This is a genomic window from Elusimicrobiota bacterium, assembly GCA_040757695.1.
Lineage (GTDB): Bacteria > Elusimicrobiota > UBA8919 > UBA8919 > UBA8919 > JBFLWK01.
On record JBFLWK010000003.1, the window covers coordinates 1 to 57,530 of the forward strand.

Genomic DNA, 57,530 nt, shown 5'->3' on the forward strand with positions numbered 1-57,530 from the left:
TTTTTCGTCAAGTTTCTGTTTGGCTAATTCTATTTTCCTTTTTGCTTCTTCGTGATTCGGGTCAAGTTTTAGTACCTCTTGCCAGCCGGCAATTGCAAGTTCATATTCACCTTTCTGGAAATGCTTGAATGCGGATTCATAATGCAGTTTCATTAGCGCTTGTCGTCGTTCCGGCGTTAATTCCGGTACTTCTACCGGTGTTTCTTCAACAGCAGTTGGTTGTGGAGCGGGTGGTGGTGGCGGTGGTAGAATTTCAGCCGGTTTTTCTTCTGCAGGTTTTTCTCTTTTTCCCCTTTCCCTTTTCACTTTAACCTGCTTTTCTGCCGGTTCCCCCCCTTGTCTGAATGTTAACGATAGTCGATGACTGCCTGAAGTATCCGCAAGTTGTAAAGGCCACAAAAACGCATAATCCAGTTGGATACCGATATTTAGTATTACTTTATTGAAGGAGAACCCAGCGGTAATTTCACGGTCGCTTCCACCCAACCGTGCTGAATATGTATGTTTACTAAACCATGTTTCTAACCCACCGGCAATTTTCATATCGGCAACATTATTTTCCGGTTTTCTGTATGAGAAATCTACTGTAGGTATAATATCTTCAACAAATTTCCATTTCTCAATTTTGTAAGCGAGCCCTGCACGGTATTCTTGTGGTACAAAATCTTTATGATACAAGCCGACATCTGCTTTCACAAGATTTTTTACTGCTAACCCGATAGCGAGCCGTTCTGAAAAAGGCAACAGCAGAATCCCGATATCAGTCGTGAATGCACCTGCTGATGCCCCGTTTGCAAACACGGGGTCATTCAGCGATTTTGTTCGTTCATCTAACATATATTTATGTAGCAGATATTTTATTGAGACCCCGCCAAGTATTGGGAAAGGTGGCTCTTTATCCCAGAAAAATGGCGCAGTATCGTTCGCATATCCAAGCGCAAAGGTATCCTCGCGATAAAGTGCCGAAAGATAAGTATCGTTGATATTCAGCCCGAACGAACCGCTATTATCAGTTGGATAAACAAAACCTGTATGCATCTGCCCGAGATTGATATTATCAAGCCCTAAAAATAATTTGTTATACATAAATGTACCTTCAAGCGATTGGACATGTGCAATACCTGCAGGATTGAACGACATACCGCTTGCATCGTCAGCGACTGCAGTGAATGCGTTTGCGATACCGCCTGCACGGGCACCCCAGCCGGAATCTTTAAATGCAGGGTGTAGGGGGTAGGGGGTAGGGAGTAGCAAAATCAAAAACAATAAAGGCAGGGTGTAGGGTGTAGGGAGTAGGGTGTAGTAAAATAATAATCTAATAAATTTGTTCATATATTTTTTCTCTTTTTGATTGAAATAATTAGTGAGTTTAACATTTTTGAAATTTCTTGACAACTACTATACAAAAAATTGTAAATACTCACCTGCATGTTGTCTTCTATAACCTTCTGCTATATTAGATGGTATAGAAACCGCTGCTCTTCGTAGTTGCGAACTAATCCCATAGATTTCTGATTTTGGAAAATTCATTGTTATTTTATACACTGACACCGTTAATTTATATGCCTTCTGCCAAACTATTAAATCCTGATAACTTTTTAACTGCTCCATTTTCTACACCCTACACCCTACACCCTACACCCTTTTGTTTTATTTCGCTACCACTACTGCACCTGTATTCACCTTGCCGGTTACCGTTTCTACACGGTAGATATAGATGCCACTTTCTACCGGATTACCATCGTCATCTCTACCATTCCAAGATGCTACATCGTTTAGTGTTCTTATTTTCTTGCCGGTAATATCGTAAAGTTCTATCTTTTTGATTTCTGTCTGGGCTTGGAAATTGAGCGTCTCAGTTCCTACAGGACCTATATTATCAGGTGTTAAGAATTTTTCTTTTGCCTCAGGTTTCTCAGGCAAGATACCCACTGGGAACAGTGCATAATATGTGAAATGATTGATTGCTGCAGTGATTGTATTATTTGTAGTATTGACCTTTCCGCCAACATACCGCCATTCTAACCCATCGTAGTAATAGAGTCGCAAATTAGATTCCTGAAGCCCTGTAGATGTGCCATCTATTTTTTCAACAATACCGTTATTATCAACATCAAAATACAACAGTGACAGCATTGCTGGTTTCTTGAATACAACGGATGGTGTGAACTCAAACACGCAGACCGGCTTACCACCTGCGGCACGCCACGATGCTGCGATTTCTATTTCTTTTTTAGCCCACGGAACAATTATCTCGTTAGGATTATACTGTTTGATTTTTATTTCCGTTTTATTACCATCAGTGAACTGGACAGAAACCGCACCATCTAATCCATTCCCATCTGGCACAGTAATACCGCCTGTTGCAGTTGGCGTAGTTTCATACTCGGTGTTTACATCAACATTGTATGCGGTTGTTGACGAAATAGTAGTCGGTGTGTTGTACTGCAAGAATGTAGTATCGCCACCGCTACCCGCAATCACGCCATTACCTGCGACATCTTTTACTTCTATATAGTACTCAATTGCAGTAGTTGTAGTGATTCTTGCGGTTTGGAATGACAGAGTAGATACTGTTTTGGCACCAACAGAATAACTACCACTAACGAGTGTTGCCCAGCGCCATGTTGTCTCATCTGCTAATCTGTAGCGGACATTCACAGTTGAGATACCGGTATCGTATTGACTGCCGGTATTATCCGCGACTGATAGCTGGATTACCAGCACATCACCTAACAGCCGAATAGTTGTTGGGGTTGTTCTTGCGGTGATTGTTGGCGGCGTCATATCAGGCGAGAGTGCCAGTGTTGACGACCAACTGCTTTCAAGTGCGGTTGGTGTTGTTTTATCGCGTGCTTTCAGCCGATAGTAGTACCACCAGTATGGCTGTGCTGAGATATTGGAAGTAAATGATGTTGCGGTAGTAGTAGAGCCAATAGGATTCCAAGCAGGTGAGGCAGTATAGCCGCTGTGAGCCGCATACTGAACCTCGTAATTCAGAATATCCAACTCTGGATTAGGATTCCATCTTGTTGTAATTGAGGTCGCAGTTCGTGTGAATGGCGACGAAGTCCAAGTAGGCGACGACGGATTCGTATTGAATGCGACTGCAGACGAAGTTGACGAGACCATAGACAGATTCCCAGTTGAATCCTGTGTTTTTAGTGCAACATAATAGGTTCTATCCGGATAAAGCCCTGTAATAGCTTGTGTCTCAATACTACCGGGCGATTTAGTAACTTGAAGCCAGCGGGTGCCTTTTTGCGGGTTTGTACTGCTATCCCAGTCAACCGATGGAATAGAATCCCACCATGTATTATCAGATACTACTGGATATGTTGCATATTTTACAAGGTATTTTCCTTTATTAACAAGCGAGCCCGTCATACCATCGTCACCGGGTGCAGTCCATCTGAGATTGATATAGCCCTCTATATTTGAGCCAGATGCTACAAAATCGGTTGTCCTTGCTGGCGGTGCACTATCGTTCTTATATCCTTTTGTAGGATAACTGTAGACATACCAATCGTTTCTTGAATAGCCGGTATCATCAATATCAGTTGGAGAAGCATCTCTGCCTAATGATTTCGTTGCTGTAGCAGCAGACCAATCCGCGGCAGCAGCTGCGGTTTTAGTTGCGGGATACCACTGATGGAATGCGACTGCATCCGCCCAGAGACTGTCCCAGTCGGCTTTTTGTCCTTGTGAATACGCTACGAAATCAACCATATTGCCATCTGCATCTTCTAAATACAGAATACCTTCATATCCTCGTAGGTCATATGAGCCATAGACATCAAGATAGCCGTTATTATTTGAGTCAATAGTGGTTTCATCAACTGCGGCAGCAGAGGAACTGAAATTGACAACTAAATAACTACCAACTGGCAACCATACATTCGGGAATGTTTTTAGAACTGCTGGGGAATCACTGCCGGATTCTAACCCGTAAAGTTTCCAGTTCATCAATGTGACACTGGAAGTATAGGCGTTGTATATCTCTACCCAGTCATTACCATTTCCTACAAGTGGTGCAAGTTCGTTTATTCGGATATACGAGCCAACCCGTGAAGATGCGGCACCGAAGCCAACGTTAGACATTATTGCAAGATTCGGCTGTTCATCTTCGGTTTTGAGTGCAAAATAATATGTAGCACCTGGTGTAAGTTTACCAACATATTTAATTTCAGTTTTGTTAGGTGCTGATGGTGTCCAGGTATTGTTCCAATCTGTTACATTATCAAAACTAATATCGGTTATATTTGTCGGGCTATATTTTAACACATAGCCACTGGCGGTATTGGAACGGTTATCATCACCGACAGATGTCCATGTTAGTTTCACACTACCTCTATTTATACCTTGTGAGACAGAAAGCGTTGTGACCTGTGCAGGCGGTACTGTATCAGGCACACGATTTTTTTGACCCGGTGTAGGCGAACCCGGTGTCGGTGAGGCTGAAATATGCCATTCTGATTGTGCAGGATTTGTGCCATCAGTAGAATTATCATCACGGCTGAGTGAACGGTTTCTGGTGATATATTTTACATTAGCACAGTTATTCATAACATCGGTATCGTTACTACCGGTAGCAAGCGGACCTGTCCACTCTACTGCTGTAACTGCAGCATTATACAACGCTCTGAAATCGGTTGACCCTGAAATAGAGCCACTGGTATCAGAATAACAGACTGCATCTAATAGAGTGCCTGCAGATGAAACAATCACTATTACATCATCAGAATCAGTGAGTCCTGACTTATCCGTATAGACCTCGTAATAACTTGTCCCTTTTAATACCGGCACTGTCATATTTCGTGTGGATTGGTTGAATCTTAATACTAAATAATACTTTCCAGGTAGCGGCCAATCGCCTTCAAATGTCTCAAACGGCGTAGTAGATGAGTAGTAGGACTCATAAAACTGCAAGCCCTGTAAATTAACTCCACTACTGTTTGGATTATAAATCTCAAGCCAGTCATTGCCGTCGGAAGAATATTGGGACGGAGCAATTTCGTTGATACGAAGTGTAGAGCCTACACTGCCTGATTTGGCAGTTGCAGATGCTTGGGTTTTATTCACGGTTTTAGTATCTAACTCGGAGATATTGCCGGACGCATCTTTTGTCCGGATTGCAAAGTAGTAAGTAATACCGGGGTTCAAGTTTAATATTTTAGTTTCTGTAACACCGAGATTGCTTACAGACCAGTCCTGATAGTAGGTGACCGCATTACTCCACCATGCATTTGTAGATACAGAACTGGTTACTGGATATGTAGCATATTTCACAATATATCGGGCACCGCCTGTATTATTTCCGGAAGCACCATCGTTACCCGGCGCAGTCCATTGTAACTGCACAGTACCAGCGATGGTAGTTCCGGTTTGTGCTACTAAGTCATTTATTGCAGACGGCGGTATTGTATCCAACCCGTTAGTATTGACTGGTGATGGATACAAGTTTTCTACAAAATCATTATAATTGTTATTTGTATCTATACCATCCGGCGAACGCGTTAATGAACTTCCAGAGGCACTTTCTGGTGCTGCAGAACCTCCTTCTGCCAGCGGGTCTGATTCATAACCTTCATAGCCGACAGTATCCATCACATCACCATTAGAATGTTTCAGCCGAATACCGCAAGTTGCAGAATTATACATTGTAGCAGATACAGAATAAGTAGAGTCAACAGTGACATATTGAATTGTATCCTGCTGTCCTAACAAGAAATAGCCGTTTGGCGAGATTGTACCTGATGGGATACTAAGCAGTTCTTTCGGTGCTGACCAGTCCGTATTGTTTGTTTTTTCTATTCGCCAGCCTGCGAGATTTATAGTTGATGCAGACAGATTATAGAGTTCCAGCCATTCGTTGCCTTCATCAGTGCCTGACGGGTCGTATACGAACTCGTTAATTACTACTTTATCCATTTTCGGCTGTGTAGCGGCGATATTAGAGAGCCCGGATGAGTTAGGGGGGGGAGCATCGTCTAACACTTTCATTGCAAAATAATAATTGATATCCACTGGCAGCCGAACCGTTAGTGTCTGAGTTAACCCAGCGGGCAGTGGCTCCGGGATATCAGTCAGTTTAGTTGCCGTGTTGAACTGTGTATCATTAACTATTTCCTGCACGGTAGAATATCTGATATCGTATTTGGATGCGATACCGGTATTCCAATCATCGCCTGTAGCAGTCCATGTAAGTAACACCTCGCCATGCGAAGACCCTTCTGCTGCAACGAGGTCGTTGATTGTAGATGGTGGTGTTGTATCCGCGCCAATACCGGTTTGAACCGGCCCGTATTGAACCAACCCGGACTCGTTACCTGATTTGTCCATCACAAGCACTGCGATATAATAATTTGAGCCATCTACAAGTGCTGTACCTTGACAGGTGGTTAAGACGCAGCCGGTACCTGCTACATTAGTAATCACTTTTTCAGGAATCAGTGTCCCATCCCATTGCAAATCTGCGTCAGTAATTGCTGAGCCGGCTTTTACAAACACATAATATCTTGAAAAATCGGCTGCAGTAGAACTGCTCCATGAAACATTGATTGCACCACTATTAGAGCCTGCTGCGGATAGCACTGCGATATTTGATGGTGATGTAGTATCCGGTGCTGGATTTTCTGCTGTATTTTCATCAGTAGTAAGTTCATAAATCCGTTTCTGATATTTGATATACTGTCTTGCCAGTCGGCGGTCGTAAATAATGAACTGGTTTTCATCATTCTCGGTATCTGCACGTGGTGTCCAGTTGAAACTGCCGGAAACGATTATATCTTTATCAATCACTATCAATTTAGAATGCATAATTGCACCGGTCGGATTATCATCTTTGCGGACATTCCAACCTGCCAAATCCCAATCACCGTAAGGGCAGCCACTCATACTGGCTTGACTGCGGTCAAACACACCTTGAACCACCAGCCCGCGGTTTTTAGCACCTGAAATTGCACCTTCTATAGTATCATCAGTAAATGTAAAAATATCAAAGAAGACAGATTCCTTTGCAGTACCAACTAATGAGGCGAGCCCGTTTGCAGTCTGTGCATCCGGCGAGAACCTGATATCTATCGGCACTGTGCGGTCTGGCAAATTCACAGTTGTAGATATTGACGAGACCCGTCCTGCATAATTGTAGTATTTTTTATATTCTTTGAAATAGCCCCACCACATCGCTTCAAACTCTTTTTGATACACTGCCGCAACATTTGTAGAATGGATAATCACGCAATCGTTATCCTGTGGCTGCAGTCCATCAACTGTATAGTTAACAGAGCCGGTTTCTACAGACCTGCCATCTACAACAATAAACTTATGGTGCATTATTGGGCTATCAATCTGGGCAGAACACCATTTAACATTCTGACTCAACTGGCTTGGCAGGGTCGGGTTAGACGATAATGTGTATGGGTCTACAATTAACCGGACAACCACACCGAGATTCGCTTTAGTATTTAACGCATTTATAATATCACTATTGATAAACGTATAGATACTCACATAGATGTATTCCTGGGCACTATTGATAAGATTCAGGAGTTCGTTTTTCAGCTGACTTGTGCCTGCAATTGTTGCAGGTGTGAAATATGATTTTATATCTTCTGACAATGGCACTGCTGCACCAGGCCAGTTATAGTCCGGCTCTTTGGGGCTTTGAGAACTATGCGGTCTGCGAACTGACTGGCTTGAGAAGTCAACTGAATTATTATCAGTATCTACAATCGCACCATTCGGGCTACCGGGTTTTCGGTAGAAACTGCCAAGTGCTGGAATATCCGTAACTGAAAATGATGAAATCGGTGTGCCTTCATAAAGCTCAGTATCCGAAGAGGCAATCACACCAAAACTAACACGGTCTATCGTGATTTCTGCACTATCTGTTATCTGCCAGGTAGCGCCGGTATCATTCGCACCTGATGTAAACTCAGCATCAGGCACAATCTTCCACTTGAAATCACTATGTGCAAACAGATAGAACCCATTACTTTCAATAATTTTGCCAGATGGCACAGTCGCTCTTGTATAATAGCCAGTGCCACTGTTATATTGCAATTTCCAGCCGCTTATATTCATATCCTCATTTGTCGGATTATAAAGTTCCACAAACTCATCACTACCGCTATCAGGTCCTTCAAATGCAAACTGGCTAATTACAATATGTTCAGCACCAGTGATAGTCCGGGTAGCATCAGAAGTAACATAATCTGTTGCAAGCCCATCCTGATTATACGCCCAGATACGGAACCAGTATGAAGTAGATGGCAGCAGTCCTGTAACATCTGCGGTGTTAGCCACAAAATTATCGGTATAAGTTATAAATGTAGTAATGCTGACTACAAAATTGTCAGTAGAGCGAGATATACCATACCTTGTGCCTTCTGGATTGTTATTGGGTAAAAAAGTAAATGTGATTTCGTTATGTGTGATATTGGTGAAACTGATTGTTGTCGGTGGGTTAGCAAGTGTAGATTTTGTCGCAGTATTAGACGCAGAACTCTCACCAACTGCATTGTATGATTTTACATACGCTGAATATGTAGTATTGATTAACAGCCCTGAGGTCTGTGTCCAGGAAGTAATACCAGCACCGACTGTGCCTGATAATCCGCCGGTAGAATTATAAATACGGAAACCGGTTTCACCAATAGAGACATCCTGCCACGACCACTGGATACTCGTGGTTGATAATGCGACACCGGTAAAGTTCTGCGGTGGTGCCGGCGCAGTAAGCGTTGGTGGGCTTGTGGTAGGTCCTAATAGCGCACTGTTTAATACACTCGGGTCTGTATCATAGACACTGATATAGAAATAGTAGGTTGCATTTTCAGATACTGATAACTGGTGCGAAGTACCCGGATATAGCACATTTGTGATTAAGTTCGGGTCAGCGACCGCACCACCTGTAGTTGTAGAATACAATGCATAATAACTGATATCGCCCGGGTCTGGTGATGGCGGTTCCCATCTTATATCTACTTTAGATATTGACGACCGATATATTGTGAAATTGGTAGCGACATCAGGGTTCAAATCCTGCGCATAACCTGTTGCTGCGTTAGAGATTGCAGAGTAATTACTGACTTCATCTATCGCCCAGATACGGAAATAATAGGTTGACGCGGGGACAAGTCCTGCGACTACATAATTTACATATGTATTTGGTACAATACCAGAAGTTGAGATATTTACTTGTGCATTAGCAGTTGACCATACAACAGGTGTATAACTTGAGTACTGAATCGTATAAGAGCCGTTCAGCACACCATAATAACCATTATCATCATTAGTAGTTGTCCAGGCTAGTTTTACAGCGCCATCCGTTGTGCCAGGTTGTGCCGCAAGATTAGTAATTGCATCCGGTGAAATATCGTCATTTGCTCTGCCTTTGGTTGGGTTTAAGAATGTTTTCCAATCGTTTCTACTTGTGCCTGTGACATCGTCACTATCTACGGAATCAATATTTCTGCCAAAAGAAACGCCGTGCGCACCACTAGACCAGTTAAACGCATCTGAAACCAAGCCGCCTGCAGGCGACCACTGATGATATTGTACTGCACCAAGATAACCTGCCTCAGTTGCCCAGATACGGCTCCAGTCAACCGCATCACCACCTGAATATGCAACAAAGTCAACTATCGTACCACCATTATCACGTAACGCAACTACACCTTCAAACCCACGTAAATCAACTGATGCGTATACATCCCACCAGCCATTCTCACCTTTATCTGATGTCTCATCGGCAGCAGTAATATTCAAATTAAGCACTAAATACTCGCCAGCACCAATGGTGATGTTGGGTATTGTTTCTTTGATTGTAGATTCTCTATAATCACCTGCTTTTATAGCAACAACTGACCAGTTATTTATATTGATTGATTGGTTTGTAGCGTTATAAAACTCTATCCAGTCCTGCCCGTTTGATTGAAGTGGTGCGACTTCATTTATCCGAATATTTGAGCCAACAATCGCAGATGCAGATGAAGAAACCACATTTGAGATTAGAGAACTATTACCTTGCTCATCTTCTGTTTTTATAGCAATATAACAGACCGCACCGGGCAGCAAAGTACCAACCGTATAACTTTCATTAGTTCCAGGTGAACCAGGCGGCCAAACGATATCATTAGATATATTATCACGAGACGCACTTTCATAATTTGTTGCATTATCCCAGTCATAATCATTATTGATTGGGTTTAAAGAATATCTAACCATATAGCCACTTGCTGTATTGGCAGTCCCATCCTCTGCTACCGCGGTCCATTGAAGTTTGATAGTACCGCGGTTTTCACCAACAGTGCAGACCAGGTTAGTAATCTGTGCAGGCACAACCGTATCAGGAACCCAGTTTTGAGTACCTCTTGTAGGGTCGCCCGGTGTAGGTGCGGCTGAAACATGCCATTCTGCACTTGAAGGGCTTGTCCCATCAGTTGATTTTTCATCTCTACTAAGTGAATAGTTACGGGCATAGTACCGATAGTTTACAGCATCAATATCACCATCAACAACAGCATACCACTGGTTATTATTGGCTATCGCAAAATCATATGCGTCATCGAACTTATCTGAAATATCTTCATTACAATTGCTATAAAATAGTGCATCAATCCAAGTTCCTGAATTGTTTTGTAGTATTATTCCACTACTGCCGGAGGTGCCTGTTCCGGGGCCTGTCAGCCCAGGGCAATCAGTTGCAATCTCATAACTATTCTCGTTGATTTGAACCGGGTTAGACATATTTCTTGTGCGGTTGAACCTCAACACCAAATATGAACCAACTGGAAAATTCCAGTTCCCTTCAAATTTTTCAAACGGTGTACTCGTGCTGTCATAAATCTCGTATATTTTCCAACCATATATATCGGGCGTAGTAGGTCCGGGATTGTAAAACTCTATCCAATCATCACCGTCAGACGAATACTGTGAAGGTGCAACCTCATTGATAACTATCTGCCCACCAATAGTGCCTGTGGATGCTTTTGCAAACGCCTGTGAGTAGGCAGTGGTGCCATTATCTAAATCAGAGACATTGCCCATATCATCAATAGTTCTGATACCAAAATAAAAGGTTACGCCGGGTGATAACACAAGTATCTGCTGTTCAGAAACACCCTGATTAGCAACCGAAATTGTAGACGGATACAGTGTCGCTTGAGCCCACCAGACCTCAGAACTGCCTGTTACAATATATGTGGAATACCGTAAATCATAATACGCAGGTGAGATATTATTGCCGGTTGTATCATCATCACCGGGCGCAGTCCATCTAACAATTATTTCACCAGGATTGATACCAGTTAATGCAGACAAATTGGTGATTGCTGATGGTGGTATGTTATCAATCCCACTATATGTTGAATTTCTTGGGCTTCTATCACCAGCAGATTTAACTGTAAAGTCGTTAAAATTATTATCAGTATCCTGACTGTTTCCATTTATTGTATCATCCGGTTCTCTAACCAAACAATTTCCTGAACCCGGTGCCGATACTGCGGCGCCTTCAGGGTCAACAGCACTGCCATATCCTATTTTGTCAATTTCAATACTTAAATTGTCTGTTATTCTTACATGACCTGAACTATCACTAAAACCTAACGAAGTAGCGGTTTTGATATCTACTGCAACACCTTCAATTGTATCTGCGGCTGCAATCAAATAATATCTTTTTGAATTTATAGATGTTCCAGCCGGGATGGTTATTTTATTAGACCAACTCCCACCACCGCCTGTTTGATACTGGACTACCCAGTTGCTTATATCAATACTACTATCAGTCGGGTTAAACAGTTCTACGGATTCGCCGGGGGTAGAATTAACTGCCAGCCGACTTATCACTATATGGTCTGCGGGCGTAGTATCAGGCTGGGTCTCTGCAACTGCAAGGTTAGAGCGACTGGACCAGTTATTCACATCATCACGGACTTTTAGCACAAAATAATACTGTGTGCCGTTGTTTAATCCAGCAACTTCAAAAGTTTGTTTCTGCCCGCTAAATAATGGTGTCGGGGGAAACGCGACAGCAGTTGCATTGATAAAATCTGATTCAGTCATTATCGGATTAATAGAATACCTGATATTATATGCAGATGCTAACCCAAACGAGCCATCATCACCTGTACAGGTCCATTCTAATAGTATCGTGCCTAATGTACTGCCGGTATATGCGACAAGGTCTAATATCTGTGCTGGCGGTGTGATATCGGCTCCACCAGAAGTAACAGGACCGAATACCGAGCCGGATGCAAGTGTGGACTCGTTGCCCCATTTATCAGCCGCGGTAATTGCAATCCAGTATGAGTTCCCATCTATCAACTGCGCACCACCACAGGTTGTCAGTTGCGTACCTGTTAGTGTAATATTGTTGATTGCTGCTTCCGGTATTATTTTGCCATCAATCCCGCCACCCTGTCCTTCGTCTACATAGCCATTGCCATCATCATCAGTTGCGTTTGCAAAATAGGTTGTATTACCAAATGGCTCAGTGCTTGAAATAAACACATAGTATTTTGAGAAGCCACTATCACCTGTTCCACCGGAATATGTATTCCAATTAACAGAGATAGACCCCGGCCCGGACGGTGTCGCCGAGGAACCGGTAACAGAGAGTGGTGCAGTGACATCAGCAGGTGGATTATTTTCGCCAATACCTAATGTATAAACCCGTTTGAAATACTTTACATACTGGCGTGCAAGCCGTGCATCATCTATTATAACCATATTTTCATCATTTGAAGAAGATGCATTGTTTGATAAATTAGTAGAACCCGTTACCACTTTTTGCTGGTCTATAACCATTAGTTTGTTGTGGAGTTGAACTTCGCTACCAGGTCCTGATAGATATCTTATAGTTATCCCTGCGGTATTAAAATCATTATAGAGTGTATCGGATTGAGTATCATCTATTATTCCCTGTACTGCACGACCGTTGTTAAATGCGGTTTGAACATCATTATCCAAAAGCGTACCTACACTGAAACTGTATACCGCGAAGAAAATACTTTCTTGCGCATTCTGGACAAGTGAACGCAGTGTTGTATTTACCGGGTTGTTTTGTGGTGAATAATAATTTTGTATGGATGTCCCAGCGATAGTTAGATTTGTTGTTGGTGAGGTCTGCTTGTATGCGCCGAAATAGCCCCACCACATCTGCTTGAACTCAGCTTCATAATTTTTAGCTAATGTAGTTGACTGAACTACCATAAAATCATTATTCTGGCTGGTTAATGCACGGTAAGTTGGTGGCTGAACACTATCAAAATTGCCAGAACCAGTCCATACAATGCGGCCATCAACTACCACGAACTTTGAATGCATAAGATAACTGAACTCGTAAGGTCGCCATTTCACTTTGGAACCTGCAAAATTGGTTTGCGCAAATGATATAGCAGCATTACCGGCAACCACTCGGACAGTAATGCCGGCAGCTGCCCTGTTTTTCAGTGCGGTTGCTATCTCGGTATCATCCTGCTGATAAATCGCTACATAGATATAACTCTGTGCAGAATTGATTAAGTTTAAGAGCGATTGTTTTGCCTCACTATTGGTAGGTCCGATGGCTGTATATGTTGGAGTATTGAAATATGATTTTACCCTTTCTGTAAGTGCTGCTAATGGAGAAGGCCAGTTTGTATCCGGCTCTACAGGGCTGTTTGTGTTTCGTGGAATACGGCGTGTCCGATTATAGAAATCAGTCGCATTATTATTTGTATCGTAATTGTTACCTGACGGGTTACCAGGCTTGCGTTCAAGCGAGCCAGAAGCGGTTGCTTGAACTGCGGTAGCACTAAGTTCAGGCGCTGAGGCAGTTCCCCAGCCAACCCTATCAATTTCATTCCCGGAAGAATCCAGAAGGCGCCAGTGCCCGCCAGTATCCGCAGTATCAAAATAGTATGTACAGTTTTTAACTACACTGGCTGCAAAACCGGTTGATGCAAACAGATAATAACTGCCTGTAGAAAGCGTGATACCCGCAGGGACTGTTGAAACATTCGTTGTCCAATCAATACCATCAGCAGAATACTGCACAACCCAACTGGAAATACTGACCGCGGCTGCAGATGAATTATAAATTTCTACAAACTCGTCAGTAGAACCATTAGCACCTTTGGTTGTAAACTGGCTAATCACGATATGTGGCGGTATTGTGTGAGGTACAGTGCTGATAGTTGTTGAATAGACACTTACATGGCCGGTATAATCACCTGCAGTTATTTTGTAATAATATGTGGCGCCATTTTGAAGCCCTGTATGGATATACGGACTACTTATTGTAGACGCGGTAGGTGTTGTGCCGATAACAAACCAACTAACAGTATCCGGTGGCTGACTATCACAATAGATTGTGTAGGATGAAATATCCAGTTCGGTATTAGCAGTCCACCAGAGCTGGATTTCAGTATCACCCGCAAGTACTGATAAGCCCTGTGGCTGTGATGGTATCAAGTCCTGTGCAGATGCATATGCAGATGTATTTACCGTCGGAACATCCGCAGACGAGTTCCATACAGACCAGTTGTTGTTGTCATCCTGTGCCTTGATTGCGAACCAGTAACTTGTGCCAGGTGTTAAATTGTAAAATGTTGTTGTGCAGGCAGTTAAAGGTGTTAATGAAGTTGTTGAAATATCTACAACTGTTGCAAATGTTGAGGATGTATTTGTAAAATTAGCCGATGTAACTATCCCAACAGACGAATAATTTATGCGGAAAGTGCCGGTTAAATTGCCGACGGTTCCATCATCACCAGGTGCCGTCCAGTTCAAAATAATTGAACCCTCAAGCAATCCTGTTAATCCTGTCAAATTGGAAATCGCTGCAGGTTGCATACTGTCCAGATTAGGATAGTTTGCATAACCCGGTGTTGAAGATGGTGTGATTGCAAAATCGGTATACGAATCGGTATCAGTTGAATTTATATCACGCCCTGTAGTGGTTGTTGCGGTAATTGTTGAGATATTGATACAGGCAGCTTGCACGGTTGCATCATCACCGGTTCCACCTGTCCCATCTGCAACAGCACCTGTCCAGGCAGTTGAACTTAACGCAGTATTGTAGTTGCCTTCAAAAGCTGTTGTCGTCTCTCCATCTCTATCAGAATAGCAGACACCATCTACCCAAGTATCATCGCCTGCAGGTATCTTTATTGATAGCACCTCATCAGTAGCGACCAGCCCTGTATCTGTTGTATAAAAATCCCAATATCCGTTCCCATTTGTATCGCCAGTAGTATCATCTTCATCCGCAGTAGACGAACTGAACCAGATAACTATGTAATCGCCTGTTGCAGGATTGAACGACCCTGGAAATGCTTTTCTTAATGTTGAGCCCTCAAAAAATCTGTAGCCAGAATAATTTCCACCTGCTGTGACACATATTTCTACCCAATCATATCCGCCTGTTACCGCAGGTGCGATTTCGTTTATTAGTAAATTAGCCGCAGCAGGTGGTGGAGCGGTTGTAGAACTTGAATTTACATCACTGTAATAGTTTGTGGGGATACCGGCACCGTTATATGCCCAGACACGAAACCAGTATGTTGTGTTAGCAGATAGCAGATAGCAGATAGTAGTAGCTGCTGTAAGACCACTGGCATAATTTATAAATGTAATCTCATTCCCAAATCCTGGTTCTGTGGAACGGGAAAGCCCGTATCGTGTTCCATCAGGATTTGTATTCGCAGACCAATTAAGATTTATTGATGAGGAATCGTTTGTGGTTGCTACAAAATCAGTCGGTGCTACTGCGAGCGTATAAGTAGAAACTGTGGAAGTCCACGAGGCACCATAAGTGTTGGTCGCACCTGCACAGACAGTATATTGTGTATTAGTTGATAGATTGAGTTGCCACCAACTTGTTGTCCCACCTGATACCGGTACTGTAATTGAACCTAAACCTACCCAGTAATTAGACGGCCAAGTTCCTGTCGCTATAAAAAGTCCATCTTCGTTATTTGCATTGTCTTGAAACCGCCATACTACTGAACTTGTGAATACCTGATAGGCGGTTAAATTGCTGGGTGCGAATGGTGGACCTGCATATGGTATCGTGTTAATAATTGTAGAATATGCGCTTTCGTGGCCTGTTTTATCAACCGCAGTCATTCTATAAACATGGCTGGTGCCGTTTTGTAAGCCAGTATCATAAAAAGTAGTAAATGTATAAGGTGTTGTGCCGGGACTTAACTCATCAGCAAAATCGTACGGGTCTGAAGTATCGCGGTATATTTTGTAGTAATTCAAATCCGTCTCGGAATTAGCAGTCCAGGAAAGTTGTATCTGCGTATCACCTGCAAGTGCTGTAAAATTTGAAGGTGCGGCAGGTGTTAAATCCTGTGCAGATGCGTAAGCAGAAGTGTTCACAGTTAAAACATCAAACGACGAGTTCCAGACTGACCAAAGCTCTGCATCATCCTGTGTCTTGAGCGCGAACCAGTAAGATGTTCCTGGTGTTAAATTGCAAAATGTTGTTGTGCAGGCAGTTAAAGGTGCTAATGAAGTTGTTGAAATATCTACAACGGTTGCGAATGTTGAGGATGTATTCGTAAAATTGGCTGCTGTAACTATCCCAACAGACGAGTAATTTATGCGGAAAGTGCCGGTTAAATTGCCGACGGTTCCATCATCGCCAGGCGCAGTCCAGTTAAGCACGATAGAACTTTCTGTAATACCTGCCAGTGCGGTTAAGTTAGAAATTCCAGCCGGTTTACTTTGGTCGGTTACTGTATAGACACTATTTACTTTTCCTGGTGTGCCCCAACTGGGGTCAACAATTGAAGTTGACAATGTACAACTACTCCAGTTAACATCATTATCACTACCAACTAGGTCAATTTTTTCTAATGTAATACCATTAGAAGCAGGACCCCAACTAGATAAAAATGTTACACTGCTAATAAGAGTTCCACCAACAGCAGTACTTAAATAAATGGTGTCACCGGTATCTGTGATAGACATACTATTAGTATCAAAATATGTAACACCACTTAAATCATATCCGTATCCAGCACCACTGAATAATGCTGCACTTTCAGCCGCAACAATATAAGAATTAGCATATATTGTTGTACCATTAGGAATTGTTATATCATTATTACCATCATTAATAATCCAGCCTGATAGGTGTATATCATTCCCTGTATTATTATACAATTCTATCCACTCACCATTTGTATCGCCGAGCGCGGTAGGAGCATCATGCATTATCTCATTTATTACAACATCGCCGAGTGAAGGTGTGTAAACTGGTACAGGTGCGGTTGCACTGCTGGTTGTAATATATGCGGTTTCTATCTGGTCACCGTTGTATGCCCAGACACGGAACCAGTAGGTAGTATTCGCAGATAAATCATACACGGTTGTTGTGTTACCGATAAGTCCTGCTGCAAAGTTATAGGCAGTTGTAGATACATAGAAATCTGTAGCAGTTGCATAACTTACACCGTATTTCGTTGCGGGGGCTGGATTATCGTTAACATCCCATGTAAGATTTATTGATGAGGAATTATTGGTAGTCGCAGCAGGATTTGTTGGCGGTGCGGCTGCAGTAGAACTGGTAATTGATACAGACCAACTGCTACCTGCTATATTAAATGCCTCTGCATATCTTGTACATGGTGTATTAGTTCCGAGATTTATTTCCCACCAACTTGTTGTTCCCGTCCCGCTTAAAGGTCCAAGATTTTCTGAAAGACGGGTATAATCGCCGGATGAAACATATAATCCCGTTTCGTTTGTTGCGTTATCTGTGAATGTCCATTGGATTGATGAAACGTACACAGCGGTCGGACGTAAATTGCTCGGAGCGGTGGGTGGACCGACTTTTGTCATCGTGCTGTCTTGAATGTATGCGGTCTGTATCTGGTCTTCATTGAAAGCAACTATTCTGAACCAGTATGTTGAATCAGCGGTTAGATTAAATACCGTTGTATTATCTGCGGTAAGATTTTGGGCAAAGGTTACAGCAGTTGAAACACTTACACCATAACACTCAGGATTGCTTGAAATAATCACGCCATATCTTGTCCAGGCGGGATTGATTGTTGAATTATGAGACCAATTAACTGTAACGGATGAATAACCCACAAATGTGAATGTAGAAACAGCGGGTAATGGTGGTGCTGCAAGTGTATAGGTTGTTGCGGCATTTGACAACGGGCTTTCACCGGCAGTGTTTGTGGCGACAACTACTCTGTAATATGATGTATTCGCTATAAGATTGCTCTCAGTCCAGTTGACAACATCAGTATTAAGTGATGGTGATGCTGGATTGCCAGACGGCGAAGTTGTGTATCTCACTCGGTAGCCACTTTCACCCGCTACATTGTTCCACGACCACTGAATTGAATAGGTTGATAAAGCGACACCTGTAAAGCCCGTCGGTGCATCCGGTGGGTTTTCAAAAGAGATAGTTGACGCTGCAATGTTAACACTTGCTACATCAGCAGACGAATTCCATACAGACCAGTTGCCAGCATTATCGCAAGTTTTTATCGCAAACCAGTATGTTGTATAAGTATTCAAATTATAAAATGTAGTTGTCTGAAAAGTCAGTGCTGATGTTTGAGTTGAAATATCTACGACTGTCGCAAAAGTAGAAGAAGTATTTGTAAAATTAGCCGATGTAACTATGCCAACTGATGAATAGTTTATTCTGAACAAACTGCCAGACCGAAGATAATCGGAATTCTCATTATCGCCAGGCGAAGTCCATTCAAGTTTTATAGAACCAAGCACGCTACCAGCGAGTGCAGTTAAGTTAGAAATCCCAGCAGGTGCTTTATTATCAAACCCGAGTTTTGCAGTACCACCGATACCCAGCGTTGTAGCAGTTGACGAAGTATAGCCACTGCCATCTTCAGACCAGACACGCCACCAGTATGTGCCATTGTCAGTAAGTTGTGGCCATTGATATCCGGTTGTTCCCTGTGGAATTAACGCAGATGTGTAATCAACAAATTTGTATATGAATGTAGAATCAGACGAGACCTGTAAATGAAATTTTAAGTCGTTTGCTGGAACAGGTCCTGATTGCGTAAACGAAGAAATTATTATTGACGAATTCGTCCATTGCATTGAATATAATGTAGTTGCAAGCCCTTGGCTTGCTAATTGTGTCAGTCCTGAAGGTAAATAGGGCTTGATAGCAGAAACATAACAGTATGCAGATGTATTCACAGTTAAATCATCAGCGGTTGATTTCCATACAGACCAGTTTGACGATTCATCAACAGTTTTGATAGCAAACCAGTATGTAGTATTCAGGTTCAAGTTAAAAAATGTTGTTGTCTGGTAAGAAAGCGCAGTAGTTGCAGTTGATATATCAACCACATTTGCGAATGTTGAAGTTGTATTTGTAAAATTAGCAGATGTAACTATCCCAACAGACGAATAATTTAGCTTGAAACTGCTGCCCGAGATAAGGTCACCGGTATCGCCGTTATCTCCAGGTGATGTCCATTCCAATTTTACCTGTCCTTCGTTTGTTGTAGACGCAATCGCGGTCAGATTTGAGATTGGTGATGGTGGTGTGGAGTCAACTAAAGACCTCAAAATACACATATCAAACGACTGGCGGTCTGAAAGCGAGTTTGTTTCTACTTTGGTTATATTACCCCAAGACGCACCATTCCATTTCTGCCAAGCAACCGCGTAGCCAACTGTATCGCTAGAAGTATTCACCATCAAATACATCTCATCGCTTGAAGGTGCTTCCTCTCTCACAAGCTGATACCAGCGACCTTGCAGGTCAACCCCCCAATCGCTTGCTTGAGAAACCACTGACCAACTTGTAGAGCCGTTTGGTCTTGTTGTGTATGAAGGTGCTGTATTGTTTGAAGAAGAAAACGCAATCAGGCAATCACCACTGCCGCGTTCATAATTCACATCAAATCGTTGCGATAAATTACCACTACCATAACCACCAGTTGTATTCCCAGAAATAAAACTACCAGTAGTTCCCCAAGCAGAACCATCCCAGGTGACACAAGCAAGCCGGACAGTATCTGCAGGGTCTTCTAAATAATTGAATACAAGTTGAATCTCGTCAGAACCCGGTTTTGCTATAAGTCGTACCCATTGTGTTCTTGTAGAGTATGTGATATTATATCCAACACTAATTGGCACTGCCGCCCAGCCAGAAGATGACCCTGTAGAATAACTTAACGAAGTAGTATTATTTGTATCAACAAAGACAACCATTGCATCACCGGAATTTTGCTCTATTGCTAAATCAAACCGCCGAGGCATCCCGGTTGAATCATCAGAACCTAATGCAGACGCTATCGCATAATCGCTATTTGCCCAAATACTATTACTTAAATCGTATACATCTACATATAAATACGAGTCATTTGTTAAAGCAACACAGATAACTTTATCATCACTTGGCAGTGGCTCAAGCCGTATCCATCTGTATGTCTCACTTGGGAAATCTGTTGACTGTTCATTACCCCACGAAGCATTATACCAGGTTCTATAGCGTGGGATACCGGTATTAGCAAATCTATAAACAATAATTCCGCTGGAAAGATTATTCTCAAAATATGTGAAATCAAATTGTTGTATATTAGGAGTGCCACCACTTATTCGCCAGTAATCAGTGGTACCTGTGGGTAGCCATGCAGAACCATTCCAGTATCTTGATTGATAGGATCTACCATCACTACTTAATGTTACTAAAACCGCCTCGTTGCTGACTGGATTTGCTTTAGCAACCCAGTATGATGTCTGGTCTTCAGAACCTGCTGGTGTTGGCATTGACAGTTTGGTTTCACCACCTACAAAGCCACCTGCGGATGAGGTAGAATACGATGGTGAAAACGGACCTGCAGAAGTTGAAGATGAGAAATATACCATCACACCTTCAGTTGCGTAAATAATGGGGACGGAGGAAAGTAGAAAAACAGTAACGAGGAACGTTGAACTGGTAACGAGCTGTAAAATTCTACCCGACTTCAGTCGGGGTTCCCAAGACTTAAACCACTTGTAGACGGCATTTAAGTGCCGTCTACCGAATATTGTATCAATTATGGTTTTGAGTGGTTTCATTTTATCTATTTACGACAGCATCCACCTCGGCAGACCTGACCGTCTTCTTCCCAAATTTACCTGCCTTTTTTAGAAGCAAGTCCTCATAGTTCTCAAAAAACAGCTTGACGCGTATCTCACCCATAATCGCTTCCGTTTTTTCCTAAAAAATACGGAAAGAATTTTTTTGTATTAAATCCCTTCCGTAGCAAGACCGATTATTCGGTCGGCCTGTAGAAACATCCGAGCCTATTCCCGGATTTATACGGCTTGTCTATAAAATAGTATAACATAAAATTAAATTTTGTCAAGTACTTTTTTTAAGAATGCAGATGATCGCTGATAGAATCACAGATAACATGCCATGTCATTCCCAAATGGTTCTATTGGGAATCCATTAAAAGCGTAGATTCCCGACAGGGGCATTCGGGAATGACAAATCCGCAGATAAATATCAGCGGCAATCAGCGATTACTAAATCCTACTGCGTTTAGTGAGTAAGTTTCACCATCGGTTGTTACAATAATCGTGCCTTCTTTATCGGTTCTGTGAAGTTCAATGTCAAAATCATTATATCGCTTTACAATCGTTGGATGTGGCAGTCGGAATCTGTTATATCTACCGACGGACATTACAGCGACTTCAGGCGATACCGCAGACAGAAAATCTTCGGTTGAAGATGACCGTGAACCGTGATGCGCTACTTTCAGTATCACTGCTGACAGTTCGCTTTTTTTGTAGTTAGATAGCACACTCTCTTCCGCAGATGTTTCCATATCGCCTGTGAATAAAAACGAAACATTCTTATATGTAATTTTTAGCACAATTGAATTATTGTTCGGGTCGTCAAATAATTGATTTGTATTTGGCGATAAAACCTCTACTGATAGGTCAGCATCCCAGTGAAGTATCTCACCACGAGTTACAATTTTATATTTTATTTTTTTCAATTTTATTACCTGAAGAAACCTTGTATAAACAGGCGATGGATACGGGAAGCCGGTATCAAGCACTTCACCAACAGGATATTTTTTCATAATACTGATTAAACCGCCAATATGGTCAGCGTGTGCATGAGAGGCAACAATACAGTCAATTTTTGTAATACCTTGCTTGACTAAAAACGGTATAACGATTTCTTTGCCGGCATCAAATTCGTCATCTTCAAGTGCACACTGCCCTGCATCAATCAGTATATTTTTGCCATTAGGCGTTTTCAGGAATGCACCATCACCCTGCCCGACATCCAGAAAATAGACCTCCAGGTTTTTGGGTTTGGTTTCTTGCTGAGAATATAAATTAACGACAAGCAGTCCTGTAAAAAGTATTACAAGAAATTTTAATTTAGCATCTCTCATTTTTTCAATAATTCCTGCTGAAGTTTTATAACTTTCTGTCTGGCTTTATCCTCGGCTTCCCTGTTTGGCTTGAATTCTATATCCAGCCACATCCCTTCGTGAATTTTGAATTTTTTAAACTGCTTAGCTGGTATTAACATCTCACCACCGCCGATAATTGTCAGAACAACAATCTTTCCATCTTCAATCCTATCAATCACAGCACGCATAAAAAATCTCCCCAATTCCAAACCCTAAATTTCAATTAGTACATTTGTACTAATTGAAAAACTAAAATTTACCGACGAGCAAAATTCAAATGTAAGCATCTGCTTACATTTTACTTATTTTTTTTACAAAATCAACATTGCGTCACCGTAGGAAGCGAATCTATAATTTTTTTGTTTGGCTTCTTCATATGCGTTAAAAATTAAATCTCGTCCAGCGAATGCGCATACAAGCATTAAAAGTGTTGTTTTCGGTAAATGAAAATTTGTAATTACAGCATCAGTGTTTTTGAACTTGTAGCCAGGATATATAAAAAGATTCGTTGTCCCTCTATTTGCCAGAACATTTTTACCATCTGATACGGTTTCTAAAACCCTTACCGACGATGTCCCAACTGCTATTTTTCTTTTTGCCAGGTTAATTATGTCCGCTGACAACTTTTCTATTTCAAAATACTCTTCACCCATTTTATGTTGTGTTATATTTTCAGATTTTACTTTTGAAAAAGTAGCCAAGGAAATATGCAAAAGCACTTCTGCAACTTTTACATTTTTATGCTCAAGCAACTCCAGAATCTCTTTGGTAAAATGGAGCCCTGCTGTCGGCGCTGCAATGGAACCGCTGACAGCAGCAAAAACTGTCTGATACCGTTCAATATCTGATTGAACCAAATCCCTTTTTATGTATGGCGGAAGCGGAATTCGCCCGTGTTTTTCAAGAATCAAATTTATATTTTCGGAAAATTTTAGTTTTACAATACCATCCTCTATTCCAACGACTTCACAAAAATCTTTATCAAAAAATATTCTGGTGGTTGGTTTAAGATTTTTTAGTGGACTGACTATTGCGGGAACGATTTTGTTGTCACCATATCCAAGTATCAGAATTTCTATTTTTCCGCCAGTTACTTTTTTGCCAAAAAGCCGGGCAGGTATTACTTTTGTCTTGTTGACGATTAAAACATCGCCAGCAGAAAAATAATTAACTATATCTTTGAAACTTTTATGCTCAATCTTCCCAGTATCTCTGTGAAGCACTAACAGTTTTGACTCGTCCCGCATTTCAGCCGGGTACTGGCTAATAAACTCTTTTGGCAGGACATAATCAAAATCTGAAACTTTCATTTTAGGTTTTCAAATTTTTTTATTTTGACACCTTTATAAAAATGTTGCAGGATATCTTTATAATCCCAACCATCTTCTGCCATTCCTTTGGCGCCCCATTGACACATACCAACACCGTGACCCCAACCGTGCCCGTTGAAATATACGATATTATTTTTGGTTTTTACTATAAAATTTGTGCTACGAATAATGTTAGCGCCTATCGCTGTTCTAAACCTGTTTGATAAAAGCCATAGTTTGCCTTTGGAATGTTCAACTAAAATCTCTTTTACTCTGTTTGACGAAGTGTGGCCTATAGTTTTGATTTTTTTTACTGTGCCAATTTTATAACCGGAATTCTTGAGGCAAACGGTAATTTTTTTTAGCGAACACGCAGCAGACCAGTTGTACCATTTATCCTTTGTACAAAATCCGCATTTTACACTACTGAGATATTCCGGATTCTCCAAGCTCGGTGTATTCCATACATTTTTTATATCTTCTGTTCTGCCACCACAACTTGAATGGTAAAATGAACTTATGAGTTTATCGTCATAGACAAGCACCTCGCCTTGTGTCTCATATACCGCTTTGTTACTTCGTTCGTCTTCGGCATCGCTACTGGTATAAACCTGACAATGTGTCTGATTACACAGATTGAAGCCAGATGATATATGTCTATTAAAATTTTTTAATGCAAAAGTTCGTGCGACAACCGCCTGTGCTTTTAATGCTTCTTCATGCCAATCCGGCGCAACCTCTTTTGGCAGCACACCACAGAGATATTCTTCAAGTCCGAGTTCGTTTATAACTCTAATTTTTTTTTTGTTAATAATTTTTATTATTATATCACCTTTATATTTTTTACCATTAACACTAATTTTATCTTTATTTTTTAGCGTGCTGATTTTTATACTATGTAAAAACTGCTTTTTGCCAAAAACAAGTTTGCCATTTACAATTTTTATTGAGCCACCTGGCATTTCAAATCTGTCATCTGTTTTTATATCAGTAATTACAAGTTTGTTCTCGGAGCCGATTGTAAGATGAGATACATTTTCAAGCAGTCCGATTTTGATTTTTATTTCTTCTGTAGGTTTAGATGGTGGTGGGGGGGGAGCGGGTGGTGCAGGTGGCGGTATGATTACTGCAGGAATAGGTTTAGCAACTTCTGGTGGTTTTTTCCGAGGGACTGCACAGCCGGTAAAGGCAGCAAATAGAGAATAGAGAATAGCGAATAGCAAAAACTGAAAGGTTATCTTTTGGAAATCAGCCATAAAACAAATGAAATCACAATACTTAAAATAATACAGGTAGCCATTGGGAAATAGAAGGTGAAATTTTCTTTCTTAATATAGATATCACCCGGGAGTTTACCTAAATACGGAATTTTGACGCCGAAAACAAGTATCAAACCAATACCAATAACAATCAGTCCAAAAACTATCAATAATTTTCCAAAATAAGCCAATGTACCCTCTACCCTCTGAAGACAGGCAAAAGGTATAAATAAAAGGTTAAAATTAAAGGTATAAATTAAAAATAATATCCAGAAATTTTTCCCTTTTCCATTTTCCCTTTAACTTGCCTTCAACTTGCCTTTTACCATTTTGAATACAAATTTCCTGATGAATCAGTTCCAAAAATGTTTAACATTACCTTTTTCTGACTGCGATTATAGAACCAGCCGCCAGCACCATTTAATACAGTGCTCACACTGTTTGATTTCGTTAGTAACTCTTGTGGTATTTCATTCAAATACTCATCTATAAGCGAATCAAGTTTTTTCGGGAATCTGTTTGTTTTAGAGTTGTAGATACTCAATATCTGACGAAGATACAGCAGGTTTTTGCGGGTAATTTTTTCTTTTTCAGCAATAATCATTTTAGAAATAGTGTTTCGGAGTTGCCAAAAAATTGTTGTCCAATCTGAATCTGCCAGATCTGTCAATGGAATATAATAACTTGCGTGAATAGTTTGTTTATCCAACAGAATGTAGCCGCCGGTTGGTTTTACGAATTTTAGATAATCCTTTTTAGAAAATAGTGAAACCAGTCCTGCAAAATTTGTATAGATAATCCCGGTGCTTTTAGTAGAAAGATTTAATTCTTTAAACTTTGCTGTATCTTTTAAGCGGTTTTTTCTGTGCTGGATGAAGTTTATTATACTATCTGAACAAGCCGGTGTAGGCGGATGGCAAACAATAAAGTATTTTTTGTAGAAGAAATAGTTAAATCCTACAGAACCTAAAAACGGTAGCGAAATACTGAAATTGTTATCTGTCGGTTTTACCAATTCTTCAAATCTGTTTAAAACCTGTTTTCTATTTTTTACCTCACAAAACAACATTACTGCTAATGAGTGTTTATTAAACGGGAAGATTACACAGCCAACTTCCTGGCTGAGACCTGTTTCAGAAATTGCAGGAATGTTCACAAAATGCCCGCCGATATATAAAAATACATTTTCAGGTATAAACCGAAGCGATTTGATTCTTTTAGATGTTTTTGTATTTTTAAGAAACGGTGTTGTAAAGAAAATATCCGATTTTATCAAAATGCCTTTTTGGAATTTTAACGAAACTGTAATGGCTTCAATTTCATTTTTTATTTTTAGCCCGCCACTATGGGTGGCAGGGTTTACTATACTTAATTTCTGCGGATTAATATAGATATAATTCGCAGAACCTATTTTACCGCCTGTTAGATAATTTTTTAACTCTGAGTCGTCTGCAAATGAATCTTTTGAAACACCTGTTATTAAATCAATCACATTTCTTATTGTGCCTATATCATTTGAGATAACCAGTTTATCATCAACAATAGACCAGTATTTATTTTCAGCAAATATATCTATCGTTATGTTTCGGTATTCATCAATACCGATTTTTTGTGCTAGTAATTTTTTCATTGTTTCGGATAGAAAAGAACGATTGGCTAAATTAGAGATTACTAAAATTTTTCTGTCCTCTGGATTTTCAAGCCACATACCAACCATAATTCTTTTACCTAAAAACGCAAGCAGGTTTTCTTCGCTTAATTCAAACCCGATGTTTTCCTGAATATCTCTTATATCTGTTGAAAATCCAAACGATTCTGACGGCATCTCATTCCATAACCATTGCAGAAATTCAGTCAGATGATTATGAATCTTGGCTGTTTTGAAATCTGTCCATACAGAATTCAAGTTTTCAAAACGGAATAAAACAGTCGGGCTGGCTGGTATAAATCGTTCGTAGGAAAAGTCAATTATTTCAACAGGTTTTTTCTCTTTTTTAAGGGTGGGGGGGAAGGGGAGGTAGGGATAGAAAACCAAAAAAAGTAAACTAATAGTTATTACAGCGGCGAGTGAATATAAAAAAAAATTTTTATTTTTCATTCTTGCTGAATTTACAACCACAGTATTTCTGCGTATAAAAACCTAATTTTTTAAACTCGGTTAAATTTTTATAGAAATCTGTTCTACCATCAAAATAATAAAATTTAAGCCCATTTATGTCTGCAAGTTCTCCAGCAACTTTTTTTAGAATCTCGTGTTTCTGATAAGGGCTCACCAATAGTGTTGTTGAAAACCAATCTATTTTCAGTTCTTTGGCTTTATTAACCGTTCTTGTCAGACGGAACCGATAACATTCTTTACATCGTTTTTCTTGTTGATAGGCAAATTCTTGGAAATTATCAAGCCACTCCCTCCCCTCGCTACTATTGTATTCATCAACTATAACAGAAAAATTCTTTCGGGCAACATCAAGCCGTTTTTCGTGCTCTTGTATTGTATCTATATTCGGATTGAACCAAAAATAGTTTATGTTAAATTTAGCCTCTAAAAATTTAGTTGCTATAAAACCACAGGCACCGCAACAGGTATGAAGCAAAATTGGTTTCATAATGTTTCAAAACCTGCCAAAAAGTTAAATACACATTCGGGCATCTCAGGACTGTAGCCACCTTCTAATACTGCGAATGTTTTTAAGTGTAGCCCTGCGATTTTTTGGGCAATTTTGGTGTATGATTCTTTTTTTAAGTTCAGCTGTGTTAATGGGTCGTTTTCGTAAGTATCAAAACCAACCGAAATACCGATAATATCAGGTTCAACTTTTTTGATTTCTGTCAGCGCAATATCAAGTATCTCAAGATATCGCGTCTCATCGGTTCCAGGCGACAGTGGAAAGTTCAGACAATTTTTTTCTGATTTAAGTCCTGTACCGGGATAAAGCGGCACTTGATGAAGTGAAATATACACGACATTTGCATCACCTAAAAAAATATCCTGTGTGCCATTACCGTGATGGCAGTCAATATCTAAGATGGCGATTGTAGCCCCCGACTTAAGTCGGGGGTTGGGCGATTGGGCGATTAGGTATTTAGTGGCAATGGCGATATTATTAAAATAACAGAAACCGCCTAAAAAATTTTTGCCTGCGTGATGACCCGGCGGCCGCATCATAGAGAATGCAAACTCGCCAGATTTTGAAAAGTTTGCGGCTTCAATTGCCGCACCAGCAGATAATAATGCATAATTAAATATTCCTGGTAATGCAGGTGTATCCGCATCAATAAAATCTTCTTTTCTGACCATCTCTAAAAGTTTTTTTGTATGCACAGCCATAATATCGGTTTCAGTTGCAGGTTTCGGGATAACAAACTCAAATCCTTTGGTATCCAAGAATTTTTTTGTGCCTAAAACCCTTGCAGGCGATTCCGGATGATATGGAGCATTGTATTCAGCACATTTTTCTGAATAAATTATCTTCATTAAAGTAATTCCAACTGTTTTTTAGTAGGCTGAAAATTACCGATAAATGTTGTATCCAACCCTGAGCATATTGATATTTTTTCTATCAACTGTGCGCTTTTTTTGGAAAAAATTGCAGGTGGCGAAACCCGTTTAGAATATATTATCCTGTATCTACTTAAAAGTTTTGGATAAAACTTTTGGATGAATAAAAAAAAGCGTTCTTTATTTGTATCCCGGAGCCGTAAATCGTCTGAAAAGATATATTTAGCACCTGACCGTTTTGCTTTTGCAATTATTTCGCTGATAATTTTCTCGCTGGTAATAAACGGCAAAATCGGCGAAATCGCGACACCACATCGGATACCTTTCGTAGTTAGACTAGTTATCGCTGCGAATCGTTTTGACGGTTTTGTAGCACGAGTTTCAAGTATCGTTGCTAAATCATCATTAACTGCAATAGAAAAACTTATTGCTAGAAAACTTGTAGATGATATTTTTTCTAAAAGGTCAGTATCTCGTAAAATCAACTCGGATTTCGTCATAATATGCAGCGGGATTTCATATCGGTAAATTATTTCAAGCAGATTTCTTGTATTTTTGTATTTTTCTTCTATCGGCTGATAAGGGTCACAGGCACTCCCAAGCATCATAAGTGAACCATTCTGGGTTTTTTGTAACGATTCTTGAAGTAAAAATGGTGCGTTTGATTTTAATTGGATTCTATAAAAAAACTCTTCTTTCTTGCTATATGGAACATATTTTTCTGATAGAACATAACAGTACTGACAGGCATGTTCGCAACCCCGGTAAGGATTCAATGTATAAATACAGGCGAAACCATCTAACCCATTAGATTTGTCGTCAAGACGGTTCAATATACTTTTTACCTGAACAGGCTCGTATTTAATCATATAATCGCTGATTACCGCTGATTTGTCATTCCCGAATGCCACTGTCGGAAATCTATGTCTTTAATAGATTCCCAATAGAACCATTTGGGAATGACACGTAGTGTCATCTGCGGTCATCTGCGTTTTTTTACAGGAGTTCCTGCTGACGTTTGGTTGGTAGACCCAGATGTCTGTATGCGGATTCAGTGACGATTCTACCCCGCGAGGTTCTTGCTAAAAAACCAGCCTGTATAAGATATGGCTCATAGACATCTGTGATAGTATCTATCTCTTCTGAAACTGCAACTGCGATTGTTTCAATCCCAACAGGTCCGCCTGAAAACTTATCAATAATTGTTAAAAGAATTTTCCTGTCTATTTCATCAAGCCCTTCAGAATCAATCCCGAGTGATTTTAGCGCATCTTCAGCAAGTTCGCGGGTAATCAGCCCGCCTGTTTTTATATCTGCAAAATCACGCAGCCGCCTTAACAAACGGTTGGCTATTCGGGGAGTTCCGCGACTCCGTTTCGCAATAAGTTCAAGCCCGTTTTTGTCAGCAGTAATATTCAAAATTTTGCCTGACCGTATTAAAATGTCTTTTAAGTTATCAACCGTATAAAAATCTATATGCGCTGTAATACCGAACCGTTCTCTTAACGGGGATGTAAGAAGTCCGGCACGGGTAGTGGCGCCTATAAGAGTAAATTTCGGAATATCAAGTTTGATTGTTTTTGCAGAAGGACCCTGTCCGATAACAATATCAAGTTTGAAATCTTCCAGAACAGGATACAGCGATTCTTCAACTATCCTGTTTAACCGATGAATCTCGTCAATAAAAAAAACATCATTGTAAGAAAGGTTGGTAAGTATTGCTGCCAGGTCGCCCACTTTTTCTATAACCGGACCTGATGTTGATTTCAGATTCACACCTAACTCTCGTGCGATTATATGTGCAAGTGTGGTTTTACCCAAACCGGGTGGTGAATAAAAAAGGCAGTGGTCAAGTGGTTCTTTTCTTTTTTTTGCAGCGGCTATAAAAATTTTCAGGTTCTCTTTAAGTCTTTCCTGACCAACAAATTCATCCAGCGTCTGAGGTCTAAGCGTGTAGTCAATTTTGTCTTCTTCATCTGTTGTTACAGGTGTAATTATTCGTTTTTCCATATAAGAATTTCTAATTCTACGATGTTTTAGCGTCGGTTAGTAACGGACTAAAATCCCAAAAAACAGCAACTGAAGTTGCGTAGAAAAATGCTGAACAGCCATTTTCATCTTGTAACCATTTTACTAACCAATTCTTTTACCATATTTTCAATTTCATCGGGAGTTAAATTTTTACAAGAAACTTTGGCAGAATAAACTATCTGCCCTGTTTCTACATCTACAATCCTTATTGGCAGAATATAGAACTCACCAAGTTTACCAAATGAGCCTACAACCATTTTCTGGACATTAAGAATTTTGCCTATTTGCACAGCACATTCCGTTGTAGTACATCCTGTCTGCTGGAAGCCCTGTTCTGCAAGTATCGTTTCCATATTTCGTCGTTCTACAACTTTAAAATATCGTGACTCAACCAATGCACCGCGAAAAAGGTCAGCAACAAACAATGCCTCTGACTGAGATATTGGCTCTTTTGCCTCAAAATCAATCACTGCTATATGTGTTCCTTTCTCTAAAGTTATTGGCTCTGCTTCTGCTGTAATATGTTTTTCTTCGGGAATTCTGTATTTACCAAAATGATAAGAAACAGCAATCCGATGTGTTAAACCTAAATCTCTGTAAGGAACAATTGCATAGTCCATCCGATAATCTTTATGCTCAAAACCCAACCCACCACTGTATTTTACCGACTTCAGTTTAAGAAAAATATTCTCATCTGTAAAGTTTGCACCAGCAGACAAATTAAACTGTGAACTTATCTTATATCTTAAGCCGAATGAACTAAAAAACTTTTCTGCTCTTGGACCTGAATCAATACTACAGGTAAGTTTTCCCTTTTGATAACTGCCTGATACAACATATCTCAATAATTTTCCTGTCCAATCACCACTGTCATCTAAACCTAAATTGGTCTCGCTTATCCCTAAACTAAAATTTCCTAAACGAACGAACCCGCCAAAATCTAATAAACAAAAACTGTTTGAATAATTTTCAAGTTTTTCTTGGGCAAATTTGGGTGTTATCCCTATGCCGACAATTCTACCAATTCTTATAGAATATGCTACAGAATATACAGCACCATAATAAGAAAACGCGTCACCCGTTTTTGTGCCGATTGTATCCCTTATATCTTCACTTGTCCCGAGATAAATTATTGATGGTGCGATAGTGCTTCTTTTACTCAATCTTTTGCTACCTGCTAAATAGCCATAATTTATTCCTGTGAAATGTGAAAGATATGTTGTTGTTAGTTCATCTCGTCTGAGAAACGCAAGTGAGGCAGGATTCAGTGCAGAAGCAGAAAGATTTCCATATATTGATGTGCCCGTTTCACCCATACTAACTTCCAAGGCACCAGGAACAATTTTCAGGAATTCGCCTTTAGCAAATACAGAATTTGAAAAAATAAAGATAACCAGTACAAATGTTAAAAAAATTTTCATATTGAGATTCTTTTCCCGATATTCATCGGGGTCAGAATGACCCCATTGTGTCATGTTGAGCGTCAGCGAAACATCTCGCTTTTTAAGATTCTTCGGTTTCACCTCAGAATGACTTCTGGGATCTATTTAACCACACCGACTTTTGCTCGTTTTGTGTATTCATCAGTTTTTATAGAAATAATGTACAATCCGGATTTTGCACCACTTCCATCCCAGTATTCAACATAGTCACCTGCGTCACAATATCCATCAAGAATTTCTTTTACAAGGTCTCCTGCAATATCATAAACCCTTATCAAAACATTGCTCCCATTATTCAGATGATAATAAATCTGTGCTTTTTCACTTTTATTTGGATAAAAAAGATTTTTTCCAACAAAAAACTTTTCTTTTTTCAAACTCTGTACTTTAGAAATTGGAATGAACTTTACTACTTTATTAGAACTAACCACATAGATATTATTGAACGAATCCATAGCAATTCCAGATAGGGAGTATAAACAATCAAATTGGGAGATGAAATTCCCAGTAGAATCAAATTTCTGGATACGATAATTACCACTATCTGCTACATAAACATTACCGGAAGAATCAACTGCAATGCCGCTTGGATAGTTAAACTGCCCATCGCCATTTCCATAACTGCCCCATTTGAGTATAAAATTTCCGTTTGAGTCAAATTTTTGAATCCTCTTATTCCCAGAATCAGCAATATAAACATTGTTTGAAGAATCGCAGACAATACCTTTAGGATAGGAAAACTGTCCGTCTCCGCTTCCATTACTGCCCCATTTAAGAATGAAGTTTCCATTTGAATCAAACTTTTTGATACGATATTGATATGTATATTCCGCATCTATTACATAAATACTACCCGAAGAATCAACTGCAATTGAACTTATTTGATTAAACAGACCATTACCACCCCAACCATAACTTCCAAATTGGAAAATAAAATTCCCATTAGAATCAAATTTTTGGATACGATAATTACCACTATCTGCTACATAAACATTACCTGATGAATCGATAGCAATACCTGATGGATACTTTAATTGTCCATCACTATTGCCATAACTTCCAAATTTAAGTATAAAGTTCCCGTTAGAATCAAATTTCTGAATACGATGGTTATATCTTTCCACAACATAGATATTATTAAAAGAATCAATAGCAATCCCAGAAGGTGAATCAAACTGACCATCAGCACCGCCATAACTTCCCCATTCTTTAGCAAGTGTATAATTATCAGCCCGAGTTGTAGCTGGTATTACTAAAATTAAAAACAAGATACCAAGAACTATACCAATTTTTTTCATTTTTATATGCCACAGAATACACTGAAGTCACTGAATAGATTCCTGCTTTCGCAGGAATGACATTTTTTGTCTTTTTTGTGTTTCCAGTGGGGCTATATTATATTCATTTTTGTAAATCTTTAAGTGATTCCTTAACAATCTCGGATATAGAGGCATCTTTTTTAAGACGACCTGCAGCATCTTCAACTGCTTCTTTTGACTGTATGTATGTGAACCCGAGCGATTTCAATGCTTCTATTGCATCATCTATTACTGTCTGTGAAGTAGAAATTTTTGCTGTGGGGATATGGAATTCTCTGATTTTGTCTTTTAACTCAAAAATCAGTTTTTCTGCTGTTTTTTTACCGATACCGCGAATGCTTGAGATTGTTTTTAGGTCCGCAGAAATGATTGCATTCTTGAAGCCGGATAAAGAAGTATCCGATAGAACATCCATTGCTGTTTTGGGACCGATGCCAGAAACACTTATCAAAAGCAGAAATAGTTCTTTCTCAAATTCTGACGAAAAACCAAAAAGCTCCATTGCGTTTTCTCTAACATATTGGTATGTAAAAATTTTTACCTTTGATGTTTCCTGTGGCAATTCAGAAAATGTGGATAACGAAATGGTTAATTCATAACCAACACCAGATACATCAACTATAATTTTATTTTTCTTTTTTGAGACGAGTGTGCCAGTCAGTTGTGCTATCATAACTTGTTACGAGAATGGGCAAAGCAAATGCCAATTGCAATTGCATCTACGGTATTATCGTCTTTCGGTAATTGTTTTAGTTTAAGAATACTTTTTACCATATAGCCGACTTGATTTTTGTCCGCCTGACCGTAGCCGGTGAGCGCCTGTTTTATTTGAAGCGGTGTGAACTCATAAATTTTAAGCCCCATTTTTACGCAGGTTAACATTGCGACACCCCGTGCATGTCCGATAGTAATCGCAGTTTTTACATTCTTTGCAAAAAATATTTCTTCAATTGCTGCTATTTCAGGCTCGTTTTTTTTTATTATCTTTTCAAGTTCGTTGCTGCTCAGATACAATCGTTCGCCAAGCGAAATATTAGCAGGTGTTTTTATCACCCCACAATCTCTAATCTCTAATCTCTTATCTCTTATTTCTTCTATCACTGCCCAGCCGCAGGATGCGAGGCCGGGATCAATACCGAGTATAATCATTTTATTTTGCTTCGCTTACACGCAGATTATCAGCGGTAATCAGCGTTTTCTATCTGCGAACATCTGCGTTTAGTATATCAAAATTCGAATATACATTCTTAACATCGTCATGCTCTTCAAGTTCATCCATCAGTTGAAGCATTTTTCTGGCATCATCGCCTTCAAGTTTAATATATGTTGAAGGTAGCATTGTATTTTCTGCTGTTTCAATTGGAATTTTTTTGTCTTCAAGTATCGTTTTGATTTTGCTAAAATCTGATGGTAGTGTTATTATTTCGTAAATATCTTCGTCATCTGTCATCACATCTTCAGCACCGCTGTCAATCGCAATCGTCATGATTTCATCCTCTTTACTTTTTGATTTCGCAATCGCTATATATCCCTTCGGCTGAAACATCCAGCCAACACAGCCTGTTTCACCGAGATTGCCACCGTGTGCAGAAAATATCTTTTTTATCTCAGAATGCGTTCTGTTCTTGTTGTCGGTTGTCACCTCAACCATAACTGCGACACCACCGGAACCATAACCCTCATATACAAGTTCTTCATAACTAACGCCTGGCAGTTCGCCGGTACCGCGCTGGATTGCTTTTTTTATATTTTCCGTCGGCATATTCGCTGCTTTTGCATCTTCAATCGCTTTTCTGAGCCGCGCATTATTTTCAGGATTACCACCACCTGCTCGGGCAGAAATAGTAAGTTCTCTGATAATTTTTGTAAAAACTTTCCCTTTCTTAGCATCAATGAGTGCTTTCTTGTGTTTAATACCAGCCCATTTGGAATGTCCTGACATTTGTTCCTCCATTAAATTATTGCCCGGGGAGGGACTTGAACCCTCACATCCGCAAGCGGACTCAGGATTTTAAGTCCTGTGCGTCTACCAGTTCCGCCACCCGGGCAAATCTTTTCTCCTAACGAATTAACCACCGATTTGTCATTCCCATCCCAATTTATCGGGACTGTCGGAAATCATTCGTAGTAAAACAAAGTCCTGTAACTACTGATTAAAACCGTTGATTAAATTATACAAAAATTATTTGATAAAGTAAAGATTTTTTTATAGAATATATTTTATGAGACGACCTTTAGTTGCGATAACCGTGCTGTATATTATTGTTATTGCGTTGCTTGAAACACTCGGTGTGTTTGATAAAATACCTAAAAACGATATTGCCCGACAGGCAACTGGCGAAACCGCAAAAATTATCGGTAGAATTATTTCAACACCAGAAAAAGTTAACAATAAAACTTCGTTCATCTTAAGAACAAGCCAAATAAATAACACACCAACAAAAGGCAGGATTCTGGTCAATTGCTATGATACTGAAACTACTGTTTCGTATGGCGATATCATAGAAATCAGCGGGAACCTTGCAAGACCGCGTTCACCAACAGTTCCTGGTACTTTTGATTATAAAAAATATCTATTCCGAAAAAAAATTTATGCAATCCTATATATCACTACCGCCGAAGATATAAAAATTATCAGCAGAAAACCTTCGTATATATGGCAGGTATCATTAAACATAAGAAACCAGATATTAGCGTGCTACAATAATAATCTCGCACCCAAACTTGCAGCGGTACTTTCAGGCATAACTATCGGTGAACGGATGGGACTTACTCCATATATTCAGCAGATATTTGTTGATGCAGGTGTAATGCATGTTCTGGTTGTAAGCGGTTCAAATGTTGCGTTTGTTGCTGTAATTTTTTTCTGGTTGTTTAGATATGTTTTACGATTCAAAAAGAAAATCGCATTCGCATTTCTGATTCCAATTATCCTGCTTTATGCGATGGTTACAGGTGCCAATCCACCTGTTGTGCGAGCCACAATAATGACGCTGCTTGTCATTTTGGCATTGTTATTTTCAAGAAATGCAGATGTTTATCAGGGAATATTTCTTGCCGCACTGATTATTCTAATTTATAATCCGCTCACATTATTTGAGGCGGGCTTTCAGATGTCATTTTCAGCAACACTTGGAATTATTTATTTTTTCCCGAAATTTCAATCAGCATTAAAAACACATATGTTGCCTAAATTTATAAACTGGTTCTTAAGTGTTTTTCTGGCATCGCTTTCTGCACAAATCGCTATTGCACCGTTAATGGCATACTACTTCAATAAGGTTTCTATCATCGCAATTATTTCTAATCTTATAATTTTACCTTTAATCGGTGTTTTACTTGCAGCAGGTTTTGCATTATACTTTACAAGTTTGGTTGGAACAATGTTACTACCTGTAGTTGCAAAAATTACCAGCGGGTTTGTATCACTAATAGTATTTTTAGTGGATGTATTCGCAAATGTTCCATATTCAACAATCAGAACCTCAACACCATCTGTTTATTTCATTATACTTTTCTATATCATTGTTGCAGGTATTCCGAAAATAAAAAACTATTTATGGAAACGAATTATAATTTTAGCATCGGTAATCTTGCTCTTTTTACCAGTTATGAATCACATCTCTAAAAACAGGGAACTGCTTACTATAACATTTATAGATGTTGGGTTAGGTGATGCGGTTTTCTGCGAGTTTCCCGACGGCACAAATATGCTTGTTGACGGCGGCGGTAAATGGCAGACAAATTATGATATTGGTGAACGGATTATCTCGCCTTTTTTATGGAATAAAGGAATTACAAGAATTAACACGGTAATTCTGACTCACCCACATCTGAACCACTATCAGGGCTTGCTGGCTGTCTGCAAAAACTTTAGTATCAACCAGTTTATCACAACATTAGAGGTTTCTGATGAAGCCGAGTATATAGACCTGATGAAAATATTGAGAGCCAAAAAAATACCTGTCAAAAAAATTACCGTTAACCAAAAAATCAAAATTGGAAAAGATGAAAGAACTATCATAGATATTCTTAATCCAGAAAAAATTTTGCAAAATACCGACGATAATTCAATTGTAATGCACCTTTCTTATAACGATTTTTCAATTTTATTCTGTGGCGATATTACAAAAAAGATACAGAACAGTTTGCTTGAGAAAAATATTGCTGCTAATTTCCTGTTTGTTCCCTCACATGGAAAAAAATTGTTATCCAACGATTTCCTATTAAAAATTGCGCCAGAATTTGCTATAATATCTACAGATACGCCAGCACAAAAGGTTCTTGAGCAGTTAAGATGGTGTCGGCTTTTTACAACATCCGGCAGTGGCACGATAGTTATCAAGACTGATGGCAAGAGTTGGGAAATCAACGAAACTGTGAAAGACATCCCGATGGAACTGATAATTCTGGATTTTGAATAAAGGAGTGTAGCGATTATGAAAAATATTTTAGTTGTTGCAAACAAGGAAAAGAAAAAAGCAGTGGAAGTTTCTAAAAAAATTGCAATGTGGCTGAAAAACAAAAAAATTATACAAAAACGAACCAATGAAAAACTGGCAATTGTGCTCGGTGGTGATGGTATGATGCTGAAATCTGCCAGAGAACTTGCATCCCAAAATATACCGCTGTTTGGAGTTAATCTTGGCAAACTTGGTTTTCTTGCAGAGACGGATATAAAAAATATTTTCTCAACACTGAAAAAAATTATATCAGCCAATTATACCATAGAAGCGCGAACTATGCTAAAAGTTGAAATATCTCGTAATAAAAAAACAAGAACCAGTTTTATTGCGTTGAATGATGCTGTGATAAAAAACGGCAAGACAGCACGGGTTATAAATATAGGTCTCAGTATAAACAACAGGAAGGTTACGGATGTTATTGCCGATGGTATCATTATTTCTACTCCAACTGGCTCAACTGCTTATTCACTCGCAGCGGGTGGACCGATAGTTCATCCGGCAACAAAAAGCATTACTATTACTCCTATTGCACCACACACACTATCACAAAGAACAGTGATTGTGCCTGATGATTATACTATTGCCGTGCAAATAAACTCTAATCATAACGATGTAATTCTGTCGGTAGATGGGCAGGTTGAAACTTCTTTAGCAATTGGTGATATTGTAAAAATACAGAAATCAGAAGTTAGTACAAAACTTATTATTGTTAAGCAAAACGATTATTTCAACATTTTGTGGAAAAAACTGAACTGGGGTAATCGGTAAAATTATGTTACAAACACTTTTAATAAAAAATTACGCAATTATTGACGATATAACTATTGATTTCGGAGAAGCCGTCAATATCTTAACCGGTGAGACAGGTGCAGGAAAGTCAATAATCGTTGATGCGTTAGGGCTGGTACTTGGCGAACGGGCAGGTTCTCCACTTTCGTCAGTCATCCGCAGGAATGCACAGAGTTGTGAAATTATCGCAAGTTTTAATATTGAAAATCTAGCAAGTATAAAAAAATTGTTATCTGATACAGGGATTACTGCTGAAGAACTTTTAGTTATTAAACGAGAAATAACTACAGACGGTAAAACAAAATGTTATATCAATGGCACACCGTCTACTGTAGGAATGCTCCAGACAACTGGCAACTATCTTGTAGATATTCACGGGCAGCATGAACACCAATCTCTTTTAAAAATTGAGAATCAGCGTGATATTCTGGATAGTTACGGGAATCTTGAAGTACAAAAATCCGGTGTTTGTGAACAATTTGAAAAATTTAACTCTATAAAAAAACAATTAGCCGATTTAACCGATTCTGAAAAAGAACGTTTGCAGAAACTTGACCTTTACAAATATCAACTTAAGGAAATTGAGGATGCGAAATTGATAGGGATAGACGAAACCGAACTTGAAAATGAATACAATCGGCTGAACAATGCTGAAAAACTGTTTAATTATGCCCAGGAAATTTATTCGCTTTTATACGAAACAGATGGCTCGGTAATTGAAAAAACAGGTATTGCTAAAAAACAGATAGAAAACATTTCTGTAATTGATACAACAATCCAAGAGAACATCAATCTGGCAAACAAGATAATTGAAGATATAAAAATACTTGCAGATACATTCCGTCGGTATAAAGACAGTATTTCATTCAATCCGAAACGGCTGGAAGGAATTATTGTACAGATTGAACTTATCAAAAAACTGAAACGAAAATATGCGCCAACAGTAAAAGAGATTTTAGAATATGCTGAAAATATCCGACAGCAAATTAATTTTTTTGAGAAGGCGGACGAGAATATTGCAAAACTTGAAAAGGAATTAAAATCTACAGAAACGAAACTCAGAAAATTATCAATTGATTTATCTGAAAAGCGCCTGACCGTTTCTAAAAAACTGGCAAAAGAGATTGAACAAGAACTATCCGAACTTGGAATGGGTAAATCCAAATTTGTAATCTCGGTTGAGCAACAGAAAGATTTTTACAGTTCCACCGGTATTGACAGGGTTGAATACAAAATCGCAACCAATGTAGGCGAGGATATAAAACCGCTGAAACTGGTAGCCTCAGGCGGTGAAATGTCCAGAATAATGCTTGCGATAAAAACGGTACTTGCAAAAGCAGACGATATACCTACACTTGTTTTTGACGAAATTGATGCAGGGCTGTCAGGACCGATGGGTCAGGTAGTAGGTAGCAAATTGAAATCACTTTCAGAAAACCATCAGGTTCTATGTATCACGCATCTGCCACAACTGGCTGCATTTTCGTCAACCCATTTCCATATCTCAAAAATTGCATCTTTTGGTAAAACAATAACGACGGTCTCAAAACTATCAGCATACGACAAAATTGCTGAAATCTCAAGAATGCTCGGCGGTGGAAGCGATAAAAAAGTGTCGGAAACATCAATTAAACATGCTAAAGAACTGATAAAACAAGCGGAACAAAGTTAAAAGATGAAACTCAAAAAGATATTCAGCCCTGTTGTAATTCTGTTACTTTTTCTTGTGATATCAATTTTTTTATTTGTATTCAAAAAAAATGTTGTGGATATTTTTGCATTTTTTCTGCTGATTATACTTGGTGCTGCTATCACTGCTGATTTAGTGATTGTAGATTTGGTTGCACTGCTGGTAAGTTTACTCGGGCTTGTTGGAATGAGTTTTACAGAAGGTTGGAGCAGGATTCTGGTGCTGGCGGAAATCGCGGCTACTTGGGGAATTGTATGGCTTAGCCATTTATTCAATGACCGCCTAAAACATCAACAGGCAGAAGATAGCCACGAACTATCTGATATGTCAACTGAAATTGAGAAAGTAAAAAAGGAACTATCAGTCAACAAACAGAAATTTGAAAAAATTGGTCAACGAATTGTGCAGTATAAAAACCTGACAATCGCAACAAAGGAATTAACAAAGATTACTGATTTGCAAAAACTAAAATCAAAACTTTCAGAACTTGTGAGACGAATCTTGAATTGTGATAATGTGCGAATAACAACTTTTCTACCTGATGACGACAAACCACCGGATATTTTTGATGCTTGGGTTGTTAAAAAACAGATACCACTGTTAATCCAGAATACTTTACGGGACTGGCGGTTTGATTATTCTTTGATACCGAAAACAATCAAATCAATCATTGCGGTTCCGCTTTATCACGATAAAAGCATTATTGGGATTGTCCGTGTTGATTCTGACGACGAAAATAGATTTTCACAGGAAGATATCGGTGTCGTTTCTATCCTTGTTAACATCACAGAAATGACAATTGAAAATCTGCATCTGTTAGATAAGACCAAAGAACTCTCAATTATTGACGGCTTAACCGGTGTTTATGTTAGAAAGTTTTTAGATGAACGGCTTCAGCAGGAACTCCTGCGTGCCTCAAGATTCAAAACAACGCTCGCACTGGCATTTTGTGATATTGACCATTTCAAGAAGTTTAACGATACTTTCGGCCATCAACAAGGTGACGAAGTGCTGAAACGGTTTGCGAATATTTTAAGACAACACTGCCGTGAAACCGATATTATCGCACGATATGGTGGTGAAGAGTTCGCTATAATTTTGCCAGAAACTTCTAAAGAAGAATCTATAAAAATTGCCGAACAGATAAGAACCAGTTTTCAACTGCCATCTGAAAAAACTACTGTTTCAATTGGACTCTCGTTTTTTTCAGAGGATGCTATTGACCATAGCCAACTTATTCGGAAGGCAGATGAACGACTTTACAGAGCAAAAGAAACAGGCAGGAACAAAACAGTATGGACCGATTTCTGATACTATCACCATTTATATTACTTATTGTCGGCTACAACACGAGTTTGGTTTCTACACGAATATCTGCCGGACTATTTACCGCGTTTTTAATAATTTTTTACCCATCACATATCGTTGTAATCGCTGTATTGTTAGCATTGTGTCTGACAGTGCTGTTTCTTGAAAATTTTTATAGACGGCTAAATCGGACAAGACGAGCTTTTAACGAAAAGCTAACGGTTATGGTAGACGAACTCGCAGTTGTTAAGAAGGATTCTGAAACTACTAAACTTAATCTGAAACGGGTTGAAAAATCAATAAAAAACATTTTACATATCTACGAACTGGTTAAGAATATAGCATCATATATAGAGTTTGAAAAAATGTTCTCATTGATTGCTCAATCACTTGACGAACAGTTTTCAATAAAAAATGTTAAATTAGAAATTGCTGACGAAAACAGAATATTCCAGAAAGGGCTTTTAACAGATGATATTATGCGATTCCCGCTATTTATAGACGAGAAACTATTGGCAACTGTATCTATAAAAATTCCACCATTGTTTCACAAAGATAAAGAGTTTATTGACGATATTACCGCTTTTGTAGAAGAACTCAAGTCAGCAGTTCAGCGGGCAATTTTGTATTCAAAAATTGAATCGCTTTCGCGTACTGACGGGCTTACAGGACTTTATCGTCGGGGTTATTTTAATCAACGGCTAAAAGATGAGGAATTACGAACAAAACGGTCAAACAGCAGATTCTCAATTCTGATGATGGATATAGACCATTTCAAAAAAATTAACGATACCTACGGACATCAGGCAGGCGATATGGTATTAAAAACAGTTACAACAATCCTGAAAGAAAATATCTATGAAACCGATTTTGCAGCGAGATATGGTGGTGAAGAGTTTGTTGTAATTTTTCCACAAACTGACCCGGCAGGTATAAAAATAAAAACTGAAAAAATCCGACAGAAAATCCAGGCGACCGATATCATACTTGAACTTGAAAAAGTAAAGGTTACCGCATCGTTTGGTATCGCACACTACCCTAAAGATGGCTCAACTGCCGAGCAGGCTCTTCATAATGCAGATATCGCATTGTACCGCTCTAAACAAACCGGCAGAAACAAAGTAACCGAGTTTAGCGACGAGCAAAACTAAAATGTAAGCATTTGCTTACATTTTTAATTTCTACCTATACCGTTTCAAGCGGGTCAATATCAAAAACTATATTGATATTTTTTTTCGGATGGGTTTCAATTATTTTTAGCAAGTTCTGTTTGGTTTCTGACAGGTTTTGTTCGGCTATTTTCAAAAGTATCTGCCACCTGTGTTTCCCTGCAAGATACGAGACAAATTTCGGTACAGGTCCTAAAACGGTTATATTTTTTATATCATTTAATTTTTGAACAATCCATTCTGACTCGGAAATTACCTTTTGTTCATCTTTGCCGAAGATTGTGATATTTATCAATTTTGTAAATGGTGGCCATAGAAACTCGTTTCTGAAATTTGTCTCGTGTTCATAAAACGCCTCGTAATTAAACTCCACCGCATATTTAACTGCATAGTGGTCTGGATTGTCTGATTGAACAATAACCTGTCCTGGTGAGACACCGCGACCGCATCTGCCGATAGAATGTGTAAGAAGTGAAAATGTTTTTTCAGCAGACCTGAAATCAGGCGAATACAGTCCTGCATTAGCATTGATGATACCTGCAACGGTTAAGTTCTGGAAATCAAACCCTTTAGCAGCAATTTTTGTGCCGACTAATATACAGGGTTGACCTGATTTCATCATCTTAAACATTTTGGAATATGTGAGTTCTGCATCTGCGTCAATTCTCAACACTGGATTCGGGTGAAAAAGTTTGTTCACTATTGCTTCTATCTTTTCGGTTCCATAGCCGGAATAAAGCATATCACTATTACAGAGAGGGCAGTGTTTCACAAATCCCTGTTTATACCCGCAATAATGACATAAAAGCTGTTCAGGTTCTTTGTGTGCAACCAGCAGGATATTACATTTTGGACATTTTATTATATTCCCGCAACGAATACATTTTATCACTGTTGCCCAGCCTCGTCGGTGAACCAACAAAAATACCTGTTTTTTCTGTAAGAGTGCATTTGAGATTGCATATTTTAGCGGTTTTGTTATGACGAATTTTTTGGCATATTTTAAATTCACAACTGATATTTTAGGTAGTGGTCTATTATCAATTCGTCCGGATAAGGTTAAAACTTCCATCTTCAGGCTCGTCTCAGTCCTCTCTTGCCCCACCTTTGTTTTGTAATATGTTTCTATTGATGGTGTTGCAGAACCTAGAACAACTACCGCATTTGTTATTTTTGCACGCTGAATTGCGACATCTTTTGTGTTATATTTTGGTGTCTGGATATTTTTATAGAACTCGTCATCTTCTTCGTCTAATATGATAAGTTTCAGATTTCTAACTGGCAGAAAAACTGCCGAACGTGTACCTAAAATGACTCTTGTACTGCCGTTAAAAAGCCGTATTAAAAAATTGTTTTTTTCTCGTTGTTTCAGTCGGCTATGCCATACACCGAGCGATTCACCAAACCGGTCGCGTAAAAGCTCTTTGAACTGGCTTGTTAATGATACATCAGGCACAAGATATATTGCAGAATATTTTTTTTTTAGACACCATTCTATCGCTTGAATATAAACCTCTGTTTTACCGGAATCATTCTGACCGAATAGCAGGAATGTTTTAGGCTTGGCTATCTCTATCGCGCCTGTAATTTTGTGAATTGCCAGTTCCTGTTCAGCAGTATGAATAATATCTGAACCGTGAGATGCACGCCGGTATTGAAGTATTTCTTTTTTTGATGGTAGTTTTGTGCTGGATGGTAAAATCAGGTTCAATGCTACCCCTAACGGACATAAATAGTACTCTGAAATCCATTTAGCAAGTGTGAATAATTCATCATTTATCAGTGGTTCTTTATCAATGCTTTTGATGATTCTTTTAAGTGGCTGGTTAGTTTCTTTTTTATTTGCGATAACAAACCCAGCAACTTTTTTTTTGCTGAACGGCACGACAACACGGCAGCCGATTTTTAATTCACTGTCGGCAAGATAATCAAAATTTCTGTATATATTTACAGGCAATGCAACTTCTAAAACCATAAACCCTTCGGGTAAATTTTACAGTTCTTTTTTAATTTCTTTTATATCTTCCCAGGTATCCTTTTTCCAGTGTGGGTTTCTTAAAAGTGCTGCAGGATGATAAGTCGCTATAACTTTGATATCTGCCGCACAGCCCTGGTAGTCATAGAATCTGCCGCGTAATCTGCCAAGTGGTGCTTCAGTACCTGTAAGTGTTGTCGCCGAAACACTGCCTAATGCACAGATAATCTTTGGCTTGATCAGTTCAATCTGTTTCTTAAGATATGGCAGACAGGCATTAATTTCGTCAGGCTGTGGTTTTCTATCATTCCCTCGTTTATCGGGTTGACTGGGGTCAATCATTGGATGACATTTTACGATATTTGCAATATAAACATCTTCACGCTTTAACGCTAACGCGCGTGGTTCAGTTATGATTTTATCTAATAGTTCGCCAGCACGGCCGACGAAAGGTCTGCCGAGTCGGTCTTCATCAAATCCGGGACCTTCACCAACAAACATAAGTTTTGCGTGTGGATTACCTTCGCCAAATACTGCATTTTTTCTGGTTTTATAAAGCGGACATTCCCGGCATACTGATACCTGCTGTGCAAGTTTTAATAATTCAGTAGCAATACTATTCTTATTCTCAACACTCTTTTTTATCTTACTTTTTGATTTTTCTGAGACGATTACTTCTGTAATCCCATCTCTTCTTAATTGTTCAATATACTTTTTTGTAAGTTCAACAGTTTCGTAAAGGTTAGTCATATTGTCTACTAACAAGATAAGCACCTTCTGCACTTTTTAGCCACAGAAGACACTGAACTTTCTTTTGACTGGATTAACAGGATTAACTTTTGATTTTTATCCTGTAAATCCTGTCGGAGTCTTTTTTTGGCCGACTAAAGTCGGGTATAAATCTTTTTTTACTCCCCACTTTGGAATGATACTTTGTGTTATTTTAATGCTATGGTTTCTTTGTATTTTTTTATTGCATCGGCGGGCTTCCCGCTCCATGCTAGTTCTGCGGCTTTGTAAAATCCCCATTTTTTCTTGTATGCAAGTTCTAATCCAAGTTGTTTTTCTTCCGTCTGTAAAAATGCTTTTTTACACTGGACAAAAATATCGTGTGTTTTTTGACCGAATAGTTCTATCATAAGCGGTTCATCTTTTGACATATCCTTAATTTTTTTTGTATAAATTGCAATTTTATCTCTGATTGGTTTTTCATACTTTTGCCGTTGGGCAGTTGTGACCTTCTTTTTCAGTTCTTGCAGTTCCTGTTCGGCTTCCTTAACTGCAAGTTCTTGTTGTGCAATGGCTTCTTTATACTTATCTAATTTCTGCTGAAACAATTGTTTAAGTCGTTCAGTTTGTTTTTCTGATTGTCTGATTGTCTCTTTTTTTCGCTGCTCACTTCTATAAAGCAGAAGCCCTTCAATAACAAGCCCGCCAATAAGAAACAATGTTGCAACTATGAAAATAAGCCGATAACTGATAGTTATTTTTTTCTTTTCAGGCAACTCCTGCAGAATTTGAGTGGTGGCAGAAGGAACGGGTGTTTCTTTCTCTTTTGTTAGTTCTTTTAACTGTTGTCTTAATTCAGCAATTTCTGTTTTACTTTTTTTAAGATTTTCTTCCAGATTTTTACTCTTAATAGTTAAGTGGTCTGTATCGTAAATTAAATCACTGATATTTTTCAGTTTTTAAATAACATGTTCAAGTTCATTACAAAAAATTTGGCTACTTTGTTCTTGTTTAACTTTTTTAAATATTTCCAGCAGTTCGTCGCCTAATGGTGGAGAAGATATTACAAGCGTCATAAGTGACGAACTGGCATTAGCACGAACAGATATAGAAGGGTCGCTTATCGCAGTTTTGACAAGGATTGATACGACCTTTTCATCTACAAAATGGCTGAGTGCAGTAGCAGAAGCAGACCGAACCTTTTCATCTATATCATTCAGAAGTTTAGTAATATACGGGATTAGATTGTCAGCACCAAGAAACCCGAGTGTATGTGCAACCGCCACACGGATATCTACTCTGGAATTATTGACTTCCGGGACCAAAAAAGGGATTACAGAAGTATCGCCAATAAGTCCTAATTGCTCAATTACACAAGATGCAAGTTCATCGTTTTCAAGTTGGCTTAACAGCAATGGAACAACTTTATCTCGTTTAACAACACCAAGTTGCCCGAGATTTTTGATAACATTCTTCTGTATTACAATATCGGCTTTCGCTGCTGCTTTATCAAACTCTTCTATCAACATCTGGATTTTTGCATTTATATCAATGCTATCTTTCAGGTGAGATGGGATGTAGTCATCAATTTTTTTCATAGTAGTATCTTATTGATAATTTTTTTCGCTAACAGTTTTTTAGTGATATTTGTGAATGTTTCTATTTTGTTTTTCGTGATAATTGCACCAGTAGTTTTTTCACTGTTTATTGAGTCAATAGTATTTGCAATAATCATATCCAATTTTTTTTGTTTCAGTTTTTTTTGTGCTTTTTTTATAAGGTCTTCAGTTTCAAGTGCAAACCCGACAACAAAAGACGGTTGGGCGAGTGGGCGAGTGGGCGAGTGGGCTAATGTTGAAACAATATCAGGATTAGGAATTAATTTTAGATTTATTGGCTTGTTAGTTTTTCTGATTTTGTTTCTATAAAATCTTTCTGGTTTGTAATCACTTACAGCGGCACAGGATATAAAAACATCACATTTTTTAAAATACTTTTTAACACAACCGAACATTTGTTCGGCTGAGACAACATTTACAACTTTTACATTTTTTGGTATTTTAATACCTGTTGGACCGCTTATCAAAACCACTTTTGCACCTTGTTTTTTTGATTCTTCTGCTAATAGATATCCCATCCTACCTGAAGAATCATTTGATATAAATCTCACAGGGTCAATATATTCTTTCGTAGGACCTGCTGTAATCAAAATATTTTTTGGTTTCATTACAAAATTTTAGAAATTTTGGAAATAATTTTTTGTGGTGCTGCCATTCTGCCGATAGCATCATCACCACAGGCGAGTTCACCTTTTTCAGGTCCGATAAAATGATAACCTAATTTTTTCAGGTTTGCGATATTTTTTTGGGTTACTGGATTTTTGTACATTTCAGAGTTCATTGCGGGACATATTACAACCGGACATTTTACAGATAGCACAAGTGTTGTAAGCGCATCGTCGGCAATACCTGCTGAAATTTTTGCGATGATATTTGCGGTTGCAGGTGCAATCAAAACCAGGTCAGTCTTTTTAGCGATAGAAATATGTTCTACTTCCCAGTTTGTTGTCGGTTCAAATATATCTATATAAACCCTGTTTTGCGCAAGTGTTTGTATTGTAAGTGGTGTAACAAACTCACAGGCATTTTTTGTCATAACAGAGAATACGGTTGCTTTTGATTCTCTTAAAAGCCGTATAATTTCGCAGGATTTATACGCAGCAATTGAGCCAGTTAGCCCGACAATAATATTTTTATTCTTTAATGTTGACATTAGGTTTTCTCGTTTTTAATTATCTTTTTAAGTTGTTGGAATGCATTTTTTAGCGAATCGTTCACAATAATATAATCATAAAACTTTCTATATCCCATTTCTTTTCTGGCATTTCGGAGCCGTTTCTGGATTTCTGTTTCTGAATCTCTGTGGCGTTTCCTGAGTCGGCTTTCAAGCACTTTCATAGACGGCGGTGCAATAAAAATCAGCACTGCATCAGGATATTGTTTCTTAACATTTAGGGCGCCTTGAACATCTATTGCAAGCAGAACATCATTGTTAACGAGTTTAGTTTCAAGTTGCCTTTTTAGCGTTCCGTAGAGGTATCCGTGAACAACTGCGGTTTCAACGAATTCCTTTTTTTTCTTTTTTTTCAGAAACTTTTTTCTTGTCAAAAAAAAATAATCCCTGCTGTGTTTTTCGTTGTTGCTTTTAGGTCGGGTGGTTGCAGTAACGGAATATACAAGCCCTTTGATTCGTCTCAATGCAAGACGAACCAGCGTTGTTTTACCAGCGCCAGACGGTGCAGAGATTACAAATGGGATACCTGTTTTCATTTCGCTTTGCTTAAACACGAATATAAACCGAATAACACCCGAATTAAACCGAATATTCAGTTGTATTCGGTGCTTTTATTTAGTTTCCTTTTGTTTTCCAGAATCTGTATTGATTTGATAATCTGCTGCTGTGTTTGGTCGTCGGGTAAGCCGATTTCTGTTGTTCTTTTCCAGTTTTTTAATGCGTTATCAAAATCGTTTTTTATGTAATAACAGTTCCCGATATTGTTATAAACTTCACCATAATTTCTTAAAGCAACTGAAATTTTATACGCATCAATTGCTTTATCAATTTGGTTAAGTTTTCTATATGCCTCGCCTAAATCGTATGCAGTTCTTTCAGAATGATAATAGTCCAACTTGATTGCTTTTTCATATTTTGAGATTGCGGTTTGAAAATCGTTTTCTGAAACTGCGATATCACCTTCAAGCCGGTATTTATCGCTTACAAACCTTGGCAGTATTATTTGGCTGATAATAAAGCAAAAACCAACCAGCACAACCAAAAAAATAATTGGATTTATGCGGATTGGTGCTGGTAAAGATATCTGTTTTTTTCGCTGATAAGATTCAGCAATCCCGAACAGAACAAACATTGTTGAAATAACTGGAATTATTGAAAACGGGAAGTTGGTCAAGCCATAGACAAAAACAGCGAACAGCCCGGTAAAAAGTCCTAGAACAAGATTGCCCTCTGGCTTATCCGTTTCTATTTTGTTATATAATAACCTAGCACAAAAATAAAAGAACGAAAAAAATACAACCAAGAATGTAGCAATCCCGAATATACCTGTTTCTGCAAACCGCTGTAAAAACTCATTATGTAGATTTGACTCACTGGTACTTTTTAGTTGCGAAGTTCGTTTCACTTTCGCCTGATAATTTGCAAAATTAACTTTAAGATTACCAGCGCCAACACCAAAAAATGGATGACTTTTTATCATTCCCCAGCCGGTTTTCCACTTAAAGATTCGCTCGCTAACAGACGCATTTTCTTTCTTGAAAAAACTTTTTATTGTCACGAATCTATCAATAGATATAATGAACAATGCTGAAAACAGCAGAAAAATCCAGAAAGTACCTCTAAACATTCGCCATTTCCCTTGCGTTATTATGTAATTCTTTTTCATATAAATCACCTGCCAATCAATCAAGCAGATAATTGCGATAAAAAATGCAAACCAGGCACCGCGTGTTTTTGTAACACCTATATTAAAAACAGTTAAAAAGCAAAAAACCATCCAGAAAATATGTTTCGTGGCTTCTCTTGTTGAAATCATTTTTGCAAAAATTAACGGAAAAACTAAAAGCAGATAACCAGCAAAAAAGTTGGGATTCCCAAAAGATGATGAAGGTCTACCGCCAAAATCAGATAACCATTTCACAGGGTCTAAATTAAGATACTGCAAAATACCATATACAGCAACAATAAATGTTGAGATAAAAATAACCGTCAGTGTTTGGGCTGATTCAGTTTCAGAAAAAGTTATTGCTGTAAAATAGATAGCAGTCAGGATTATCCAGCAGAAAAGGTATTCAACAACCAGTTGTAAATGTGTGGCATTTACAGACGAGATAACAATCGCTGTCAGATATAGAATCAGCGGGATACCAAGCCATGTATTTTTTAGCGGAGAATGTCGCTGTTTTTTTAGCAAAATTTTTAATATCAAAAGTAACGCAACCGCCAATCCAAAAATACTGAAAATTGTCTCTTTGACCAAAAAATTATCTTTTGTCTTTGTATAAAAGGCAATCGGCGTCAAAAAAACGATTATCTGAATACAAATAAAAGAAAGTTTATTTATCATCTATCTACAGGAAATTCTATAATTGTCCCTAACCCCGAAATGCTCCATGGCAGGCAATCTGAGAATTCCAGTTCTTGCCTTTTCTACGAAACTTTAGTTTCGGTTAAAACTGAATCAGAACCGACACTGAAGTGTCGTAGAATTTCAGGCTGGAGTTCTGAACTTGTTCAGGCTAATTTAAACCACATATGAACTTTTTAGAGCCGGCAATCAAGCTATTAAGTTTCTGAAGATTGTTGGCTTCTACATAGATACGGATAACTGGCTCAGTTCCGGAGAGCCGCAAGCCAACCCAAGAAGTATCCTCAAGCAAGAACTTGTAGCCATCAAGCCGATTGATTTTTTTTATTTTAATACCTGATATTTCAGATGGTGGCTGTTTTTCAAGTTTTTCTTTGATATGGTTCATTTTTTCAACCGGCAAATGGAAATTAAGCCGTGTAGATAATACAGTCCCAACCTCGTTATAAATCTGTCTTAAAATCTGGCGGATTGGTTTTTTATTCACAGCAACCATTTCGGCAACTAACAGGCAGGCAAGAATCCCGTCTTTTTCAGGAATATGCCCGTAAATAGTAAGCCCACCGGATTCTTCACCACCAATAATCATTTTTTCTTTAGTCATCACCTCGCCAATATACTTGAACCCGACTGGTGTCTCACGAACTTCAACTTTATGTTTTTTTGCAACCGCATCAACCAGATGTGTTGTCATAACAGACCGAGCAACAATACCTTTTAACTTCCTTGTTTTTATAAGATGGTCAAGCAAAAGTGCGATTGTTTCATTAGGTGTGATAAAACTGCCATCACTATCAATAATACCAAACCGGTCCGCATCACCATCTGTAGCAAGTCCTAATTGATATTTTTCTTTTTTTAGTATTTTTAGCAGTTCGCCAAGATTCGCTTTCGCAGGTTCAGGTGACTTCCCACCAAAAAGTACATCACGAAAGTTATGAAGTCCTGCGTTGCCTCTTATTTTACAGCCTGCATCAACAAGTAGTTTATCAAGATAACCACGACCTGTACCATACAGCACATCAATAACTATTTTTATGCCTGATTTTTTTATCGCTTTTAAGTCAACTAATTCTTTAATCCGTTTAATATAAGTTTTTTCAGGTGATATTAATTCAATCAGTTTTTTTTCTTTTGCTTCTTCGTAATTCATTTCTTTAATTTGTAATTTGTAATCTGTAATTTGTAATTTGTCTTCTATTGCTTTTGTTGTTTTAGGTAATGCAGGTCCACCCCAAGCAGGCGAGAATTTTAAGCCGTTATATTCCGGCGGATTATGACTTGCTGTGAAATTGAGCCCGCCAGCAGTTTTAAGACGCAGAATTTCAAACGAGATAACAGGTGTCGGGCAATCCCGTTTTGTCAAGAATACCTTGATGTTATTTGCAGCAAGAACCTGTGCAGATATTTTGGCAAACTCTTCAGACAGAAATCTGGTATCATAACCTACGATAACAGATGGGAGATGGGAGTTGGGAGATAGGAGCAAAGATTTTTTATCTCTCATCTCATATCTCATATCTCCTATCTGCCTCACATAATCTGCTATTGCCTGGGTTACAAGTTTCACATTATCAAAAGTGAAATCATCTGCAATAATACCGCGCCAGCCTGAAGTTCCGAATTTAATCATTTTTCAATCTCCCTCTTTTATCTTTGTAAATTTTACAATCACTTCAGAAACACCATTTAACAAAACTGAAATGATATATATCAAAATCGCCAATACAACCGATACAAAAACTGCTAATAGAATATTCTGGAATAATAAGAAAACAAAAATTACCAGAACCAGCACAACACCGGCTACTGCTGACAGCCATGCTAAAAACTTAAACACATTAGAAATCCGTTCAAGCGACCGATACGGTGTAAGTTTCAGTTTTTCAATCGGTGCAGAAACCTGCAGTGTTCTGCCACAGTTTTTGCAATACCATGCACGGAGCGAATTCTGGGAATGGCAGGAATCACATTCTTTAACATTTTCTTCTGATAGCGGTTTTCGCTGAAAAATATAAAGTTTCTCTACCAGCCCGACAATAAACCATAGATTTATACCGACAACCGCGCCAGCAATTGCTTCAATAAATCTTGATGCAAGCCATGAAGGTCTATTCGGGTCTATCAACAAACTGGCATATAGTTCAGAACCTAACCCACCGCCAATCGCACCACCAATAAGCCCGGCAACAAGTCCGACTACGATTTTATTTCTGTTTTTTTCAATCAAACCACTGGTTATACCGATAAAAAGCCCGGCAACTGCCCACGAAAACGAATGCGAGATAGAATATGCAAATGTGTAGTCAGCAAAAAGATTGTAGACAGGTCGGTTAATTAGCCCGCCTATTATCCCACCAATACAGCCGAGCAGTCCACCAAGTAATGCTTTATATGATGAGTGTTCAATAATCCCGCCAACATTACCTAAAAATGCACCACCAATCGCACCACCAACAACCAAATGGACTGTCATAGATGATGTGGCGCCGATTGCACGACTTAACGCAATAGATAAAAGCCAGCCGAGAACCCCTGCAAACATTCCACCTAATGCACGCCGCATCACCCAACTGAAAGTTCCAACCGCATAAAACAATTTCTGGCTTTTAACCGTCATTGCTAATCCACAGCGACTGCAATATCGGTCAGTTATGTCTGCAACATTACCGCAACTAGGACAAATCATTTTTTACCTCCAGTGATTTCTATCATTTTACTATGAATTTTTGAGTTTGAAGCAACCAGCGTTTTATCAAATAGATAGTTGTTCCCGCCGGCAAAATCGGTTACCTTACCACCTGCTTCTTTAACAATTAGCGCACCCGCTGCAACATCCCAACTATGAAGCCCTTCCTCCCAGAAACCATCAAATCTACCGCAGGCAACATAACATAAATCAAGCGCAGCAGAACCTAACCGTCTTATACCTTCTGCCTGAAGACAGAACTTTCTGAATTTTTCTATAACTGATTTTTGTCTTTTTTCGTAATTATACGGGAAACCTGTTACAATCAACGAATGTTTCAAACCATTTTTTTGTGAAACTTTTATTCTCTTATCATTAAGAAATGCACCTTTGTTTTTAACCGAATAAAAAAACTCGCTGGTTATCGGATTATACACAATTCCGAACAGAACATCTTTGCCATTATAGAGTGCCAGCGAAATTGAGAAGACAGGAAATTTGTGAATGAAGTTTACCGTGCCATCAAGCGGGTCAAGAATCCATACAGGTTCGTTTTTTTTAATCTTCGTTGAGTTACAACTTTCTTCACAAACAAACTTTATATCCGGGAAATGCCTGCTTAAAACTGTTATTATCGCTTCTTCGGACTTTTCATCCGCACTTGTAACAGGGTTTCGGTTTCCTTTGTAAGTAACTTCAAAATTTGTAGCAAAATAATCCTTAAGTATTTCGCCTGATTCCAGAACTGCTTTTCTGGCAACCTTAAAATATCGCGATATCGTTTTCATTATATCATTTCATTATACAAAAATCTAAAAAAATAGCAAATAAAAAAAATCCTTATATAGATTTTTAATCGGTTATATGTGTCTGTATCTTATTTATTTCCCGGATGGAAACCAAGTTTTATTTGTTTTTCAGTAAATTCAGATGCAAATCTCGCTTTTGATTTTGCCCATTTTCTTAACGACTGGATGTCATCTTCCATAATTTTTGATAAAGGTACTGTTTCCTGGATTGATTTTAAGATATCTTTTGTCTCAAGTTCACGAGTTTCATTATAGGCAATATACAAACCATCAACAATACATTGTTCTATTTCTGCGCCAGAAAAACCAGACGCCGACTCTATTAGCATATCAATATCAAATTTTTCTGGCTCACGATTTCTTTTTTTAGATGAATTTCAAAAACTTCTCGCTGTTCTTCTTTGGCTGGTAAATCAATAAAAAACAATTCATCAAATCTGCCTTTCCGAAGAATTTCAAAATCAGATTGTCCAGCACCTGCAAAACCTTTTTCAATTTCACCATCGCTCTTAAAAAAATTTGTAATACCCATTTTTTTTCTCCTTAGAAAATTATTAGTGCTTTGTTAAAAAATGGCACTTTGGGACCCCTTTTACCATCTTAAAAATGCTTAAGCTGTCATTGCGAGCGACCAACGGAAGCGTGGCAATCTCAATCAAACCTGCTTTAACGACGAGATTGCTTTGGCTACGCCTCGCAATGACTCCCGATGTAGTATTTTCTACCAAATTATTGTCGGAATTAAAATAGGTCGTTGGAGCCATTTTTAAAATTTAACAAAGTACTGTGACGATAATAACGGGTTATTCTACTGTAATTTTCTCTTTTAATGCATGATATGTCTTTTCTGGTATTTCTCTCACTCTTTGTGGAAGTTCTTTTATTTTCTTAAATGGTTTCATTTTCCTGTATCTTATTATCATCCTTGCTTGAATTGTATTGAATCCAACTTTGATAAGTTGTTCTTCTGATGCTGTGTTAATATTCACCTTTGTAACTTGATAATGTGCAGCACTCGCTTTTTCTGTTGCATTAGTAGATGTTGTAGTCGGTAGTGAAGGTATGGTTCTTTTCGGTTCAGGTACTGGTGGGATGATTCCAGTTGTTTTGATTTCTGGTTTTGTTGGAATTGAAGTTAACGAAATAGAAAGCCGATGTGACCCGAAATTATCACCGATAGCAAAAGACCAGAGAAATGCGTAATCTAACCGTATCAAATATTTCCCGACTCCTTGATTGAATGAAGTACCAAAACCGGCTTCTTGTTTGTTTGCACCGCCACGGAATGCAAATCTTTTTTCAGAAAACCAGTGTTCTAAACCACCGTGCAGATTTAACTTGTCGCTCACAACACCCCATTGTTGATTCCTGTATGAAACATCCAGCCCAACAGTTGTATTTTTGTATCTATATGCAGAACCTAATCGCAACTCTGAAGGCACTTTATCTTCAAAATACAAGCCAACATCCGGCTGGGTTAAATTCAGACCTGCAAGCCCGAAAGAAAAATTCTTTATATTGCAAAGAAAACCTATATCGCCTGTAAATGCCGATTTTGAAGAACCTGCAAGTATAACAGGGTCGTTGTATTCTTCTGCTCTTTTTATTGTATCAGAATCCCAGTTGTATTTATGATATAAAAATTTAGCATTTATTCCAAATGAAAGATTTACATTATTTCTTTCTTTTTCTTTATTTTTTTGGCTTGTAAAAATCTTTCTTGAATATGAAAGAATGGCTGTGTTCTCTTTATACAAACTATTTCCATAGTCATTAACTCCTAACCCAAATGTACCAATCTTTTCTATAGGTTGCGTGTAGGAAACTGACACAAGCCCTAAATCTATATTTTTCAAACCGAGATATGGCTTCGCATACATAAACCCAACATCAGAAAAAACTGGATACACGATACCAGCTGGATTATAAAATATCGCAGAAGAATCGTCAGAAATAGCACAAAAAGTGCCACCCATCCCAACCGCACGGGTTGACCAACCGGAATTTTTAAATGCAGGAAACGCAGATAACCGCAGATAAAAAACACAAATGACCACAGATAAAAAAATCTGTGCTAATCTGTGTTTAAAAATCTGTGTTAATCTGTGTCTACTCATTTTGCAACCACAATCGTTCCGTATTCTGTTTTTCCATCAGTTGTCTTTATCTTAAAGATATATATTCCCGACTCAACCTTTTTATTATTTTCATCTGTTCCATTCCAAGTAATCACACTACCATAAAAATTCGCTTTAGAAAGTTTTATAACTTCAACTCCAGAGGCATCATAAATACTGACTTCTTCTGCTTTTTCACCAAATGTTGCAGGTGTGAATACGGTAATAAATTTTTCTTCCGGGACAGCTTTTTCAGAAGTTCTACTTTTTGCAAACAAAGCATATTTACCCGGTTTGTTAACTCTTATTGTAAAAGTATTTCGCTCATAGTCAGGTTTACCACCAATAAATCTCCATCGCACACCATCCCAAAAATATACAGAGAGCTCAGTTTCGCTAATATCAGTTACTTGTCCATATTCCGTTTCAACAAGTCCGTCATTATTTATATCGAAATAAAGTAATGTTATGTAAAACAGTTTTTCAAAAACTGCTGTATTAGTTATACCAAAAGTATATGTTACTATAGGATGCAAATTGTTTTTATTTGCAATTTCCTCTATACCAAAAGAGTTTTCTAATAAAGAATCTTTTTGCTCGATACTAATTGTTAGATCCAAAAAGTCTGAAAATTGAATCTTCGTAGAACCATCGTCAGGGTTCCCATCTAATGCTTCAACAACAAATTGTGAATCCGGTTTCTTTTCACAAATCCTACTAACAGAAACCGTATATATAGAAGTCGTAGAGATATTTACGCCATCTGATGCAGTTATAAAATATTCTAAACCTACTGTTGTTATTGCAGAAACAGGAATCATACCATATCCTGAATATGTATTAGTTGATGGCAGAGGAACGAAATCTGAAAAACTAAAACTGGTTTCTCCGTTTTTTCTAAAATAAATTCTTACATAATCTATACATCGGTCGTCAACTACATCAGCAGAAATTGTAATAATATCACCAATAATATTTACTTCTGTAATTGATGGTGTATACGAAATAGTAGGCGGGATAGTATCACTCGGCGGTATTGGTGGAGGCTCTGCTTCAGATGATAAAGTCATAGTGGTTATTGTGAGGTCGTAGTTGGTTGCAAGACCATCCTCATTAAATGCTTGAACCTTGAACCAATAAGATGTAAGAGGCAAGAGGTCAGAAGCAAGATAAGAAGTGGTTGTGTAGTTGTCTGAAAATGTCTTGAGTGTTGTTGTGCTGGTCACAAAATTATCTGTAGACCGCAAGATACCCCATCTTGTATAGTCAGGATTGTTGTTGTTTGACCACTGAACGCTGATTGACGCAGATGTAACGCTGATTACCGCAGATAATGTTGGTGGGTTTGCAAGT

General features: G+C 38.6%; 38 protein-coding genes, 1 tRNA gene and 1 riboswitch. Of the genes, 5 read left to right on the forward strand and 34 right to left on the reverse strand.

Going from position 1 to position 57,530, the window contains the following annotated elements:
* The 19 genes from AB1349_00745 to AB1349_00835 form a co-directional block, all read right to left on the reverse strand.
* A partial coding sequence (locus tag AB1349_00745) for a hypothetical protein (protein ID MEW6555865.1) occupies positions 1–1,332 on the reverse strand: 1,332 nt, incomplete at its 3' end.
* A 66-nt stretch (positions 1,333–1,398) separates the two neighbouring features.
* Positions 1,399–1,611, reverse strand: a complete 213-nt coding sequence (locus AB1349_00750) for a four helix bundle protein (protein ID MEW6555866.1) — start codon at positions 1,609–1,611, stop codon at positions 1,399–1,401.
* Positions 1,612–1,650: 39 nt separating this feature from the next.
* The gene (locus AB1349_00755; GenBank protein ID MEW6555867.1) at positions 1,651–21,057 is read right to left on the reverse strand and encodes a lamin tail domain-containing protein; all 19,407 of its coding nucleotides are present in this window, start codon (positions 21,055–21,057) and stop codon (positions 1,651–1,653) included.
* Positions 21,058–21,222: 165 nt separating this feature from the next.
* A riboswitch (purine riboswitch) is annotated at positions 21,223–21,325 on the reverse strand.
* Positions 21,326–21,500: 175 nt separating this feature from the next.
* Positions 21,501–22,394: a DNA internalization-related competence protein ComEC/Rec2 gene (locus AB1349_00760; protein MEW6555868.1), complete on the reverse strand. Its 894-nt coding sequence runs from the start codon at positions 22,392–22,394 to the stop codon at positions 21,501–21,503.
* Positions 22,391–22,603, reverse strand: coding sequence for a DUF3006 family protein (locus AB1349_00765; GenBank protein ID MEW6555869.1), 213 nt, complete (start codon positions 22,601–22,603; stop codon positions 22,391–22,393). The genes AB1349_00760 and AB1349_00765 overlap by 4 nt, the downstream gene beginning before the upstream one ends.
* Positions 22,604–22,726: 123 nt before the next feature.
* On the reverse strand, positions 22,727–23,725 hold the full coding sequence (gene queA / locus AB1349_00770; GenBank protein MEW6555870.1) for a tRNA preQ1(34) S-adenosylmethionine ribosyltransferase-isomerase QueA: 999 nt from the start codon (positions 23,723–23,725) through the stop codon (positions 22,727–22,729).
* Positions 23,722–24,981, reverse strand: coding sequence for a SpoIID/LytB domain-containing protein (locus AB1349_00775; protein MEW6555871.1), 1,260 nt, complete (start codon positions 24,979–24,981; stop codon positions 23,722–23,724). Before AB1349_00775 ends, queA begins: the two co-directional genes overlap by 4 nt.
* The gene (locus AB1349_00780; protein MEW6555872.1) at positions 24,960–25,175 is read right to left on the reverse strand and encodes a DUF2905 domain-containing protein; all 216 of its coding nucleotides are present in this window, start codon (positions 25,173–25,175) and stop codon (positions 24,960–24,962) included. The genes AB1349_00775 and AB1349_00780 overlap by 22 nt, the downstream gene beginning before the upstream one ends.
* A 131-nt stretch (positions 25,176–25,306) precedes the next feature.
* Entirely contained in the window at positions 25,307–27,082 is a 1,776-nt protein-coding gene (locus tag AB1349_00785) for a DUF3352 domain-containing protein (GenBank protein ID MEW6555873.1), read from the reverse strand.
* Positions 27,072–27,590 carry an epoxyqueuosine reductase QueH gene (locus AB1349_00790; protein MEW6555874.1) on the reverse strand — a complete coding sequence of 173 codons (519 nt, stop codon included), beginning with the start codon at positions 27,588–27,590 and terminating at the stop codon, positions 27,072–27,074. The genes AB1349_00785 and AB1349_00790 overlap by 11 nt, the downstream gene beginning before the upstream one ends.
* Complete coding sequence (locus AB1349_00795) at positions 27,587–28,459, reverse strand: histone deacetylase family protein (protein ID MEW6555875.1); 873 nt, start codon at positions 28,457–28,459, stop codon at positions 27,587–27,589. The genes AB1349_00790 and AB1349_00795 overlap by 4 nt, the downstream gene beginning before the upstream one ends.
* Complete coding sequence (locus AB1349_00800) at positions 28,459–29,352, reverse strand: hypothetical protein (protein ID MEW6555876.1); 894 nt, start codon at positions 29,350–29,352, stop codon at positions 28,459–28,461. The genes AB1349_00795 and AB1349_00800 overlap by 1 nt, the downstream gene beginning before the upstream one ends.
* 127 nt (positions 29,353–29,479) lie before the next feature.
* Entirely contained in the window at positions 29,480–30,493 is a 1,014-nt protein-coding gene (gene ruvB / locus AB1349_00805) for a Holliday junction branch migration DNA helicase RuvB (protein ID MEW6555877.1), read from the reverse strand.
* Between the two features lie 104 nt (positions 30,494–30,597).
* Entirely contained in the window at positions 30,598–32,037 is a 1,440-nt protein-coding gene (locus AB1349_00810) for a CsgG/HfaB family protein (GenBank protein ID MEW6555878.1), read from the reverse strand.
* Between the two features lie 20 nt (positions 32,038–32,057).
* Positions 32,058–33,254 carry a 6-bladed beta-propeller gene (locus AB1349_00815; protein ID MEW6555879.1) on the reverse strand — a complete coding sequence of 399 codons (1,197 nt, stop codon included), beginning with the start codon at positions 33,252–33,254 and terminating at the stop codon, positions 32,058–32,060.
* Between the two features lie 103 nt (positions 33,255–33,357).
* Positions 33,358–33,948, reverse strand: coding sequence for a Holliday junction branch migration protein RuvA (ruvA, locus tag AB1349_00820; protein ID MEW6555880.1), 591 nt, complete (start codon positions 33,946–33,948; stop codon positions 33,358–33,360).
* The gene (ruvC, locus tag AB1349_00825) at positions 33,945–34,424 is read right to left on the reverse strand and encodes a crossover junction endodeoxyribonuclease RuvC (protein ID MEW6555881.1); all 480 of its coding nucleotides are present in this window, start codon (positions 34,422–34,424) and stop codon (positions 33,945–33,947) included. The genes ruvA and ruvC overlap by 4 nt, the downstream gene beginning before the upstream one ends.
* Positions 34,425–34,473: 49 nt before the next feature.
* The gene (locus AB1349_00830) at positions 34,474–35,217 is read right to left on the reverse strand and encodes a YebC/PmpR family DNA-binding transcriptional regulator (GenBank protein MEW6555882.1); all 744 of its coding nucleotides are present in this window, start codon (positions 35,215–35,217) and stop codon (positions 34,474–34,476) included.
* 20 nt (positions 35,218–35,237) lie between these two features.
* Positions 35,238–35,323: transfer RNA gene (locus tag AB1349_00835), tRNA-Leu, on the reverse strand.
* 174 nt (positions 35,324–35,497) lie between these two features.
* On the opposite strand from AB1349_00835, the gene AB1349_00840 reads away from it, so the two are divergent.
* From AB1349_00840 to AB1349_00860, 5 genes are read left to right on the forward strand one after another with little or no spacing between them, the layout of a single operon-like run.
* On the forward strand, positions 35,498–37,699 hold the full coding sequence (locus tag AB1349_00840) for a DNA internalization-related competence protein ComEC/Rec2 (GenBank protein MEW6555883.1): 2,202 nt from the start codon (positions 35,498–35,500) through the stop codon (positions 37,697–37,699).
* Positions 37,700–37,714: 15 nt separating this feature from the next.
* Complete coding sequence (locus tag AB1349_00845; GenBank protein ID MEW6555884.1) at positions 37,715–38,509, forward strand: NAD(+)/NADH kinase; 795 nt, start codon at positions 37,715–37,717, stop codon at positions 38,507–38,509.
* Between the two features lie 4 nt (positions 38,510–38,513).
* Entirely contained in the window at positions 38,514–40,202 is a 1,689-nt protein-coding gene (recN, locus tag AB1349_00850) for a DNA repair protein RecN (GenBank protein ID MEW6555885.1), read from the forward strand.
* A gap of 3 nt (positions 40,203–40,205) precedes the next feature.
* On the forward strand, positions 40,206–41,531 hold the full coding sequence (locus AB1349_00855) for a sensor domain-containing diguanylate cyclase (GenBank protein ID MEW6555886.1): 1,326 nt from the start codon (positions 40,206–40,208) through the stop codon (positions 41,529–41,531).
* Positions 41,516–42,679, forward strand: a complete 1,164-nt coding sequence (locus AB1349_00860; GenBank protein ID MEW6555887.1) for a GGDEF domain-containing protein — start codon at positions 41,516–41,518, stop codon at positions 42,677–42,679. Before AB1349_00855 ends, AB1349_00860 begins: the two co-directional genes overlap by 16 nt.
* Before the next feature lie 34 nt (positions 42,680–42,713).
* On the opposite strand, the gene priA is transcribed toward AB1349_00860, so the two are convergent.
* The 15 genes from priA to AB1349_00935 all read right to left on the reverse strand — a co-directional run.
* Positions 42,714–44,672, reverse strand: a complete 1,959-nt coding sequence (gene priA / locus AB1349_00865; GenBank protein MEW6555888.1) for a primosomal protein N' — start codon at positions 44,670–44,672, stop codon at positions 42,714–42,716.
* 18 nt (positions 44,673–44,690) lie between these two features.
* Positions 44,691–45,422: a uracil-DNA glycosylase gene (locus AB1349_00870; protein MEW6555889.1), complete on the reverse strand. Its 732-nt coding sequence runs from the start codon at positions 45,420–45,422 to the stop codon at positions 44,691–44,693.
* 188 nt (positions 45,423–45,610) lie between these two features.
* Positions 45,611–46,177: a hypothetical protein gene (locus AB1349_00875; GenBank protein MEW6555890.1), complete on the reverse strand. Its 567-nt coding sequence runs from the start codon at positions 46,175–46,177 to the stop codon at positions 45,611–45,613.
* Between the two features lie 183 nt (positions 46,178–46,360).
* On the reverse strand, positions 46,361–46,999 hold the full coding sequence (locus AB1349_00880; GenBank protein MEW6555891.1) for a HEAT repeat domain-containing protein: 639 nt from the start codon (positions 46,997–46,999) through the stop codon (positions 46,361–46,363).
* The gene (locus AB1349_00885) at positions 46,996–47,628 is read right to left on the reverse strand and encodes a phosphopantothenoylcysteine decarboxylase (GenBank protein MEW6555892.1); all 633 of its coding nucleotides are present in this window, start codon (positions 47,626–47,628) and stop codon (positions 46,996–46,998) included. The genes AB1349_00880 and AB1349_00885 overlap by 4 nt, the downstream gene beginning before the upstream one ends.
* Positions 47,628–48,173, reverse strand: a complete 546-nt coding sequence (locus tag AB1349_00890; GenBank protein ID MEW6555893.1) for a flavoprotein — start codon at positions 48,171–48,173, stop codon at positions 47,628–47,630. Before AB1349_00890 ends, AB1349_00885 begins: the two co-directional genes overlap by 1 nt.
* Positions 48,173–48,730: a guanylate kinase gene (gmk, locus tag AB1349_00895; protein ID MEW6555894.1), complete on the reverse strand. Its 558-nt coding sequence runs from the start codon at positions 48,728–48,730 to the stop codon at positions 48,173–48,175. Before gmk ends, AB1349_00890 begins: the two co-directional genes overlap by 1 nt.
* Positions 48,731–48,786: 56 nt before the next feature.
* Positions 48,787–50,541 (reverse strand): O-antigen ligase family protein, encoded by a 1,755-nt coding sequence (locus AB1349_00900; GenBank protein MEW6555895.1) that lies wholly within the window; start codon positions 50,539–50,541, stop codon positions 48,787–48,789.
* A 172-nt stretch (positions 50,542–50,713) separates the two neighbouring features.
* A complete protein-coding gene (locus AB1349_00905; protein ID MEW6555896.1) occupies positions 50,714–52,195 on the reverse strand; it encodes a phosphoglucomutase/phosphomannomutase family protein in 1,482 nt (493 codons plus the stop codon).
* A gap of 3 nt (positions 52,196–52,198) precedes the next feature.
* Entirely contained in the window at positions 52,199–53,251 is a 1,053-nt protein-coding gene (locus AB1349_00910; GenBank protein MEW6555897.1) for a hypothetical protein, read from the reverse strand.
* The gene (locus AB1349_00915; GenBank protein ID MEW6555898.1) at positions 53,248–54,039 is read right to left on the reverse strand and encodes an inositol monophosphatase family protein; all 792 of its coding nucleotides are present in this window, start codon (positions 54,037–54,039) and stop codon (positions 53,248–53,250) included. The genes AB1349_00910 and AB1349_00915 overlap by 4 nt, the downstream gene beginning before the upstream one ends.
* Before the next feature lie 89 nt (positions 54,040–54,128).
* Positions 54,129–54,389 carry a hypothetical protein gene (locus AB1349_00920; GenBank protein MEW6555899.1) on the reverse strand — a complete coding sequence of 87 codons (261 nt, stop codon included), beginning with the start codon at positions 54,387–54,389 and terminating at the stop codon, positions 54,129–54,131.
* On the reverse strand, positions 54,383–54,592 hold the full coding sequence (locus tag AB1349_00925; GenBank protein MEW6555900.1) for a hypothetical protein: 210 nt from the start codon (positions 54,590–54,592) through the stop codon (positions 54,383–54,385). Before AB1349_00925 ends, AB1349_00920 begins: the two co-directional genes overlap by 7 nt.
* Positions 54,593–54,863: 271 nt before the next feature.
* Positions 54,864–56,177 carry a helix-hairpin-helix domain-containing protein gene (locus AB1349_00930; GenBank protein MEW6555901.1) on the reverse strand — a complete coding sequence of 438 codons (1,314 nt, stop codon included), beginning with the start codon at positions 56,175–56,177 and terminating at the stop codon, positions 54,864–54,866.
* Positions 56,174–57,530 (reverse strand): fibronectin type III domain-containing protein (locus tag AB1349_00935; protein MEW6555902.1); only part of this gene is annotated, 1,357 nt, incomplete at its 5' end. The genes AB1349_00930 and AB1349_00935, both read right to left, overlap by 4 nt.

Coding starts and splice junctions, on each gene's coding strand:
- AB1349_00750 (MEW6555866.1), bottom strand. CDS start 1,611: ATGGAGCAGTTAAAAAGTTATCAGGATTTAATAGTTTGGCAGAAGGCA.
- AB1349_00755 (MEW6555867.1), bottom strand. CDS start 21,057: ATGAAACCACTCAAAACCATAATTGATACAATATTCGGTAGACGGCAC.
- AB1349_00760 (MEW6555868.1), bottom strand. CDS start 22,394: ATGAGAGATGCTAAATTAAAATTTCTTGTAATACTTTTTACAGGACTG.
- AB1349_00765 (MEW6555869.1), bottom strand. CDS start 22,603: ATGCGTGCTGTGATTGATAGGATTGAAGATGGAAAGATTGTTGTTCTG.
- queA (MEW6555870.1), bottom strand. CDS start 23,725: ATGAAAGTTTCAGATTTTGATTATGTCCTGCCAAAAGAGTTTATTAGC.
- AB1349_00775 (MEW6555871.1), bottom strand. CDS start 24,981: ATGGCTGATTTCCAAAAGATAACCTTTCAGTTTTTGCTATTCGCTATT.
- AB1349_00785 (MEW6555873.1), bottom strand. CDS start 27,082: ATGAAAAATAAAAATTTTTTTTTATATTCACTCGCCGCTGTAATAACT.
- AB1349_00790 (MEW6555874.1), bottom strand. CDS start 27,590: ATGAAACCAATTTTGCTTCATACCTGTTGCGGTGCCTGTGGTTTTATA.
- AB1349_00795 (MEW6555875.1), bottom strand. CDS start 28,459: ATGAAGATAATTTATTCAGAAAAATGTGCTGAATACAATGCTCCATAT.
- AB1349_00800 (MEW6555876.1), bottom strand. CDS start 29,352: ATGATTAAATACGAGCCTGTTCAGGTAAAAAGTATATTGAACCGTCTT.
- ruvB (MEW6555877.1), bottom strand. CDS start 30,493: ATGGAAAAACGAATAATTACACCTGTAACAACAGATGAAGAAGACAAA.
- AB1349_00815 (MEW6555879.1), bottom strand. CDS start 33,254: ATGAAAAAAATTGGTATAGTTCTTGGTATCTTGTTTTTAATTTTAGTA.
- ruvA (MEW6555880.1), bottom strand. CDS start 33,948: ATGATAGCACAACTGACTGGCACACTCGTCTCAAAAAAGAAAAATAAA.
- ruvC (MEW6555881.1), bottom strand. CDS start 34,424: ATGATTATACTCGGTATTGATCCCGGCCTCGCATCCTGCGGCTGGGCA.
- AB1349_00830 (MEW6555882.1), bottom strand. CDS start 35,217: ATGTCAGGACATTCCAAATGGGCTGGTATTAAACACAAGAAAGCACTC.
- AB1349_00840 (MEW6555883.1), top strand. CDS start 35,498: ATGAGACGACCTTTAGTTGCGATAACCGTGCTGTATATTATTGTTATT.
- AB1349_00845 (MEW6555884.1), top strand. CDS start 37,715: ATGAAAAATATTTTAGTTGTTGCAAACAAGGAAAAGAAAAAAGCAGTG.
- recN (MEW6555885.1), top strand. CDS start 38,514: ATGTTACAAACACTTTTAATAAAAAATTACGCAATTATTGACGATATA.
- AB1349_00855 (MEW6555886.1), top strand. CDS start 40,206: ATGAAACTCAAAAAGATATTCAGCCCTGTTGTAATTCTGTTACTTTTT.
- AB1349_00860 (MEW6555887.1), top strand. CDS start 41,516: ATGGACCGATTTCTGATACTATCACCATTTATATTACTTATTGTCGGC.
- priA (MEW6555888.1), bottom strand. CDS start 44,672: ATGGTTTTAGAAGTTGCATTGCCTGTAAATATATACAGAAATTTTGAT.
- AB1349_00870 (MEW6555889.1), bottom strand. CDS start 45,422: ATGACTAACCTTTACGAAACTGTTGAACTTACAAAAAAGTATATTGAA.
- AB1349_00880 (MEW6555891.1), bottom strand. CDS start 46,999: ATGAAAAAAATTGATGACTACATCCCATCTCACCTGAAAGATAGCATT.
- AB1349_00885 (MEW6555892.1), bottom strand. CDS start 47,628: ATGAAACCAAAAAATATTTTGATTACAGCAGGTCCTACGAAAGAATAT.
- AB1349_00890 (MEW6555893.1), bottom strand. CDS start 48,173: ATGTCAACATTAAAGAATAAAAATATTATTGTCGGGCTAACTGGCTCA.
- gmk (MEW6555894.1), bottom strand. CDS start 48,730: ATGAAAACAGGTATCCCATTTGTAATCTCTGCACCGTCTGGCGCTGGT.
- AB1349_00900 (MEW6555895.1), bottom strand. CDS start 50,541: ATGATAAATAAACTTTCTTTTATTTGTATTCAGATAATCGTTTTTTTG.
- AB1349_00905 (MEW6555896.1), bottom strand. CDS start 52,195: ATGATTAAATTCGGAACTTCAGGCTGGCGCGGTATTATTGCAGATGAT.
- AB1349_00910 (MEW6555897.1), bottom strand. CDS start 53,251: ATGATTTGTCCTAGTTGCGGTAATGTTGCAGACATAACTGACCGATAT.
- AB1349_00915 (MEW6555898.1), bottom strand. CDS start 54,039: ATGAAAACGATATCGCGATATTTTAAGGTTGCCAGAAAAGCAGTTCTG.
- AB1349_00920 (MEW6555899.1), bottom strand. CDS start 54,389: ATGCTAATAGAGTCGGCGTCTGGTTTTTCTGGCGCAGAAATAGAACAA.
- AB1349_00925 (MEW6555900.1), bottom strand. CDS start 54,592: ATGGGTATTACAAATTTTTTTAAGAGCGATGGTGAAATTGAAAAAGGT.
- AB1349_00930 (MEW6555901.1), bottom strand. CDS start 56,177: ATGAGTAGACACAGATTAACACAGATTTTTAAACACAGATTAGCACAG.